This is a genomic window from Cohnella xylanilytica (assembly GCF_014212175.1).
GTDB classification, from domain to species: Bacteria; Bacillota; Bacilli; order Paenibacillales; family Paenibacillaceae; genus Cohnella; species Cohnella xylanilytica.
Window position 1 is genome coordinate 1 of record NZ_JACJVR010000003.1, and the last position, 44,485, is coordinate 44,485.

Below are 44,485 nucleotides of genomic sequence, written 5' to 3' on the forward strand. Positions count from 1 at the left end.
GCGGTTACAGCGAAGGTTCAAAGCCACGGCCCTCCTGTAACCTCCATTTTGGAGGTTACGGCGTCTCCAGGTCCGCGCTAATAGGCGATGCCGACCCGGGAGCGGGTATATTCCAGGCTGTCGATCTGCCTGTAGGCGAAGTCCGCCGTATCCGCGACCGAGATCGAGGCTCCGCCTTCCGGCAGATAGTCGCGCTCGACGCGGTACGTCCCGATCCGTTCCCCATCGGGCAAAAAAGTGGGGCAAACGATCGTCCAATCCAGCTCCGATCTCTCTAGCCACTCGTAGGCGCGGCGGTGTTCCTCCGCCGCGAACGTGCTTCGCCGCCGCGATTCCCCGGACTCGTAACGAAGCAGGCCGGGGTCCGTGCGGCTCCGCAGAATGCCCGCCGTGCCCACCGTAACGATCCGCCGGATCCCTCTCTCGTTCATCGCGCGAATGACCAGCGGCATCGACTCCGACAGCGTCGTCGTTCCGTCCGTTCCCAAGGCGCCGACCACGGCGTCGACTCCGTCCATGGCCTTGCCTATATCCTCCGCGTTAAGCACATCCCCTTGCACGACGGTTAAATTCTCTCCCGCAAGCTCCAGCTTCGCCGGCTTGCGAACCAAGGCGACGACGCGATGTCCGTCGCCAAGAGCCTGGGCGGCGATCCGGCTCCCGACTCGGCCGGTCGCTCCCAGCAGCAATATTTTCATATCGACACCATCCCCCATTCGACCTAAACCATCTTCCTAGTTGTAACTCATCGGAACCGAAATTGCACGCGTATCGCCCGAATCCGTTAGCCGGAAGCCGGGTCCTTCGGATCATTAGGTCACCCGGCTGTCCGTCCGCCTGCCGATAACGTAACAAAAACCGCCCCGCCTCTCCGCAAACTCGCGGATCGAGACGGGGACGGCCCAATGCCCAAAAGGCTCAACGACCTCGCATTAAGCTCTCTTCTTGCGCGTCAGGACGTCGAAGATGACCGCCGCGGCCAGCACGCCGCCGCGAATCATGTACTGGTAGGAGATGCCGACGCCCATCAGGTTCATGCCGCTCGACAGCGAGGCCATGACGATCGCGCCGATGATGGAGCCCGTCACCTTGCCGACGCCGCCGGCCGCGGAGACGCCGCCGACGTAAGCCGCCGCGATCGCGTCCAGCTCGAACAGCGTGCCCGCCGTCGTCGTCGCCGATTGCAGGCGGGAGGTGAACAGAATGCCCGACAGCGCGGAGAGCAGGCCCATGGAGCCGAATACGATATACGTAATCTTCTTGACGTTGATCCCGCTCAGGTGAGCGGCTTCCGGATTGCTGCCCACGGCGTAAATGTGGCGGCCGAGCACCGTCTTCGTCGTCAGGAAGTGGTAGATGACGACGACGGCCAGCATGATGATGACGGTCCAGGAGAACCCGTTGTAGCCGGAGATGATCCAGGTGATATACGCGATGATGGCGGATACGAATACGATTTTGAGCGCGAAGATGCGCTTGGAGACGACTTCGAACTGGTACTTGAGCTTGCTCCTGCGCTTGGAGAATTCGAAGTAGATGTACAGGATAATGATAAGAACGCCCAGAAGGAGCGAGAGCAGGTTCAAGCCGTTCACTTTGGCGATGGACGGAATGTAGCCGTTGCCGATGGCGTTGAATGGCTCGTCCTTGATGATGATCGTGCCCGTCTTCTCGGTGACCTGAAGCAGAGCGCCTCGGAAAATAAGCATGGCCGCAAGCGACGAGACGAACGACGGAATGCCGACCGAAGCGACGAGCACGCCGTTGAACATCCCGATGACGATCCCCAGAAGGAGAATGATCGGAATCGTCAGGTAGACCGGAACGCCCGCTTGCGTCAGAAGCAGGGCGGCGATCGCGCCCATGAAGCCGGCCGCGAAGCCGACCGACAGGTCGATATGCCGGATGACGATAACGAGCGTCATGCCGACCGCCAGAACGGCGGTGTAGCCCGTCGCGTCGAGCAGGTTGCTGATGTTCCGGGAAGACATGAACAGCCCGTCGGTCAAGATCGAGAAGGTGGCCATGATGACGAACAGGGCGATGTACATGCCGTAATCGCGAATGTTGACTTTGACCAGCGATTTCGCTTCATGGATAAAATTCATAGGTGCTCCTCCTATTGTGTAGCCAATTGCATGATTTTTTCCTGATCGGCCTCTTCGATCGGCAGCTCGCCCTTGATTCTGCCTTCGGCCATGACGTAGACGCGGTCGCTCATCCCGAGCACCTCGCCCAGCTCCGAAGAGATCATAATGATGCTCATGCCCTCTTCGATCAGCTTGTTCATGATCGTATAGATCTCGAACTTGGCGCCTACGTCGATACCGCGCGTCGGCTCGTCCAGAATCAGCAATTTGGGACCTACGAACAGCCACTTGCCGAGGGACACCTTCTGCTGATTGCCGCCGCTGAGATTGCCGACGATCTGCTCCACGGAAGGCGCTTTGATGAACATCGATTCCTTGTAGCGCTTGGCGACCTTGACTTCTTCGTTGTCGTTGATGACGCCATTGGAAGCGATTCCGCGAAGGTTCGCAGCGGAGACGTTGCTCTTGATATCCTGGATCAGGAACAGCCCGTCGCCCTTCCGATCCTCGGTCACGTACGCGATTCCGGCTTGAATCGCGTCGCTCGTATGCTTGAACGTTCTCGGAGTTCCTTCGACCAACAATTCGCCTTGCAGTCTATAAGACTTCGGATTGCCGAAGATGCTGAGCGCAAGCTCCGTCCGTCCGGAACCCATCAAGCCGGCTATCCCGACGATTTCTCCTTTTTTAACGTGCAGGTTGACTTCCTTCGCCACTTGCCTGCCCAGCTGGGCGTCGTAGGCGGACCAGTTCCGGATCTCGAGCACTTTGTCCCCGAACTTCTTGTTCGGCCTCTTCGGGTATATATCTTCGATCTCCCGGCCGACCATGTTCTTGATGATGACGTTCTCGGAGATTTCTCCCTTCGAGCCGTCCAGCGTGCAGATCGTCCGCCCGTCGCGAAGAACGGTCGCCTTGTCCGCGATGGAGATGACTTCCTTCAGCTTATGGGAGATCATGATGCAGGTGATGCCTTGCTTCTTCAGCTCGCGCAGCAGATCGAGCAGGTTCTCGCTGTCGTTCTCGTTCAAGGCCGCCGTCGGTTCGTCCAGGATGAGCAGCTTGACGTTCTTGCTGAGCGCCTTCGCGATCTCGACGAGCTGCTGCTTGCCGACGCCAAGGTCCTTGACCCGCATCTCGGGATTGACGTCGAGCCCGACCTTGCGCAGCATCTCCTTGGCGTGAACGATCGTCCGGTTCCAGTCGACGATCGCCCCGCGTCTCACTTCGTTGCCGGCGAAGATGTTCTCGTACACGGTAAGGTCCGGGAACAACGCCAGCTCCTGATAGATGATGGCGATGCCGGCCTTGACGCTGTCGCTGATCTTCGCGAAGCTCTGCACGCTGCCCTCGAACACGATATCGCCTTTGTAGGTGCCGTGGGGATACACGCCGCTGAGCACCTTCATCAGGGTGGACTTGCCCGCCCCGTTCTCGCCGATAAGGCAGTGGATCTCCCCTCTCGCCACTTGGAAGTTGACGTCGGCGAGCGCCTTGACGCCCGTGAATTCCTTCGAGATGTTCTTCATCTCCAAAATGTAGTCGCCCATCGTTATGCACTCCTTAGCCGAACAGCTCTTCCAATTGAGGAATCGTGATAGACGAGTCCATCACGATTCCGCTCTGGCTTATGATCGCTTGGCGTCCGTTACAGGCCGGTGAAGTCGCTTGCCTGGTAGTATCCGGAATCGACGAGCTCCTTCTTGATATTGTTCTTGTCGACGGAGATAACCGGAGTCTGCTTCGCCTTGACGTCGATCTTGCCGTTGTTGTAGGTGCCGGTCGTCTCGGGCGTCTCGCCGTCGAGAACGTTGACGGCCATGCTCATGGCGTCTTTAACGAGAGTGCGCACGTCTTTGAACACCGTCATCGATTGCTTGCCGTCGATGATGTATTGGCCGGTCGCCTTCTCGGCGTCTTGACCGGTAATGACGAAGCTCGTAATGGCTTTGTCGGTCGAGAAGACGTCGGCGATGGAGCGAGCGGTGGCGTCGTTCGGACCGAGCACGAGGACGTCGCCCTTCATGTCGGCGGCAGCCGCGGTCAAGTGCGTCTGGGCTTTGTTCTTCGCTTCGTTCGGATCCCAGTTCGTCGTCACTTGGCCGATGATCTTGCTCATCTGGTCGCGGGAGAGTTCCTTCGTGTCTTTGAGAGCTTCCGCTTCGGAGGAATTGGCGATCTTGAACGTGCCGTCCGCGATCTTGGGCTGCAGGACGGACCAAGCGCCTTGGAAAAACAGGAAGGCGTTGTTGTCGGTAGCGGCGCCGGCATACAGGTACAGAGGCTGGCCGGATCCCTTCGAATGATCGACCAGGTATTTGGCTTGAGCCGCGCCGACCTCGACGCTGTCGAACGTGACGTAGTAGTCGACCGCGTCCGTGTTCGTGATCAGACGGTCGTAGGAGATGACGGTGATGCCTTCGTCTTTGGCGGCTTCGACGGCCGCGGCCGCGGCATCGCCGTCGTACGGGCAGATGATGAGGACTTTAATGCCTTTGTTGATCAGCGTTTCTACGTTTTCCTTTTCTTTGGCGGAGGAGCCTTGGCTGAACAAAATTTCGGTCGTGTACTTCGTGCCCGAGAGCGCTTCCTTGAACCGTTGTTCGTCTTGAATCCATCTCGTCTCGTCCTTGGTCGGCAATACGATCCCGACGCTGATTTTGCTGTCGCCGTTCTTGCTGCAAGCCGACGCGATGGCTGCGAACATCAGGATCGCGAGCAGAAGCGCGATCGGTTTAAAGCTCTTTCTCATTTTTCCGGCCCCTTTCGGTCTTGTATGGATTTCTGACAAGACCGACTATATCATCTCCCCCCTTCCCTGAAAGCGCTTATCGCTAGCACTCTTTTGCAACCGCCTATACTTTTTTACCCTTGTTACGGCTTCTTCGCGAATTTGTACACGTCTTCCCGGGTATGGAAGCCGTCGGCGATAATCGTCTCGTCGATGTTGGACTTGTCCACGGCGATCGGCGGCAGCAGAACGGACGGAACCTCGATCTTCCCGTTGTTCACCTTCCTATCCGCGTTCACGCTCTCTCCTCTGGCCAGCTTCACTGCAAGCTCGGCCGCCTTGTCGGCCAGAAGCCGGATCGGCTTATACACGGTCATCGTCTGCGTGCCTTCGACGATGCGCCGGGCCGCCGCCAGATCCCCGTCCTGCCCGGCGACGGGGATGCGTCCCGCCAAGCCTTGGGACGCAAGCGCCTGAACCGCCCCGCCCGCCGTCGCGTCGTTCGCGGCGATGACCGCGTCGATTCCGCTGCCGTTCGCCGCAAGCGCCGACCGCATGTTGGCCAGCGCGTTGGCCGGCAGCCAGTCCTTCGACCATTGGTCGTAGACGACCCGGATGTCTCCTCTGTCGATGAGCGGCTGAATGACGTTGAACACGCCTTGCTTGAACATGTGGGCGTTGTTGTCCGTATCCGCGCCTCCGATGTATACGTACTTCCCCTTGGGCACCAGCTTCGTAATCGCTTGCGCCTGCAGCTCGCCCACCATCTCGTTATCGAAGGAGACGTACAGATCGACATCGGAGTTCTTGATCAGCCGATCGTAGGACAACACCTTGATGCCGGCTGAATGGGCCTTCCGGACGATCGTCGCAGTCGCCTCCGCGTTGTGCGGGACGATGACGAGAATATCGACGCCCGCCTTGATCATCGTCTCGGCCTGCGCGATCTGCTTCGCGTCGTCTCCGTTGGCCATCATGCTGACGACTTCCGCTCCGAGCGCTTCCGCGGCCGACTTGAACATATCCCGGTCCTTCAGCCACCGCTCCTCTTGCAGCGAGTCCATGGAGAGGCCGATCTTGACCTTGCCCTCCTTGGCGCCGGCGCCGGGGCCGGATTCCGCGTTCGGGCTCGCCGGCGACGAGAGCGCCCGATCCGGCGCGCCTGTCGGCGATCCGCCGCCGTCGCAGGCGGAGACGAGGCACGACAAGGCGATCGCCATCGCGAGGGCGATCGGCCTAGCTCCTTTGATCTCCCGTATCATTCGCAACGCTCCTTCTATCGTCATCTAGAGTCGGCCTTCGGATCCGCTCTGCCGAGCAGGAGCCTCCGGTATTCCGTCGGCGAGACGTCGCACGTCTTTTTGAACACCTTGGAGAAGTAGTTCGGATCGTGGTAGCCGACCTCGAACGCGATCTCCTTGAGGCTCCGCTCGGGGTCCGCCATCAGCTTCTTCGCCTTCTCGATCCGGCATTCGGTCAGGAAGTCGATATAGTTGACGCCGAGCTGCTCCTTGAACGATTTGCTGATATAAAAAGGGCTTAAGCCTACGATCTTCCCGATCGCCTCCAGCGAGACGTCCTCATGGGAATGCTCGACGATGTACTGCCTGACCCGCCGGATCGCGTCCGGCTCGACTCTCTTCTGGTGCTCCTCGTGCGCTTGCCGCATCCGCTCGAGCAGCCGGTCGGATTCGGCCCTCAACTGCCGGTAGTCGTTCGCTTGGAAGGAGAACAGAGGCGTATCGATCTCCGCCCCGATCTCGAACAGCGCCCGCGAGACGATCCAGAGCAGCTCGAGCGCGCGCTGCTGACCCTGCAGCAGATCGGTTCCTTCGTTCTCGCAGCGCCGCAGGAACCCGCCGACGTCCTCGCGAATCCCGTCCCACTCGCCGAGACGGATTCTCTCGAAGAATTGCTTCTCCAGCTGCTTCGCCGGGTAGCCGTCGCGCGCGACGCCCAGCACGGGGGTATCGGCGTAAAACCGGTATTTGACCGGCAGCGTCGGATCCATGGAGGCGAGCAGCGCTTCCTGGTAGGACTGCCGGATCTGGCCGAGCGACTCGCACGGGTTGCCGATGCCGACGAACCAGCCTTGGGAGGCGCCGTCCTTCGCGGCGGAGAGCAGCTCGCGGGCGATGGCGACCGCCTGGGAGCGGAACGACTTGTCCGGCTCCCGGAACGCGACGATCGGGATCTGCCGGCCGTGCAGCGCGCCGACCCAGCCGCTTCCTCTCTCCCGCACCTTCTTCTTGACCGCGGAGTAGAAGCTCTCCGAGCCCGCCGGCAGCAGAACGGTAATCGCGAACTTCTCGTTGTCCGTGCCGACTCCGAGCAGGCCGACCAGTTCGTCCAGATGCACCTCGTGGACGTGGTCGAACAGAAGCTGCGTGACGATGTCCGTCTCGACGACGGGCAGCACCTTCTGCAGCGCCTCCCGCTCCGCCCGGCTCGCCTCGCGGGACCGCCGCTCCTCCTCGATCTGCTTCAGCGTCTTCCCGACCGTCGCCACGATCTCGCTCGCCTTGCTCGGCTTCAGGATATAATCCTTGACTCCGAGCTTGATCGCCTTGCGCGCGTATTCGAACGTATCGTAGGCCGTGACCATGATAAACTTGATGTCCGGGTGCGCCTCGCCGATGACCTCGACCGCTTCGAGACCGCTCATGCCCGGCATCTTCACGTCCATGAGAATCAGATCCGGCCGGAACGAGCCGGCCATCTCGACCGCAATCTTGCCGTTCTTCGCATGCTCTACGGTCAGATCGGGGAAGCCCTTCCGCAGAATCGCCTCCAAGCCTTCCCGCTCGATCTGCTCGTCATCCACGATCAAGAGCCTTGTCATCCTCGCCTCTCCTCGCCTTCGGAATTTGCAAGATTACCTTCGTCCCCCGTCCCTCTCCGCTCTCGATGCCGATCACGTCCGCGAGCCCGTAGAAGAGCCGCAGCCTCCGAACCACGTTGCTGATGCCGATTCCCGTCGAATGGCCTTCCGTCTCGAAGGTATGCTCCTCGAGAATCCGCTTGATCTTCAGCTCCGTCATGCCCGGTCCGTCGTCGGCGATCTCGATCGTCACCCGCTCCTCGCCGTCCCGGATGCGGAACTCGATCGTCCCCCCGTCCTCCTCCGGCTCTACGGCGTGGATGACGGCGTTCTCGACGATCGGCTGGAGCGTGAGACCGGGAATCTGGACGTACAGGCACGATTCGTCGATGTCGGCGTGGAACCGCAGCCGGTCGGTGAACCGCGCCTTCTGTATCTCCATGTACTGGCGCAGCACCTTCACTTCTTCATACAAAGTGACCGACCGGTCCAGCCGCTTCAAGTTGTACCGGAGCAGGCCCGCGACGTTCGCCAGCAGATCGCTCGTCTCCTCGGAGCCTTCCAGGTAAGCCTTCTTCGACAGCGTGTCGAGCGTGTTGAACAGGAAGTGCGGGTTGATCTGGCTCTGCAGGCTGCGAAGCTGGCTCTCCTGCAGCAGCAGCTTGCTCTGCTGAAGCTCGTTCTCGAGCTGCGCCTTCTGCTGGATCTCCAGAATCAGATTGTTGATGTTGACCCGCATCCGCTCGAACATCTTCGCCAGGAAGGAGATCTCGTCGTTGGACGACACCTCCACCCGCAGGTCGAACCGGCCGCGCGACAGCTCCTTGGCCGCCTGCGTCAGCTTCTGTACCGGCCTCGTGATGCTCAGGGAGAACCAGTACGTGCCCAGCAGCAGCAGGAACGTGATCGACAGCAGCAGCCAGATGCCCAGCTTCTTCAGCTCCGACGACTGCTCGATGATGCCCCGGTAGAACCGGTCGTACGTCTTCAGGTCCGTATCGAGCAGCGTCAGCGTCATCTCGGAGATGTACTTGGAGATGCGCGTCGCTTCCGAGAACGCCTTGGAGGAATCCTCGGTCTCCTTCTCCGATTGGAACATGATCGAGCGGTCCGTCGTCTCCACGAGGCTGTCGATCAGGTTCATGTAGTTGGTCAGCGCGAAGTCGTTGTCCGCGTTGCGCAGCACGATGACTTCCATCCGGGCCTTGCGCAGCGCCTTCTTGCTCCGGTCCACCTGTCCGCGGTTCGCCTCGGTCGGAGCGAGCAGGTAGTTGTACAGAGCCGCGATCGTCTGCTGGCTGGCGTTCGTCACCTCGTTCATGCTGAGGTAGCGCTGCAGAATATCGTTGTATCGATCCTGGGTCTTCTGATTGTAATAGGTCAGGGCGAACCAGATCGCGGCCATGATGAGAAGAACGACGGCGACGAGCGTCCATATCTTCTTCTGGATGCTGTTCATGGCGCGTCCGCCGCCTTCGCCATGCGGATCTCGGTGTGGTAGCCTTCCGTGTCCAGCGGAACCGTCTCGCCCTTCAGCCATTCGATCATCCGATTCACGCCGATCCTTCCCATCGCTTCGGGCGATTGTTCGATCATCCCGTCGAGCTTCCCTTGCTCCAGCAGCGACGCCGAGTTCGGACTGTCGTCGAACGAGTAGATATGGTACGGCTCGATCCGGGAGCGGCGCCCGATCTCCTGGATCATCGCTTCGGCGATGCTCGACTTGACCGCCACGAAAGCGCTTACGTCCGGAATCCGGTTCATCGCGCCCTGAGTGGCGGCGATCACTCTCTCCTTCGCGTCGGACGTCTCGACGTATTCCGTCTTCACGTCCGGATAATGCTCCAGAACGTCGTGAATGCCGTTCAGGCGCTGTCTCTGGTAATATTCCTCCCGGCTGTCCCCCATCAGGATGACGGTGCCCGATCGGCCCATGTCGGACAGAAGCTGCCTCGCGATCATCTGACCCGCCAGGAACTGGTCGGAGCCGACGTACGTCCTTCTCAGGCTGTCGGCCATCGGCACGTCGTTCGCCACCGTGATGATGGGGATGCCGTAGAACGCGGCTTTGATCTTCGCCAGATTCTTGAACTCGTCCGTGTCGAGCCCCTGTACGAGAATGCCGTCGACCTTGGAGTCGATAGCGATCTCGATCTTCTTGAGGAAGTCTTCCCGGTCTTCGTCGTAGCTCCCCCACACTTCGATGCTGGCGCCGGCCTTCTCCGCCGCTTCCTTCGCGCCGCGGCCGACCCGGTCCCAGAACGGGGTGTCCAGCTCCTGCGTGATCAGGACGAGCCGGTATAACGCCTGCTCCCGGTCCGGCTCCCGGGGCAGCTGCCATCCGGAGCGCAGCACCCGGCCGGCGGAGATGAAGGTGAACGTTAACAGAACGACGCAGACCAAACCGAGGACGAGACTGACCGTTTTGCGCAAGTTGACGCTCTCCGTTTCTTGTATGGACTGTAGGGCCGCAAGCCGAACCTCGCCTGCCGTTGCCGCTATTCGGACAGGAGGTCGTGTAACGAGTATAAGAAAATAGTCCCGGTCCGTCTACGGGTTCGCGCTTTTTGCCCTTCCCGGTTCTCCCGCCGATTCCTCGCCGTCCTCACTTAGGCTTCCTCTCTGTTCTCGGCCTTCTTCCTGCCGGTCGTTAAGATCAGATTCGTCCAGAGATTCCCCCGCTTTCTCCATTGTGATCGTTCCTTCGTTACGCAATAATGGGAGTGTGAGCAACGCGATTGCGAAGGAGAGGACTTGGATGCGCAAAGCGAAAGTCGGAGTCATCGGAACCGGGCAAATCAGCGGAATCTACTTGAAGAACATGACGCAAACGTTCGACGGCATCCTGGAAGTGAAAGCGGTTGCGGATCTCGTGCCCGAGCTGGCCCGAAGCCGCGCGGAGCAGTTCGGCGTCCCGAACGCCTGGAGCGTGAAGGAGCTGCTGGACGATCCCGAGATCGAGATCGTGCTGAACCTGACCGCGCCGTCCGTCCACGCGGCCGTCAACTTGCAAGCGCTTCAAGCCGGCAAGCACGTCTACACGGAGAAGCCGTTCGCCTTGACGCGGGAGGACGCCGACGAAGTGCTGCGGCTGGCCGAAGCCAAGGGGCTTCTCGTCGGCTGCGCGCCGGACACGTTCCTCGGAGGCGGGCTGCAGACGTGCCGCAAGCTCATCGACGACGGCTGGATCGGCACGCCTTATTCCGCCAACGGCACGATCATTATGGGCAACGCTTCCAACGGCATGCACCCGAACTTCCGGAACTTCCTGAAGCTCGGCGGCGACCCTATTATGGACATGGCCCCCTACTACTTGACGGCCCTCGTCTTCCTGCTCGGCCCGGTTCGCCGGGTGACGGGCAGCGCGCGGCAGCTGCATGAAGAGATCACCATTCTGAACCCCAAATCGCCCAGCTTCGGCGAGAAGGTGCCGGTGGAAGCCCCGACGAACGTCTCGGCGGTGCTCGACTTCCATTCCGGCGCGGTCGGCAGCCTGCAGGCGGCCAAGGAGAGCTTCGGCTACTTGCCGAGGCTGGAGATCTTCGGCACGGAGGGCAACCTGACCGTCAACGATCCGAACTTCTTCGGGGGGAATATCTTCATCCAGTTCCCGGACGGCCGGAAGCAGGAAGTGCCGCTTACCCACGGCTTCGCCGAAGATTCCCGAGGCATCGGCGTCGCGGACATGGCGTACGCGATCCGGACGGGGCGGCCGCACCGGGCGAGCGGGCAGCTGGCCCGCCACGTGCTGGACGTCTCCCTCGGCATCTTCGAATCCTCGAGCCAAGGGCGCCATATCGAGCTGGGCTCCACGGTCGGCCGTCCGGAGCCGCTGCCGCTCGGCCTGAAGTACAGCCGCCTCGACGCGGACGACGCCTTCGACGGCGATCCCCAATAATCGAAAAGGACGTGAATGCCATGCATCGATTCCCTATCGCGGTCCAACCGTACACCGTCCGCGAAGCGCTCGGCCAGGATTACTTCGGTACGCTGAGGAAGCTGGCCGAGATCGGCTACGAAGGCATCGAGCTCGGCCTGCCGCCGGAAGGCGTCTCCGTCGCCGAGCAGAAGAGCGCCCTCGATTCCCTCGGGCTGCAAGTCGTCGGCTCGCACGCTTCCTTCAACAGCTTCGACGTCGACTTCGACCGCTTGTTCGACTACTTGCACGACGTCGGCGGCCGTTACGTGGCGATCTCGCTGCTCTTCGAGTCCAAGGAAGACGCCCTCCGCAAGGCCGAGAAGCTGAACGAGATCGGCGCGCGGTGCCGCGAGGCCGGCCTGACGTTCCTCTACCATAACCACGACTGGGAGTTCCGGCAGTACGACGGCGAATACGTGCTTGACCTGCTCATGCGGGAGACCGATCCGGCTCTCGTGCAGCTGGAGCTCGACACGTACTGGGTGGCCAAGGGAGGCGAGGACCCCGCCGCGTACCTCGCCAAGCGGAAGAACCGGTGCCCGCTGCTGCACGTCAAGGACATGGAGCCGGGCGAGGAGCGGTTCTTCGCCGAGGTCGGCGAAGGCGTCCTCAACTTCCGCGCCATCGCCGAATCGGCCGCTTCCGTCGGCACCGAGTGGCTCGTCGTCGAGCAGGACGCCTGCCGGCGCGATCCGTTCGAGAGCCTCGCGATCAGCTACCGCAACTTGGCCGCGCTGGACTTGATCCGCAAGCCCGCGAGCCGGACGTAAGGGGAGGTCGCCATGTCGACGCCGGCCATGGCCAAGCGGGACGACAGCTCGCCGAACCTGGAATCTTCGGTACGGTCCGCGCTTAGTCTCCCCGCCATTCACGTACTGGGGGACTTCGTCATGAAGCCGGGCTCCGGGCTGGCGGAGCGGGAGATTCCCGATTACGAGCTGCTCTTCTTCCCCGAAGGAACGGGCACCGTCTACCGGATCGGAGGCCGGGAGCACGTGCTGCGGCAGCCCTGCTTCATCGTCACCCGACCCGGCGAGACGCACAGCTACCGGTACGACCGGCAGGAGCCGACGAGGCACCTGTTCGTCCACTTCGGGCTGAGGGGACTGCCTCCCGCGACGCTGCCGCTGCTGCTTCCGGACGGTCCTTCCGTCATCCCTTACGAAGGGGAATTCCTCGTCACGCTGATGAAGCGGATCCTGGTCACCGCCCACGTGAGCCCGGAGAGGCTGCAGGAACGCGGCGGCCTCCTGCTGCTGACGCTGCTGGCGGAGATTCACGGCCTGTGCGAAGACGGTCCGAAGTCGCGGGAAGCGGTGAAGCTCCCGCCCCAGATCGAGAAGGCGCTCAGCGTCATCGATCAAGCGATCCCCGCGCCGATCTCCGTGGAGGAGCTCGCCCAGGAAGCCGGCTGGACGCCGGAGCATCTGTCGCGCTCCTTCGTCCGGCATCTCGGCGTGACGCCGAAGGAGGCGATCACCCGCCGCCGGATCGAGCTGGCATGCCAGCTGCTGCTGCATAGCCAGCGAAGCGTGAAGGAGATCGCGTTCGAGGTCGGCTTCGCCGACCAGAACTACTTCAGCCGCGTCTTCAAAGCGACCAAGGCCGTCACGGCCACCGAATACCGCAATAAAAATTACCATCCCCGGTACGCGGACCTCGCCTCCGTAACCGGGGGAGAGTCTTTGTATCCGCCCAATCGGGTGTTTTTCGGAGAGAGATTCATGGATGAGATAACGAGAGGGGGACGGCCTTGATGGCGGAATGGACGCAATGGAAGGAATCGGCGGAACTGCCGTTCCGGGCGTCGCTCAACGCTTCTACTTTGTTCCCCTACCGGCTCGGCATCGAAGAGCAGATTCGCACGGCCGCCGAAGCCGGGTACGAGGGGATCGAGATCTGGATGAAGGATCTGGAGGCGTATGCCGCCGAAGGAGGCTCCGTCTCCGCGCTTCGCCGCCTGGCGTCCGACCTCGGCATCGAGATCGCGAACGCGATCTCGTTCATCCCCTGGGCCGACGCCGACGAGGGCGTTCGGGCCCGGGGGCGCGAGCAGGCCGACAGGGAGCTCTCCCTGCTCGCCGAGCTCGGATGCCCGGCCTTCGCCGCCCCGCCGTTCGGGGACGTGGCGGAGGTATCGCTCGAACAGATGGGACGGCGCTTCGCGGACCTCGCGGCTCAATCCGGCCGCTACGGCGTCGCGCCGATCCTCGAATTCTGGGGCCGGGCGAAGAAGCTGTCCCGCCTCGGCGAAGCGATCGAGGTCGCGAGGCTGAGCGGCCTTGCGAACGTCCCGCTGCTGCTCGATCCGTTCCATCTGTATACCGGCGGCAGCAACCTCGGCGACCTGGCGCGGCTGCGCGGAGAGGACATCGGGATCGTTCACGCGAACGATTACCCCGCGAACCCGCCGCGCGAGACGATCGCGGATGCCGACCGGCTGTTCCCCGGCGACGGGATCGCGCTTTCCGCGGAGCTCGCGAAGGCGCTGAAGGCGTGCGGCTACCGCGGCTTCCTGTCGCTCGAGCTGTTCATGGACGATTACGGCGGCCGCTCCGCGCTCGAGACCGCCCGCTACGGCTTGGCCAAGATGAGAAGCGCGTATGCCGTCTAACGCAAGCCCCGCGCGCGCCGAAGGAGCCCGGAGCCGATGACCTCTTCCTTAAGACGCGAGCCGACGCTGCTGGCGATCGCCTGGCCGATCTTCGTCGAGTCCGGGCTGCAGATGTTCATGCGGATCGCGGACACGTTCATGCTCAGCCAAGTGTCCGACGACGCGGTGGCCGCGGTCGGCGTCGCCAATCAGATCATTCAGATGGCGATGCTGGTGCTGAGCTTCGTCGCGATCGGCTCCGCCGTCGTCGTCTCGCAATACCTGGGCGCCGGCAGGGAGAGCGAGCTCGGCCGGCTGGCCGGCTCCTCCGTCGGCGTCAACCTCCTCATCGGCGCCGCGCTAAGCATACTCGTCGTCGCCTTGAGCGGTCCGCTGCTCGGCGTATTCGGGCTCGACCCGGCCCTGTTCGGAATGGCCCGGCGCTACCTGTTCATCGCCGGCGGCACCTTGTTCGTGCAGGCGGTTCTGACCGCCCTCGTCGCGATCATCCAGTCTTACGGGTACACGCGCCAGACGATGCTGGTCTCGCTCGGCATGAACGTGCTTAACGTGATCGGCAACTGCTTCTTCATCTACGGCCTGCTGGGCGCGCCGAAGCTGGGCGTGGCCGGCGTCGCAATCTCGACGGCCGTCAGCCAGTGCGTCGGCGTCGCCGTTCACTTCGTTCTGCTTCGCAAGGCGACGGGCGGCGTCCCGGTCCTCTGGCGCTACTTCGTCCGCTGGCGGGCGGAGCACGTGAGGAAGGTGCTGCGCATCGGCATCCCTTCCTCCGCCGTCACGCTGTCGTACTCCGCGAGCCAGTTCGTCATTCTGGCGTTCATCGCGACGCTCGGCGCCCAGATGATGACGACGAAGGTGTACACCCAGAACCTGATGTTCATTGTCATGATTCTCGCGCAGGCGCTCGGCCGCGGCGGCCAGATTCTCGTCGGCCGCAAGATCGGAGCCGGCGAGAACGAGCTCGCTTACCGGGAAGTGTTCGCCAACCTGCGAAGGAGCCTCTTGATCACCCTCGTGGCCGTCTCCGTCCTGTGCCTCGCGCGGGTTCCGCTGCTCGAGCTGTTCACGCGCGACCGCGAGATTATCTCGCTCGGGGCGACGCTGCTGCTGCTCGGCTTCCTGCTCGAGCCCGGTCGCAACTTCAACGTCATTCTGGAGAAGGCGCTGCAAGCCGCCGGGGACGCCAAGTACCCGATGGCCGTCTCGATCGCGGTCACGTGGCTGTTCAGCCTGCCGCTCGCCTATGTGCTGGGCATCCGGCTCGGGTACGGGCTGATCGGCATGTGGTCGGCCTTCGTCGTGGACGAATGGCTGAGAGGCGTCATTCTGTTCTTCCGCTGGAGGAGCCGCAAGTGGGAGGGCAAAGCTCTCGTCCGGCGAGGCTCCCGCGACGAGGCCCGAACTCAAGCCGCTTCGATGTGACGAAGCGGCCGGCCGAGCTTTATCTTTTCGAACCCAGAATGCTTAAATTCACGATCATCGGCCCGACGTCTTCGCGGTATCTCCCGGCCATGGCCCGAACGATCTGGGCCGTGTGCGTCAAGTCGTGCGCCACCCAGGCCGACAGCAGCTCCCGGACCTTCAGGACGCCCAGCGTGGGATGAAGGCCCGTCCGCTCCAGCGTCTCTTCCGAGCCGACGAGCTCCTTCAGCGTCGCCAAGCTCGCGGCCCGGACCGCGGCGAACTCCTCGAGCCGCTCTTCGATCGTCCGGCCGGACTTCTCCTTCAGATGGGCGAACCGGTCGAACGCGGGGAACGGCTTGCCTTCGCCTTCCTTCAGAATGAATGCCAAGCGCGGAACCCAGTTCGTCTTCTCTCCCTCGATGAGGTGGTCGATCACTTCGGACGGGTTCCACGTTCCTTCGCCTTCGTCGCACCGCAGCCATCCTTCGGACAAGCCCGACAGCATCGCGCCGAGCGCCCTCGGCGTCCGCTCCAGAACCTCGATCGCTTCCTTCAGGTTAAAGTTCATTCCGAACCTCGCTCCTTCCCGGTCCTTCCGCGGATTTCCTCTTCCTTAAGGCCTTCGCCGCCGCGCGCTCTTCGTTCTCGGCGACCCGATACCGGACGATCCGGCGAATCAGCTCGTACGGCAGCGGCTTGTCGATCGGGAACCGGACCGTGCCCTTCGCTCCCTTGTACCCCGACAGTTCCTCTTGAAAAGCGGCGATTCCGCTCGCCCCCGGATAAAACCCGATGTGGCCCTTGAAGGCGGCGAAGTGAACGAGATTCCCGCGCTGCTCGTACGTCGGAATCTGATAGCTGATCTTCTCCTTCGCCTCCGGCGCCGTCTCCCGAATCTCCCGCCTTAACGTCTCCAGGATGCGCCGCACCTCCGGTTCGAACGCCGCGATGTATTCGTCTACCGTCTTGTACTCGACTCGGTTCTCTTCCACCTGTCTCGCCCCTTCCCCGAATTCGGCCGAACGTCTGCGGCCCTTCTTAACCGTTTAGCGATGGGACAAAATGTTGATCAGCTTCCCGAACGGGTCGCGGACATAGAACCGCCGGACGCCCCACGGCTCGTCGGCCGGCCCGTATTCGATCGGAATTCCCGCCCTCTTCATCCTCTCGAGCGCTTCTTCGACGTCGTCGACCTCGACCGACAGGTCGGGAACCGGAGTGCCGGAGCCTCCTTCCGAAGCGAAGCTGATCTGCACGTCCATCCGCTCCCCCGAGCCGTAAGTAGCGATCCATCCGTGATCCATCAACGGCTCCAGTCCGAGCAGCTCCCCGTAGAATCTCTCGGCCGCCGCGACCTCGTCGGTCCGAACGTTGCATACGATTCTTCTCACCTTCATGCGATCCCCTCCGCGTTCTGATTGTTCCCCTCTATCCATTTCGGAACGGATCGTAGGAATCCCTTCCCGCCCGGGCCGTGTTATAATTTGTCTAACTCTTCCACGAACCGACAAGGAGAACCGCATGTTCCTTCCCGTCCTTCGGCAATTGCTCGGCTATATTCGCGGCTACAAGCGGCTGCTCGCCTTCTTCGTCCCGACGATGCTGTTGGACCTGGCCTTCGTCTCGTTGGCCCCCCTCAGCTTCCAGTTCATGATCGACCGAGCCGTGATTCCCCGGGACATGAACGCCTTCGCTCTGATTCTGATCGCGCTCGCCGCGTGCGGGGTCGTCTGCCTCGGCGCGGGAGTCGCCAGCGACTACGCGTTGGCGCGGATCGCCGCCTTGACGCAGAAGGACCTGCGCCGCCGACTGTTCGACCGTCTGCAGAGCGCGAACATGGGCTACCTCCAGCGGAGCCGTTCCGGCGAGCTCCTCTCCCTCTTCGCCTCCGATCTGCCGGCCGTGGAGAGGGCGCTCGGCGTGCTGCTCACGACCGGCATCCAGTCGACGGTCGTCGTCGCCGTCACGCTGGCCGTGCTGTTCTACCTGCAAGGGACGATGGCGGTCGCCATCCTGCTCGGAGCCGCGGCGATCTACGCGGGTCCCGCCCTGCTGCGGCGCCGGTCGGAAGCCGTCAACCGCGCCCATAAGGAGATGCTCGACCGGATGACGAGCGACGTGCAGGAGGCGATCAACGCCCGGAAGGTGATCCGAGGGTTCCATCTGCAGAAGGCGATGGCGGACAAGTTCGCCGTCCGGCTCGGCGAGATGTTCCGGATTCACTACCGAAGGAACGTCGTCGGCGCCCAATTGGACCGCCTTCCCGTGATCTCCATGCTGGTCGTCAATCTGACGATCATCGCGCTCGGCTCTTATTTGGCGATACGCGGCTCCATCACGCTCGGAGCGCTGGTCGCCTTCTTCACCATGTACACGTCCATGGGCAATTCGGTGTTCAATCTGACGTACGTCATTCCGGTGCTGACGGACGTCTCGGTCAGCCTCGAACGGATCAAGAAGCTGATGGACGCGCCTGAGGAACCCGCCGGCGGTTCCCATCGCGAATCGCTCCGCGAGCGGCTGCCGGAGATTCGCTTCTCGGACGTCGGCTTCCGGTACGACGAGCGGAGGGACGCCCTGAAGCGAATCGATCTGGTTATCTCGCCGGGAGAGACGGCGGCGTTCGTCGGCTCGAGCGGATCCGGCAAGAGCACGGCGGTGCAGCTGCTGCTCGGCTTCTACGAGCCCTCCGCCGGTTCGATCCTCGTCAACGGCAGACGATTGGACGAATGGGACCGGGGGAGCTTAAGGGAGCAGCTCGGCGTCGTGTTCCAGGACAGCTTCCTGTTCCGGGGCACCGTCGCGGACAACATCCGGATCGCGAAGCCGGACGCCTCGATGGAGGAGATCGCAGCCGCCGCGAAGCGGGCCGAGATCCACGACTTCGTCTCGTCCCTGCCGGACGGGTACGAGACGGAGGTGCTGGACGACGGGGCCAACTTCTCCGGCGGGCAGCGGCAGCGCCTCGCCATCGCGCGCGCCGTTCTGCGCGACCCTCCGCTTCTGCTGCTGGACGAAGCCACGTCGGCGCTCGACCCGATCTCCGAAGCGTCGATCAACCGGACGTTCCGGGACCTCGCGGCCGACCGGACGGTCGTGACGGTGACCCACCGGCTGTCTTCCATCGCCGGAGCCGACCGGATCTTCGTGTTCGACCGGGGGGAGCTGGTGGGCTGCGGCACCCACGCCGAGCTGCTCGCCGAGGGAGGCTACTACAAGGAGCTGTGGGACAAGCAGAACGGCTTCGCCGTCTCGGAGAGCGGTCGGAAGGCGAACATCGACGGGGAACGGCTGGCCCGGCTGCCGTTCTTCCGGGGCATCGAGCCTCGCTTGCTCGAGGAGATCGGCGCCTTGTTCGATACGGAGACGTTCGAAGCCGGGCAGACCGTCATTCGGGAGGGGGATGCGGGGGAGAAGTTCTATCTGATCGCGCGAGGGCGGGTCGAGATCTCGAAGCGCGACCCGGAAGCGGAAGAAGGCAAGCTGCGGCTGGCCGTGCTGGAGGACGGCGACCACTTCGGGGAGATCGCGCTGCTGGAGAACGTGACCCGCACCGCGGACGTCGCGACGCTCTCCCCCTGCGTCTTCCTGACGCTGCAGCGGAAGGTGCTCTATTACGTCCTGTCCCAATATCCGGAGATCGACGCCCATGTCCGGCAGACGCTCCGGGAACGGAAGAGCTCGTAAGGCATAAGGCATAACCGTATCCGTATAGGAAAAAACTGCGATTGACCGATTCGCTAACGGAACTTGTTCAATAATTGGATTCGGACTCGATTCTGCCCCGAATAGGCGCCTTGCCTGAATTTTGTATGATAAATCATACAAAATCTGCTTCGAGAAGGCCCTTGCCTGAATTTTGTATGAAAAATCATACAAAATCTGCTTCGAGAAGGCGCCTTGCCTGAATTTTGTATGATAAATCATACAAAATCTGCTTCGAGAAAGCCCTTGCCTGAATTTTGTATGAAAAATCATACAAAATCTGCCTCGAGAAGGCGCCTTGCTTACAGGGTGAATGAAGAATCATCCAAAATTCATCTGCCTTGTTTTTTCCGACGAGGCTATTCGAAAAAACATACAACTTCATTCGCTGCATGCGAGGAAGCCCGCCATGTCGGCGAGAGTAGTCGCCGCCCCCCCCCCCCTTCGCCAACGCGAACGCGGGCCGGAGCGCTTCCGGCATGGATAGCGTTCCGGCCGCGCGTTCTTGTGCGTTCTCGGGCGAGTCGCCCGATCGGCTCCGCTTCTAATCGCCTTCCAGACAGAGCCGGATCAGGTCGTTCACGTCGGCGGTCGCCAGACATTCCACCGTATCCGCCGCCCCGTAATAGATCTTCACTTCGCCGGAATCCTCGAGAATCATGCCGCCGGGGAAAATAACGTCGTTGCGGAACCCGCCTTCCGTCTCGTACGGCGCTTCCGGCGCCAGCAGCGGCGCGCGGGACAATCCGACGATCCTGGACGGATCGTCCGGATCGAGCAGCATGATGCCCGCCGTGTAGCGCTTCTGCCACTTCGGCTCCCAGCCGTTCTTGCCCCTCGAGCGGTCCAGGTCGACGGCGTGGAAGGTCGTAAGCCACCCCTTCTCCGTCTTGACCGGCGGGGCTCCGGGGCCGACCTTGTCGTTGGCGAACGGCACCTGCTCCACGGCCAGCACGAGCTTGGAGCCGCCCCAATATCGCAAGTCCGGCGAATCGCTCATCCACATGTCGAAGCGGTCGGCGCCTCCCCGGCTGTAGACGGGGAACGGCCGCTCCAGCCGCGCGTACTTGCCCCCGATCCGCTCCGGGAACAGCACCATGTTGCGGTTGTCCGGCAGCGACAGGCTCAGCACCTCGAACGAGGCGAAGTCGTCCGTCGCCGCGATCCCGCCGCGCAGGCCGTGCTTCGTGTCGACCGCGAAGCACATGTAACATCGGCCGTCGAGGACGGTCAGCCGCGGGTCGTACACGCGGATCACTTCCTCGTCGTTCCAGCTCCAGCACGGTTCGGGCTGCACGTCCCAGCGGACACCGTCGTCGCTGAACGCGAGTCCCAGATTCGTCGTGCCAGCCGGCGCGGTCTTCCCGGTCTCCGCGTCGCCGTAGTCGTTGCGGAACACCATGACGTAGCGCCCTTCGTACTTGGCCACGCCCGCGTTGAACACCATCGCCGGCCCGTAGGGAACGTCTCTCGGGGCGAGGATCGGATTGGCCGGGTGACGGCGGATCAGCGGACTGGATGCGAGCTTGCCGACGGTCGGTTCATTCATGCGTTGTCCCTCCCTTGCTCGATTCGCGGAGGCGCGCCGGACGCGGTTCGGTTATGCCCGGCCCTCCAGGCCCGGCAGGCTCTCCTCCCCGGATATTCGCCGGACGAACGGCGAATCCTCCCTCCTACAAAAGGATAGAGACCGGAGGCTGGCGTTAGAACGGCGAAAGGACAACGGCACCGATATTTCCAGGACTGGCGAAGGACTGGCTTACGTCGGTTCAAGCTCAATTCCGTTACGCCCTCGGCGGCTTGTTGTACCCTCTGTCCCCGTACGGCTGCAGCTTCTCGAGCCACGGCTTCTCCATCTGCTTGAGCGCCCACTTGACGTCCGCGACGTCGTCGGATTCCTTCTGCTCCAGCACCTCGAATTCGAACGCCTCGGCGCCCAGCTCCTTCCAATCCTTCTGCAGCTCGAGGTTCATGAACCTCCCCATGTTCAGCTGCGCTTCGATGTTCATCCATTTGTTTTTCAAGTTGGGATACGAATCCACGAACACTTTGCCGCTTACCTTGTTGGTGATTCGGATGACGCCCATATACGTCTTGATCTGCTTGTACTCCTCCAGCAGCTCTTTGCGTTTGCTCTTGTCCATGTCGACCCTTCCCTCCGATGCCCTTAACATGGACTCCGGCAATCCGTGCCGGTCCCCATCGTCGCATCACTTATTTACTAATTTACTAAATAAGTAATACCATGGCTGCGGGGATTCGTCAACCGGGCAGGCCCTTCCGGCGAATGGATCCCGACCGCGGTGCGCCCGTCGGCTGGAGTCTCGCGGCGTCCATTTGCTATAGTAGGAGCATGGATCGGAACAGGAGGAATCGAGCATGCCGACTAACGTCGAGTTAGAGAAATACGCCGACCTGATCGTCCGGACGGCGGTTCATATTCAACCCGGGCAGGAGCTGTGGATCAACGCTCCCATTCACGTGCCGGAGCTCGTGCGCCTCATCGCGAAGCGCGCCTACGAAGAAGGAGCGAAGCGGGTCCATGTCGAGTGGCAGGACGAGTTGCTGACGAAGCTGACGTACCAGCTCGCGCCGGACGAAGCATTCGAGCAATATCCGGCGTGGCGGGCGCAGGCCGTCACGGAATTGGCTCAGCAAGGCGGAGCCTATCTGCTGATCAAGTCGGGCGATCCCGAGCTGCTGAAGGACGTCGACCCCAAGCGGGTCGCCGATTACTCGCGCGTCTCCTCGGCCGCTCTCGCCAAGTGGCGGGAATACATGTCGTCGAAAAGAATGACCTGGTCCATCGTCGCGGCTCCTTCGGACAATTGGGCGAAGCTGGTGTTCCCGGAGCTGGACGCGGAGGCGGCCGTCGAAGCGCTGTGGCAGGCGATATTCCGAGCCGTTCGCGTACATCTGGAGGATCCCGTTCAGGCGTGGAAGGAGCACAACGACGCCCTGCTCGCCAAGCGCGCCTACCTGAACGGCAAGCAGTACAAGAAGCTTCATTACCGGGCGCCGGGAACGGACCTCGTCATCGAGCTGCCGGAGAATCACCTCTGGAACGGGGGCATCTCCACGAACGAACGGGGCAACACCTTCAACCCGAACGTTCCCACCGAAGAGGTGTACACTGCGCCTCGCCGGGAAGGCACGAACGGAGTCGTTCGCAGCACCAAGCCTCTCAGCTACCAAGGCAATCTGATCGAGAACTTCAGCCTGACGTTCGAGAACGGACGGGTCGTGGACTTCCAGGCCGAGAAGGGCTGCGATTCCTTGAAAACGATGCTGGACCTCGACGGCAACTCGCGTTACCTCGGGGAAGCCGCTCTCGTTCCGCACCGCTCTCCGATCTCGGAATCGAACCTGATCTTCTTCAACACGCTGTTCGACGAGAACGCATCCAACCATCTGGCTCTGGGCAACGCGTATCCGACGTGCGTCGAAGGAGGCGCCTCCATGTCCCGCGAGGAGCTGGAGCGGGCCGGCCTGAACCAGAGCATCCTGCACGTCGACTTCATGATCGGCTCGGCCGAGATGGACATCGACGGCATCGCGGAGGACGGACGGGTCGAACCGATCTTCCGCCAGGGCAATTGGGCCTTCTAGAACAAGAACCCCCGCGCTATCCGGCGCAGGGGTTCTTGGCATGCGGATCGATCCCGCCCCGTCATGGGCTGATTCCGCCGATCGCCTCCAAGGCTTGCTCGATGAACCTATCGAGCTTCTCCCGCATGTCCCTCTCCTTGTCCGGCTCTAGGCCCCAGGAGGAGAGGCCCATGACCGGCCGCAGCGAAGCAACCAGATCCCAATAAGGAAGATTGGCGTAATCGAGCGCGGGCATCGCGGATCGGTACAGCCGGGTGAACTCGGCCGCCGCTTCGGTCCCGAACGCCCAGGCGATCTCCAGCCTTGCGTTCGCCAAGTCCGAGAGAGGATCGCCGAGAGCGGCGTCTTCCCAGTCGATAACCGCAGCCAGGCGACCGTCCTTCCACAGCACGTTGCCGGGCCAGAAGTCCCCGTGCAGCAGCGCGTCCCCGTTCCGCTGCAGCCGCGGCGAAGCGGACTTAAGCGCGTCCAGGACAGGCTTCCTCCCGAACGAGTCCGACCGCTCGGCCGATTCCAGAAGCCGGGCTAGACGATCCTTTTGCCGAGGTAACCAAGCGAACTCTTGACGAGAATAATCGATTCGATGGATATCCGCCAATGTCGTCGCGAGCGGAAGAAGCGGGTCGGTTCCGGAGGCCGAGGAGAGGATCGTCTCTCCTTCTACGAACTCGATGACGACGTACGGGGTCGGAAGGATCTCGCCTGTCTCGTCCGCGCCATAAGGCTTCGGCACGGGCAGCCCGGCCGAGCTTAGCCGTTCGAGAAGCCTGAATTCATGGGCGGCGACGTTCGGGTCCCGCTGCCGGTCCGCCTCGCCGTGACGGCGTAAGACCCACTTCTTGGCCGTACCGTCGGGCAGCATGACTTCAAGAGCCGTCACTTCGGCCGAGACGCCTCCCTCCAATGCCCTCGCGCGGACCAGTCGGCCCTCGGCGAAGATTCGACGAACCACTTTTTCAAGGCTCTCGTCCCTTCTGAAGTCGTTCATTAGCCCCCTCCTTGCACCGCGATAACCGTATTCCCTTCTTCGACGGCCGGAGCCGATTCCCTTTACGTTTTGTCTATCGTTGCGGAACGCGAGAGGCCGGAATTCCGTTCCTTATTTTTGGATTCAATCCGGAATCCTGACAACCATGATGTCATCATTCAAGTGTTAAGGTCATAACAGACGCACCGATCAGCCAATCCGACGAGAGAAGTGAGAAGATGAGACTGGATCGCATGCTCGGCATTACGATGGAGCTATTGTCGAAGAGAAGAGTGTCCGCTACGGAGCTGGCCGCCCGGTTCGAGGTATCCAGCCGCACCATCTACCGCGATATCGAGCTCATTAATCAAGCGGGCATCCCTATCGCCTCCTTCGCGGGCACGGACGGCGGCTTCGAGCTCATGAACGGTTACTTCTTGTCGAGGCAGCACTTCTCCGTGGAAGACTTATCGGTGATCTACAACCTGCTTAGGGGCATGGACGGGGCGATGGGAGGGCGTTCCGCATCGTTGATGAACAAGCTCTCCAGCTTGCAGCCGGCTCTGCTGAAGGGGAGGAACGCTTATAAGGTCATCTTCGACATGAGCACGTCGGAGAGCGAGAAGGCGATCGTCCATCCGCTCTTCCAGGCGATCGACGAGAACCGGATCGTCTCGTTCTCTTACATAAGCGCAGCGGGCACCGCGACGAAGCGGAGAGCGGAACCGACGGCGTTGTACTGGGAACGCGGCGCTTGGTACCTGGAGGGCTACTGCCTGATGCGCCGGGCGAAGCGCATCTTCCGCATATCCAGGCTCGCCGGGCTCGAAGTCTCGGACGAGAGATTCGCGCCGAGGGAGCTCTCCTCTTATCCGGACGAAGCCGACCCTCCGGGCATCGAGGTCCACCTTCGGTTCGATAGGAGCGCCCAGCCTCGCGTGTCGGAGCAATTCCCGGACGAGTGTTCGCCGCATGGCGACTCTGTCGACGTTCGCAAGGTTTTCTACTCCATGGAGTACGCCGTCTCCGTCGTTCTGAGCTACGGATCGAAGGTAACGGTCCTCTCGCCGGAAGAGCTGAAGCGCTGCGTGCTGAAGACGATCGAGGACATCCGGGAGAAGTACAAGTAAATCCATAAGGGGAGGAATGTCGGTATGACGATATTGGTGACCGGCGCTACGGGAACGGTCGGAAGACATGTCGTGAAGCAACTGGTTCAAAAAGGGGAAAGAGTGCGGGCGGTATCCCGCAACCCCGCCCGGGCGAATCTGCCGGAGGGCGTCGAAGTCGTCGCGGGAGATCTGAACGCGCCGGACACGCTGCGAGGCGCATTCGTCGGAGCGAAGGGGCTGTTCCTGATTACCTCCAGCGACGAGCCCGACGGCTCGCTGGAGACCCGGCCCAAGGTGATCGAACTCGCCGAACAGGCGGGCGTGAAGCGGGTCGCGGTCCTGGTCGGCTACGAAGAAGGGCCTGTCGAAGAAGCTCTGAAGGCCAGCCGGATGGAATGGACGCTTCTCAAGCCCGGAGAATTCATGGCCAACATCCTCGCCGACTGGAAGGATTCCATTCGGCAGGAAGGCGTCGTTCGCGAAGCGTTCGGGGACGCGCCGAGCGCCCGAATCCACGAAGCCGATATCGCCGCCGTCGCCGCGGCGGCCCTGCTGGAGGACGGCCATCACGGGCAGAGCTACATTCTGACGGGCCCGGAATCGCTGACCCGAAGAGAAGCCGTGAAGGTCGTCGGCGAGCGGCTCGGTCGGGAGATCGTATTCGACGAGCTGACGGAGGAGCAAGCCCGGCAAAACTGGCGCGACCAAGGCTACGAAGAGGGGGATATCGAGTTCTTCGTCCTTATGGGGAAGAATCCGCCCGCTATCGGCCACACGGTCGTTCCCACCGTCGAGCAAGTGCTGGGGCGTCCCGCCAAGACGCTCGCCGAGTGGGTAGACGAACATAAGCACGAGTTCGGCTAAGGGGGGGCGGACATGCCTTATGCCATCGAAGCGACCGGCCTCCGCAAATCGTTTAAAGGCCATTGTGCGGTCGACGGCCTGAATCTGCGCGTGGAACGAGGAGAGCTCTTCGCTCTCCTCGGCCCGAACGGCGCCGGCAAGACGACGACCGTGAACCTCCTCTCCACTCTCCTGAAGCCAGATGGAGGAACGGCGCTTGTCGCCGGCTACGACGCGGCGAAGAACGCCGACGAGGTGCGCAGAAGAATTAGCGTAACCGGGCAATTCGCCGCCCTGGACGAAGGTCTGTCCGGCTTGCAGAATGTGGTGCTTATGGCCAGGCTTCAGGGTTACGCCGCGCGGGAAGCGCGCGACATCGCGGAGCGGCTCGTTCATGCGTTCGGGCTCGCGGAGGCGAAGGACCGCGCGGTGCAGCGCTATTCCGGCGGCATGCGGCGGCGTCTGGACATCGCCGCCGGCATCGTCTCGCGGCCGGAGGTTCTGTTCCTGGACGAACCGACGACGGGTCTGGACCCGGAGAGCCGGTTCGGGATCTGGGAGTCGATCCGTTCGCTGTTGAAGCGGGGCACCACCGTTCTGCTGACGACCCAATATCTGGAGGAAGCCGACCGATTGGCCGACCGGGTCGCCGTGATGAACGGAGGGAAGATCGTGGCGGAGGGAACGCCGAGCGCCTTGAAGGCGTCCATCGGCGGCAAGACGTTGCAGATCCGGTTGGAGAATCCGTCCGATCGGGAGAGAGTCAGGCGGCTGCTCGCCGATCATCTGAAGCTGGCCGCCCATCCGGGCGACGACCCTCATGGCGTGCGAATCCCGGTACCGGATGCCGGGCTGGCCGGCCAAGCCATCCATCTGCTGTCGAGCCATAACGTCGCCTTGAACGACTTCGGGCTCGGCGAACCGAGCCTGGACGAAGTCTTCCTCTCGCTGACCGCGTCCCGCCGAAGCGAGGAGGCATTCGCATGAACGTCGGCCCGATTCCTTACGAGCCGCTTCCGCCCGGGGCCGCCGCCCCGCGCCGACCGAGTCCCTGGGCTGCGACGGTCCTGTTCATGTGGCGAACCTTGGCAGCATACGAGGAACAATCCGTTCGGCCTCGCGATGGATGCCCTCCTGACTCCCGTCCTCATGATGCTCATCTTCGCGTATCTGTTCGGCGGCGCCATCGCCGGTTCCGCGAACGCGTACCTGCAATACCTGCTTCCCGGAATCCTTGTCCTTACCGTCGTGCCCATGACGGTCTACAGCGGAACGACGCTCTGCCAAGATCTCTCGCGAGGCGTATACAACCGCTTCCGAACGATGCCGTTCTGGCAGCCCGCCGCCGTTCTCGGGCCCTTGGCGACGGACGCGCTCCGATACGCGGCGGCCCTGCTCGCGACGTGCGGGGCGGGGCTGCTGCTCGGCTATCGTCCGGATGGCGGTGCGCCGGGAACGCTGCTGGGAGCCTTGTTTATTCTGCTCTTCGCCTTCAGCGTCAGCTGGATCTTCTCGACGATCGGCCTGATCGCGAAGCGGCCCGAGACCGTCTCGGGCACGAGCATAATGGTCCTCTATCCCCTTCTGTTCGCCAGCAATATTCTGGTCGACTCGTCCACGATGCCGGGTTGGATCGACATGGTCGTGAAGCTCAATCCGATCAGCGTCGCCGTGACGGCGGCGAGGGGGCTGATGGAGGGAACCGCCGGCGCGGCGGATCTCGCGGCGGGGTTCGGCGTCTGCCTGCTGCTGCTCGTCGCGTTCGTTCCGGCTTCCTTCTATCTCTATCTGACCAAAAACGCGCGTTAACGCAAGGGGCTGGCTGCCGCCAGCCCCTGTCCTCGTTGCTTCTCAACCGGGTGCCCGCATACTTCTCAAGTTCGGGAGAGATCGGGAGAACGACCGAATCATTCCGCGAAAAAGTAGGGTTGCCCCGCTCTCGGGGCCATCCTTCGTTCAATTTGCCCCCCTACCGCTCCTGCGCTGGAATCCCTTCCATTTGCATTCTAGGTAAGCGTGATATAATCTCCATAGTTTGCTTATCGGGGAGGAGCTTTTAGTTAACTCCGCGATTCACAACTTTAGAGAAGCCGGTGATCAGATGTTTCAGCTCAAGTGGTTATGGCACAACCTGCGAGGAGATCGAACTCGCTACATTCTCGCTCTATGTCTGTCGGTCGTGGGCTCCTCGCTGACGATCATCAATCCGTACATCGGCCAACGCATCGTCGACACGTTCATCTCGGGCGACGACGCGCTGCGGAACCTGACGGAAGAACGCTCGCTCCTGATCGGCCTCTGCCTCGGCATGATCGGCTTCTCCTTGCTGCGCACGGGCCTGGCTTACTTCACGACCCTTCTGTACGAGCGGGCTTCGCAGAACATGCTGTACCGGGTCCGGATTTACTTGTACAACAAGATCCAGGGCCAAGACATGCATTATTACGACCATAATCGAACGGGCGACCTCATGACCAAGATGACGGGCGATCTGGATATGGTCCGCCATACGATGGCGTGGATCATCAAGACGATTATCGAATCGCTGACCGTCTTCGCGGCAGCGGTCGTCTATTTCTTTTATATCGACGTCGCTCTGACCTGGTGGCTGCTGCTGCTGTCCCCTCCGATCTTCATCGTCGCGTTCCTGTTCGCCCGGCGCGTCCGCCCGATGTATACCGATCTTCGGGAGCGTCTGTCGCAGCTGAACACCACGACGCAGGAGAACATCGCGGGCAACCGCGTCGTCAAGGCGTTCGCGCGCGAGGAATTCGAGGTTCAGAAGTTCACGGAGAAAAACGTCAATTACTCCAAGGCCAACAAGGCGGCCGCGATGGTATGGCTCGATTATTTTCCGTATCTCGAGACCTTCGCCCAAGGCTTCAACGTCATTCTGATGCTGGCGGGCGGGCTGTTCGTCATGAACGGGCGCATCACCTTCGGGGAATTCTCCGCGTTCTCCGCGCTCATCTGGGGTCTGTCCAACCCGATGCGCAACATCGGCATCATCATTAACGATATCCAGCGCTTCTTCGCGAGCCTGACCAAGATCGTCGAGATCTACTACGCCCATCCGCAGATCGTCAACGAGCACAACGCCGCCGTCAAACGGCGTTACGAGGGCCGCATCCAGTTCGACAACGTAAGCTTCAAGTACGACAACGCGACGGTTCTGGAAGACATCAGCTTCACGGTCGAGCCCGGCGAGACGATCGCGATCATGGGCGCGACGGGATCCGGCAAGACGACGCTGATCAACCTGATTCCCCGCTTCTACGACGTGACGAAGGGCCGCGTCCTCGTGGACGGCACCGACGTGCGGAAGCTGGAGCTCGACGAGCTGCGCGGCAATATCGGCGTCGCGACCCAGGACGTCCTGCTGTTCTCCGACACGATCGACGGGAACATCGCGTACGGCGATCCGGAGATGCCCGAGGACGAGGTCGAGAAGTTCGCCCGGCTCGCCGCCGCCCACGACTTCATCCGCAAGATGCCGGAGGGCTACAACACGATCGTCGGCGAACGCGGCGTCGGCCTGTCCGGCGGCCAGAAGCAGCGGATCGCGCTGGCGCGGGCGATGGCGGTGCAGCCTCCGATCCTGATCCTCGACGACACGACCTCGGCCGTCGACCTCGAGACGGAGGAGCACATCCAGAAGAGCTTGCGGGAGCTGGACTATTCCTGTACGAAAATCATCATCGCGCAGCGCGTGTCCACGACCGCGCAGGCCGACCGCATCCTGATCCTGGACAACGGCCGCGTGATCGAGGAAGGCACCCACCAGGAGCTGCTGGCTCGGCGCGGTTATTATTACGAGGTATTCATGCTGCAGAACGAAGGCATCGGAAGGCAGGCGACGGCACTTGGCTAGGAATAAATTCGACATCGACGAGAATCTGGAGTCGCCCTTCGACATTAAGCACTTCCGGCGCGCTCTCGTCTATATCAAGAAGCAGAAAACGCCGATGATCGTCGCGTTCGTGCTGAGCGCCTTGTCGGCTGGCATCGCGCTCTCCGCGCCGCTGATCATGCAGCACGTCGTCGACGTGACGATCCCCGCGAAGGAAGCCTGGCCGCTGGTCGGCTGGTCCGCGCTGATGCTGGCCACCATCGTCGTCAGCGTCATTCTGGCGACGATCCGCTCGCGGATTATGACCCGCGTCGGGCAAGACATCATTTTCGACATTCGGACGGACTTGTTCAAGCACTTGCAGGAGCTGCCGTTCCAATATTACGACGACCGGCCGCAGGGCAAGATTCTGATCCGGGTCGTCAACTACGTCAACTCCGTGTCGGACGTGCTGTCCAACGGCATCATCAACTTCATTCTCGAGATTCTGAACCTGCTGTTCATCGGAGCCTTCATGTTCGCCGTCGACGCGAAGCTGTCGCTCGTCATTCTCGCGGGGCTCCCGGTCTTCTTCGCCGTCATGATGCTCCTCAAGACCCGGCAGCGCCGGGCGTGGCAGGCGGTCTCCAACAAGAGCTCCAACCTGAACGCGTACATGCAGGAGAGCATCAGCGGCATCCGCGTCACCCAGATCTTCACCCGCGAGGAGCGCAACGCGGGCATCTTCACCCGTCTGGCCACCAACTATCGCCGCGAGTGGATGAAGACGATGTACCTGAACTTCCTCATCCCGTTCTCGGTCGACAACCTGACGACGCTCGTCACGACGGCCATCTACTTCGTCGGGCTGCTGGCGATGGGTCCGGCGGAAGTGACCTTCGGCGTCATTCTCGCGATGAGCAGCTACGCGGCGCGCTTCTGGCAGCCGATTCTCAACCTGTCGAACCTGTACAACAGCTTCATCAACGCCGTCGCCTACCTCGAGCGCATCTTCGAGACGTTGGACGAACCGGTCACCGTCAGCGACGTTCCGAACGCGCGGGAGCTGCCGCCGATCCAAGGCCGGATCACCTTCGACGACGTGACCTTCGCCTACGATCCGGGGCACAACGTTCTGGAGCATCTGAACATCGACGTCAAGGCGGGCGAGAGCATCGCCCTCGTCGGGCCGACCGGCGCGGGCAAGACGACGGTCGTCAACCTGATCTCGCGCTTCTATAACGTGACGGGAGGCCGGATTCTCATCGACGGCCACGACATCGCGGAAGCGAAGCTGAAGTCGCTGCGCAGCCAGATGGGCATCATGCTGCAGGACAGCTTCATCTTCTCCGGCACGATCATGGACAACATCCGCTACGGCAGGCTCGACGCCACCGACGAGGAGGTCGTCGCCGCCGCGAAGATCGTCTGCGCGGACGAATTCATCCGCGAGTTCGAGAACGGCTACATGACCGAGGTCAACGAGCGAGGCTCGAAGCTGTCCCAAGGGCAACGCCAGCTCATCTCGTTCGCCCGCACGCTGCTCGCCAACCCGCGCATCCTCATCTTGGACGAAGCGACCTCGTCCATCGACGCGCGGACCGAGCGGCTGCTGCAGAAGGGCTTGAACGAGCTGCTCAAGGGACGCACGTCGTTCATCATCGCGCACCGTCTCTCGACGGTGAAGAACTGCGACCGCATCCTGTACGTCGCCGACAAGGGCATCGCCGAAGCCGGCTCGCACGACGAGCTGATGGCGCGGCGGGGCCGATACTATCACCTGTACACCGCCCAGAAGATGGAGGCGTAGAATCGCCCCCCGGCGGCATTGCCCGGCAGCATTGCCCGGCAACATCGTCGGCAGCATGGCCGCCGCTAATCGAGCCCCCGATCGGATGACGATCGGGGGCTTTTTGTCTGCCTCGATTTTTCATATACATGAAAATCACCGTTGACGCAGGCCCATATTTTGGTTATGATTGACCCGGGAATTAAATCGTAATTATTACGATTATAGAGGGAGGGAGACTTCGAGAGTCCATGATAGCGACGAGAGAGATCGATTTTGTGAAGTTCAATCCCACGCAAAATATGACCATCCTTGTGACGACCCGGCATCCCCCGGAAGAGTATCCGCTCATCGCTTCCCGAATGATGTCCTACGACCATGTTCACGCCGAGCAAGTAGGCTTCGTCGAACAGCCGCGCCATCCGGAAGCCGCCGCGCGCCTGCAGATGGCGGGAGGCGAGTTTTGCGGGAACGCCTGCATGGCTCTGGCCGCCTACTTGGCCTCCGGGCAAGGACTTCGGCCTGACGACGACGCGGAGCTCTCTCTCGAAGCCTCGGGAACGGATCGGTTGGTGGCCTGCCAAGTGAGAAAAACGAATGAGACATATCTCTGCCGCGTAGCCATGCCGATCCCCCGCGAGATCGAACGACGGACCGTTCCATACGAGGACGAGGAATGGCAATTGGCCTTCGTCCGATATCCCGATTGCTGGCACATGGTGATCGAAGTCGATTTCTTCGGCGAAATCGCGAGGAAGAGGGCTCAAGAATGGGCGAAGCTGCTCGGCGCCGCCACGGGAGCGAGCTTGATCGGAGTCTTGCTGTTCAAGGCGGATTCCAACGAGATGGCTCCGCTCATCTATATTCCTTCCTTGAACAGCATGGTCTGGGAGAGAGGCTGCGGATCGGGTACCGCCTCGATCGGAGCTTATCTCTCTTGGATAAACGGAGGACCCGTCACCGCGACGATCAAGCAGCCAGGCGGAACGATTCGGGTCGCCTCCCTTGTCGATCGCGGGGAGATCACGAGCCTGAGCATAGAGGGCTCCGTCGGAATCGTCGCGCAGGGCAGGGCTTTTCTTGAAGCTGGACCGAGAACTCCGCATGGGGGCGAGAAGAATGACGATCGATCGGATTCGAACCGAATTGGCCAGCTATCATGACAAATTCACAACTTTGGCCTATCGCTATGATGGCACCTTGGCCAGCAGCGAGGAATTGGAGACGACTATCGACCGCTACTCCGATTTCATAACGGACGCAGAGAATCATAGCTTATGGGACCGGCTGGAACGAGACTCCTCCGACGAGCTTCATCGGCTTGCGGCCGGTCTGAGACGTTCTTCGGCGCAATGCGTCACGATCATGGAGAAGTACCGAGCGTTGAAGCTGCTGGGCGGCGAGTCGGAACGAACCGATTATTTTCAGAATATCGAGGCCTGCATTGAACAAGAGTTCGGAAGCTTCCGGGTCGCGTCCGACTCCCGGGTCGTCCTGATCGGCTCCGGCTCGTTCCCGATGACGCCGCTGTTCATCGCCAAGCGGACGGGCGCATCCGTGGTCGGAATCGACATCGACGAAGAAGCCGTCGAGCTGGGACGGAAGGTGATCGACCGGTTAGGGCGCGGGTTGAACATTCGGCTGTTGGGAGGCTCCGCGGAGCATCATCCCGAGGAGCTCCGAATGGCGACGCATCTCATCTTCAGCTCGACGGTCTCCGAGAAGTACGAGTTGCTGGACCGGCTGCATGCGTTAACCGACAGGCAAGTCGTCGTCGCGATGCGATACGGCGATCGGTTGAAGTCCCTGTTCAATTACCCCATGCGGGAGGTCGACGGGCGCAAATGGCGGCTTGTTGAGACCGTATTGCGTCCGGAGCAAGTATTCGATATCGCCTTGTACCGAAGAGCATAGCCGGGCGGGCCACGGCAGAAGGAGGTTAGCATGAACGATCATCCGAGCGTCCTGATCGCGGGAACGGGCCCCGCCTCCATACAAATGGCGGTTCTGCTCAAAAACCGTTGGAATTGCGCCGTCGGAATCGTCGGACGACCGTCCGCGCGCTCCGAATCCTTCTTCGCGGCGCTTCGTCCAAGCGGCCTCCGCGTTCGCGCGGACGTCCAAAATCTGCAGCACCGCGAGCTTGAAGGCGAATGCCGCTTGGATCATGTCTTCCAAGAATACGAAGCCGTCGCGGGACTATGGGACACCCTTATTCTAGCGGTGACGGCGGATGCTTACTTGGAAGTGCTGAAGCGGCTGAGCGACGACGTGCTGAGGGGGATCCGGCGCGTGGCGCTGCTCTCTCCGACCTTCGGCTCCAACTCGTTAATCCGCCAGTTCATGAACGACAGAAGTTCCGAAGTCGAGATCATCAGCTTCTCTACCTACTTGGGCGACACTCGCTGGGCGCAAGACCGTCCATCGCACCGCGTCGTCACGACAGGGGTGAAGAAGAAGGTATTTATCGGTTCGACGCATGCCGGCTCTCCGTTCGTCGAGAAGCTTCGGACGTTATATCAGTCGATCGGCATCGTCTTGGAACCCATGCAATCTCCGTTCGAAGCCGAGACGAGAAATATATCGCTCTACGTTCACCCGCCGTTGTTCATGAACGAGTTCGCGTTAGACGTCCTGTTCGGCGAAGCTTCCGTGAAGAAGTACGTGTACAAACTGTTCCCCGAGGGGCCTATCACCCCAGAGCTCATCCGGCAGATGCTCGCTTCTTGGAAAGAGATATCGGCCATTCTCGACAAGCTGCGATTAAAAGGGGTCAACCTGCTCAAGTTTATGGTCGACGACAATTATCCGGTAAGACCCGAGAGCCTGCCGAGGCGCGATATCGAGGAGTTCCCCCGATTGGAGACCGTTCGTCAAGAGTACTTATTGTACGTGCGGTATGCCTCCTTGCTCATCGATCCGTTCTCGGAACCGGATTCGAACGGAAGGTATTACGACTTCTCCGCCGTCCCGATAAGGACGATCTTCGTCAACCGGGAAGGCTGCTGGGACATCCCGAGAATGCCCAAAGAGGACTACTATCGGATCAAAATGATCCAAGGCATCGCCAGACATCTCGAATCGGGTTGTCCGACGATCGACCGATACCTCGCGACCTACGAGCGCAAGCTTGAGGACGCCGCGCTCAAGCTTCGAGGCGAGCGCTTGTCGGATGCCTTCCAAGTTCGAAGCTTCGAAGAAGATATCGAACGGATTTGCGAGAGCATCGACGCAGGATTTTCATACAACTCATGAAAAGGACGCACTGGAGGATATCACGTGAGACAAAGATCGGTTATCGGACTTGCCGCGCTGGCAATGGTTATGGCGCTGCTGGCCGGCTGCAGCGGCGGCGAGAAGAATCATGCGGAAGCGCCGTCGGATAAAGGCAAGGTCAGAACGGAGCTGACGTACGCTGCGGCCAAGGACATTAACGACATGAACCCCCATCTGTACACGGGGTCCATGCCGGCGCAAGGGATGGTGTACGAGTCCCTGGTCGAGAACACCCCGGACGGCATCAAGCCCCTGCTGGCCGAATCCTGGGATATCTCCGAGGACGGCAAGACGTATACCTTCCATCTTAGACAAGGCGTGACCTTCCACGACGGGGAACCGTTCGACGCGGAAGCGGCAGTCAAGAACATCGAAGCGGTCCAGAGCAATGCCGCCAAGCACTCCTGGATCCAGCTGTCGACCAAGATCGCGGACGTCGAAGCTACCGACGAGCATACGGTCCGGCTGACATTGACGGAGCCGTACTACCCGACTTTGCTGGAATTGGCCATGACCCGGCCTTACGTCTTCCTGTCGCCCAGGGACTTCGTAGACGGCGGGACCAAAGACGGCGTGAAGGGGTATCACGGAACGGGGCCGTATAAGCTCGCCGAGCATCAAACCGATCGATACGCCGTATTCGAAGCCAACGAGAGCTATTGGGGCGGCGCGCCCAAAATAGCCAAAGTGACGGCGAAGGTGCTTCCCGCCGGGGAGACGACCTTCCTGGCGCTGCAGAAAGGAGAGGTCGACTTCCTCTTCACGGACGACCGCGGCACCGACAGCATCGACGTGGAGGCGATGCGCCGGCTCGAGGACTCGGGCGATTACCGGATCGTCCGAAGCGACCCGATGAACACGAAGATGATCGTGGCCAACAGCGGCAAGCAGGGCAGCCCCGCGCAGGAGACGGCCGTGCGCGAAGCGCTCTGGCAATCGATCGACCGGGAGACGATCGGCAAGCAAATCATGAGCGGAACCGAGACGCCTGCCGAGACGCTCTTCTCGACTAACGTCAACTATGCCGATATCGGCTTGAAGCCGAGAGATTTCGACCTGGATCAAGCGGAGAAGAAGCTGGAGGACGCGGGATGGAAGCCGAGCGGCGGAGACGGCATCCGCGCGAAGGACGGGACCCCGCTCGTCCTCAAGCTGTACTACGACGCCAACTCGGCTTCGCAAAAAACCGAGGCCGAGTTCATTCAGAGCACCGCCCGGCAGATCGGCATGAAGCTCGAGCTTGTCGGCGAAGAATCCTCGTCCATCGCGAGCAGAAGGTCGAGCGGAGACTACGATTTGCTGTTCAACCAAACGTGGGGACTCGCGTACGATCCGCAGAGCACGATCGCGGCCTTCGCTTCCGAATCTTCCTATTATCACGCGACAAGCGGCATTGCGAGCGCGGCCGAGCTGTACCGGAAGATCGACGAAGTGACGGCGTCCGCGAACGAAGAGACGAGGAAGGTGCTGTACAAGGATATTCTGACGATCGTTCACGACGAAGCGATCTTCATTCCCCTTACCAACGGCAGCGTCACGGTCGTCGCTCCCTCGGACTTGCAGGGCGTCTCCTTCAAGCAGACGCAATTCGAGCTGCCGTTCGAGAAGATGTACTTCGAATAGAGGAGAGGAACCATGGGCGCTTATATCGTCCGAAGGGCGTTGATTGCGATTCCGCTGCTCGCTATGATCTCGTTCGCCGCGTTCGTCTTCCAGCACCTGTCCCCGCTGGACCCGGCCGAGGTCGTCCTGCACTCGCAAGGCGTGCCGAAGATCACGGACGAGCTGATCGCCGAGACCCGGGCGGAGCTCGGGATGGACCGTCCCTTCCTGATTCGTTACCTGGATTGGCTGGTCTCGTGCCTGCAACTGGACTTCGGCAAGTCGTATGTCGCGAACCAACCGGTGTGGTCCTTGTTGGGGCCCGCCCTGCTGAATACGTTAAAGCTGACGCTCGTGTCCGTCGCGGCTATTCTCGCACTCTCCGTGGCGTTAGGCGTCGCGTGCGCCTTAAAAGCAGGACGCTGGCTGGATAAATCCATTCGGGGGCTGTCGTTCGTCCTGACCTCCGCGCCCTCTTACTGGCTCGCCGCGCTGATGGTCTGGTACTTCTCCGTCAAGCTGGATCTGCTGCCGACGAGCGGGATGGATTCCGCCCGCAGCTACGTGCTTCCGGTCGCGGTCATCGCGATCGGCTATGCCGGCATCTACTTCCGAGTAATCCGAAGCTCCATGCTCGGCAATTTGAACGAAGACTACGTGCTGTACGGAAGAGCCTGCGGATTGCCGGAATCCACGCTCGTCCGCCGCGTCTTGAAAAATTCCCTGCAGGTGGCCATCTCGATATTCGGCATGGCGATTCCCACGATTCTGGGAAGCACGGTCGTGGTGGAGAACCTGTTCGCATGGCCCGGACTCGGCACTCTAAGCGTGAGATCCGTCTTGAGCCGGGATTTCCCGGTGATCCAGGCCTATGTGCTCGTGCTCGCGGCCGCCTTCGTTCTCTTCAATGCCGTATCCGACATTGCGAGCGCGGCGGTGAACCCCAAATTAAGGAATGATCTATAGATGAGATGGTTGAGACCAATCGGGCAAGACAAGTTGGCGGCGCTCTCCCTCTTCCTGATCTCGACGACCCTATTCGCCGGCCTCTTCGCTCCCTTCCTCGCGCCGCATGCCCCCGATGAGGTTCATATGGAGCTTCGCTTCGCGGCTCCCTCTTGGGAATATTGGCTGGGCAACGATCAACTGGGGAGATGCGTTCTGTCCCGGCTTCTCTACGGCATCCGTCCCAGCGTCCTCTGGGTCGGGGTCGCGCTGGCCCTGTCGGCGGGAATCGGAACGATAGTAGGGTTTGTCGCGGGGTACTTCAGAGGCGCGACGGACGCCGTCCTGATGAGAATCTGCGACGGCATGCTGTCCTTCCCGGGATACGTCCTGACCTTGGCGGTCATCGGCATCCTGGGCGTCGGTCTCGAGAATATCCTGATCGCATTCGCCCTGATGAAGTGGGCCTGGTTCGCCCGCGTCATCCGGACGTCCGTCAGGCAATACGCCGACTCCGATTACGTGAGGTTCGCCAAGACGCTCGGCTTCGGCGACGTCCGCATCATGGCGAGGCACCTCGTTCCGGCCGCTCTTCCGGATATGGCCGTCGCCGCCAGCAGCACGTTCGGCTCCATGATCCTGCAAATATCGGGCTTCTCCTTCCTCGGGCTCGGCATTCAAGCCCCTCATGCGGAATGGGGAATGATGCTGAACGAGGCCAGAACGGTCATGTTCTCCAAGCCGGAGCTCATGCTGGCTCCCGGCATCGCGATCATCCTCGTCGTATCGGCCGTCAACTATTTGTCCGATTCGCTTCAACTGGCCCTGGACCCGAGACTTGCGACTTCCCGCCGCGCGCCGCATAGCCGGACGGTTGCCGAATCCGCGAAGCTTCAAGGAAGCGAGGTGGCCTAATCCGCGATGAACAGCCTGGAAGTATCCAACTTGAAAATAGGGGATGACGCCACGGGCCGCGCGCTCGTCCGGAACAGCTCCTTCCTTGTCGAACCGGGCAGCTGCACGGCCATCGTCGGCGAGAGCGGAAGCGGCAAGTCTCTGACCTGCAGGGCGATCCTGCGGTTGAACCCGGCCGGTCTCCGTCAATCCGGAAGCATCGCGCTTGGCGGCGTCGATCTGACCAAGCTCTCCGAGCGGGAGATGAGGAAGATAAGAGGCAGACGACTCTGCCTGATCGTTCAGAACGGCATGCGCGCCTTCGATCCTTCCTCCGTCGTAGGGGTTCATCTGAGAGAGACGCTGAACCGTCACTTCGGGTGGAGCCGCGCGGAGATGACCGCCCGGATGGGCAAAGCAATGGAGAGCGTCAGGCTGAAGGACCCCGTCGCCGTCATGAACAGCTTCCCGCACCAGCTGTCGGGAGGCATGCTGCAGCGGATCATGATCGCGCTGGCTCTCGTGCTGGAGCCCGATATAGTCGTCGCCGACGAACCGACGACGGCGCTGGATACCGTCTCCCAATACGAGGTGGTCGAACAGTTCGCATCGTTGCGGGCCCGAATCGGCTGCTCCATGATCTTCGTCTCCCACGATCTGGGCGTCGTCAGGCGGTTGGCGGACGAGATCCTGGTCATGAGAGACGGAGAGATCGTAGAGAGCGGCCCGACCCGGAAGATCTTCTCCGAACCCCGGCATGCCTATACCCGTCACCTGATCTCCGCGAAAGAGGCGCTGAACCGCCGCTTCAACCATGTCATGGGAGGCGATGACGTTGTTGACCGTTGAACGGGTCGAGAAGTCGTACCGGACGGGCGGACTGTTCGCGAGGAGACGGAAGCAGGTACTCTCGGGCATCAGCTTCGAGTGGAAGGCGGGCGAGTGTCTGGGCATTATCGGAGAGAGCGGAAGCGGCAAGTCCACCCTGGGCCGGCTGCTGCTCGGCATCGAGCGGCCGGATCGCGGAAGCGTTCGTTGGGAAGGTCGGCCCGCGGACGAACGAAGGGCCAGACGGGGCTCGGTAAGCGCCGTGTTCCAGGACTATACCTCCTCCATCCATCCGTTCTTCACCGTCGAGAAGGCGCTGATGGAGCCGCTGACGCTTCGGAACAAGCGCGCGGCGATCGATAGCCGCCGAATCGACCGGCTGCTGGAACAAGTCGGATTGGACTCGTCCTACCGGAACAAGTACCCGCACGAGTTGTCCGGCGGGGAAGCGCAGCGGGTGTGCATCGCGAGAGCCGTGGCGACGGAGCCTCGATGCATTCTGCTGGACGAAGCCGTCAGCTCTCTGGACGGTTCCGTTCAAGTCCAGGTGCTCGACCTGCTCCGAAGCTTGAAGACCGCGTACGACATGGGATATATCTTCATCACCCACGATATCCAGGCCGCCGCCTATCTTTGCGACCGAGTGATGATCGTTCGGGACGGCCGGATCGAAGAGACCGTCGATGTCGACCGATTAAGGGACGTTCAATCCCCTTACGCCAAGAAGCTGCTGGACATGGTCATGGCTTGACTTCAAGTTCGGAATTCGCCGATGGATTCGGAGAGAGGAGCAAGCTTGTTGAGAGGAGCCTTGTCATGGCCTTTTATGCGGTTATACCTGCTGACGCTGCTCTACTTCAGCGCGAATGCGATCCTGAACGTCATCCTTCCGTTGAAGGGGGAATCGCTGGGGGCCGACAACACGACGATCGGGATCGTCATGGGGGCGTATCTGTTCACGACCATGCTGTTGCGCCCGTGGGCAGGCCTTATGATTCAGAGATACGGGCCCATTCGGGTGCTGCGGGCGATCCTGGCGCTTAACGGGCTGGCCCTGATTCTCTATACGTTTACCGGTCTGGAAGGCTACTTCGCGGCCCGCATGCTGCAAGGCGTTTGCACCGCTTTTTTCTCCATGGCCTTGCAGCTTGGCATTATCGACGCTCTGCCGGACAAGGACCGCTCGCAAGGCATCTCGATGTATTCGCTGTGCGCTTCCATGCCGGGCATTATCGGCCCCTTGCTGGCTGTGGGCATGTGGCGGGCGGGAGACGGCTCTCTCTTCGCGACGGCGATGATCGCCCTTGCCGTTCTGACGGGAGTCGTAGGCTACAGCGCCAAGATGGATGGGAAAAGAGACGAGCCCGCCGCCGGCCGGACGGGACAGGCCGGGGAGATGCTGCGGTCCTTCGGCCAGTTGGCGAAGAACCGCCCTCTGTTCCGATGCAGCGTCCTGATGCTGACCGCTTCCCTTGTATTCGGGGCGACGACGACCTTCATCCCCCTGTACGCGGCGCAGATTCGATACGGCAATGCCGCCTTGTATCTCATGCTTCAGGCCGGGACGGTCGTTCTGGCGCGGTTCCTCCTGAGGAAGAGGATCCCCTCCGACGGGAAGTGGCATCCTTTTTATATGATGGGGATTATGCTCTCTCTTACCGCGGCAGCGTTATGCGCAAGTCTCTCTGTCGCCGGCGGAGTTCTCTTGTTCTACCCGGGGGCGGTCCTGATGGGAGTCGCCCAAGCCCTCCTCTATCCCTCGCTGACTTCGTATCTGACCTTCGTTCTGCCTCGGGAGAGCCGCAACGTGCTGATCGGGCTGTTCATCGCCATGGCCGATCTCGGAGTCTCGCTGGGCGGAATGCTGATGGGACCGGTAGCGGATCTCTCTTCTTATTCGACCATGTATCTGATATGCGCTCTCCTGGGGGCGTCGATGATTGCGTTCGTCTATGGCAGGGGAATAAGGGCAGCCCCCAACCCGTAAACGGATAGGAGCCAGCCTCCGCGAGAGGTCTGGCTCCTTCTTCGTCTATGAGCGACTATCCGCAGAATTACGCCGTCGCCGTCGCCCTCACCGTCTTCATGGCCGCGCTCCAGGCCAGCACTTCGTCCAGAATCAGGTGCAGCTTCTCTTCGTGATACGGCGTCGGCTTGAACACGCTGTAATTCTCGAAGTCGGTATGAAGCGAGAAGCTGAGCTGGGTACGTACATGGGCGATGCGAAGCTCCGACAGGATCAACCGAAGGTTGTCGATGGCGCTGATCCCGTCGGCCCCTCCGTAGGCGATCAGGCCGGCGGCCTTGTTGTTCCACTCCTTGTGCAGGTAGTCGATGGCGTTCTTGAGGGCGCCGGACGTCGCGCGATTGTAGGTCGGCGTGACGAAGACGTAGCCGTCGAACGAAGCGATCTTGTCCGACCATGCCTTCGTATAAGGGAATTCGTATTGCCCCATGATCGGAGGCATCGGTTCGTCCAGCAGAGGCAATCCGTAATCCGCGATATCGACGAGCTCGTATTCGGCATCGTTGCGCTTCGACGCGACTTCATGCACCCAGCGGGCGACGGGCTCGCCTTTGCGGCCCGGACGCGTGCTTCCCAGAATGATGGCGATTTTGTTCATCTCTTAACCCCTCCTAATGATTGGCCTGTTGCTATATTATAGGAAGAGCGGGAATCATCCAACCGACAGTTCGCTTGCGTTCATCGGATATCCGATATCGTCGTTCGCAGGTGTGGGATAAGCGGAAGATCTTCTACAGGAGGGGATAAAATGTCGGAAATCAAAGAGAAGCCGGACCGACGGGTCAAGCGGACGCGCCAGGCGATCCAGGACGCGTTGATCGCTTTGATCCGGGAGAAAGGATTCGAAGCCGTGACGGTGCAGGAGATCGTGGAGCGCGCGGACGTGAACCGGTCCACTTTTTATTTTCATTTCCAGGATAAATACGATCTGCTGGAGCAGAGCAACCGGGAGATGCTGGAGGCCTTCGCCGCGTCCCTTCAAGAACCGAGGGATACGCCGCCTCCATGCCGGCTGGCCAATATGGATTCCGCGACGAAGCACTTCGAGCATATCGCCGCCAACGCAGCTTATTATAAGGTCATGTTAAGGGAGATGGGCATCCCCGACTTCGCGAATAGGTTGAAGCTCGCCATCGCGGAAGCCTTCTATCAGAAGCTGGATCTCATGTTGACGGACGAACACGGCGTGACCATCCCGCGGGACATTCAATGCGCCTATGTCGCTTCCGCCCACTTCGGCCTGATCGAGTGGTGGCTGGAGAACGACTTGATGTACAGTCCGTCCTACATGGTCAACGCCTTGAACCAACTGGTCAAGTTCGGACCCGTCCGGGCCGCCGGCTTCTAAGGCAAGACGACTCCCCCGATCGCGGACCGGCGCCGAATCCAGCGATAGCTCCGGATTCGGCGCCGCTCTCTATACTTGCGCCCCCTTGTTCGAGCTTACCTCTCTCTTGTACTGCCCGGGCGTTCTGCCGAGCACCCGCTTGAAATCCGATATGAAATGCTGCTGGCTGCTGTACCCGAGGTCATAAGCCAGATCCGCCCACGAAGGATTGTCGCTGTCCCGGATGGACTTGGCCGCATCCAGCAATTTGTTCCTCTGAAGCTGCCACTTGATGCCGATGCCGACGTAATCCTGGAACAGCTTCTGCAGCCATCGTTCGCTCTTGCCGATCCATTGCGCGACGTCGCCGACCGTCTGCAAGCCGTCGGAGTCGATCGCCGCCAGAATCTCGTTAATCAACGCGATGTTGGGATCGGGCTGCGGGCGACGGGCTTGAATAAGATCGGCCAACGCTCCCGCGGCGGCATCGTCCTCCAAGGCCAATACGCCTTCTACGAAGGATGCATCCGCTTCGGGGAAAACTTGCCTCAGAGCAAGGGTTCCGTTATGCAGTCCGGCCAGGGACTCGCTCCAGAAGGCGCGAAACGCGCCGGGCAGAAGGCGTGCGCCTATGATTCGGCCGTCGTCGCTCGCCACGTAATCCCGCTTGTCCCGGAAGGCGCACTGAATGCCCGAATCCGGTCTGGAGACGTAGACGTCCACGTACGGCCGGTGCAGCACTTGCTCGGAGATATAGGGCTCTCGGCTGGCGCGATTCCAGCTCAGCGTCCAGAAATGACGGATAAACGGCGCCAGGCCGGCAGGCGGAATGTAGGTTTGAAATCGGATATGCCGCGCGAACCCTTCCGGGTCCAAACGTCCGTGCCCCCCGGCGCGATGCGGGTCTGCGGTTTTTTGTAATACAGTGCCCATATTCATCACCTACAATAAAAATACATCTTCCCGGGGATGGAGTAAACGAGAATCGAAATCGGAGGTTACCCCCATGACAAACAAGGCGAAATTACGCGGAATGGCCAACGTCAGCTTCTGGGCGGAAGACGTGAAGGCGGCCAGAGATTGGTACTCGAAGCTGTTGGGAGAGGAGCCCTACTTCCAGCGCCCCGACGCGGAGAACCCCGCCTACATCGAATATCGGATCGGCGACTTCCAGAACGAGCTGGGCATCATCGATCGGAGATATGCCCCTGCGGCGGCCGGCTTGACGGGCGCGGGCGGCGCTATCCTGTACTGGCACGTGGACGATGTCGCCGGCATGCTGGATCGGCTGAAGGAGCTGGGAGCCGTTGAATACGAGCCTCTCAAGGAACGCGGGGTCGATTGGTTCACCTCGTCTGTGGCGGATCCGTTCGGCAACATCATCGGCTTGATCCACAGCCCTCACTATAAGGAGACTTGGAACTCGCTTCGAAAAGCATAAAAACAAACGGAGCCGTGCGGCGAACACGGCTCCGTTAGGACTACCCGAACAAGCGGCGAACCCTCTTGTCTCGCAGCCACAATCCGCCCCACATGAGAATCCCCAAGTAGACGGCGAACAACGTGTTGGAGAACAGAGGAGCATCCATGCGCACCTGCGTCGCGATGGCCCCGCCGAAATAGCCGGTCAGCAGCACCGCGCCCAGGACGGACGTTCTCGGAATGGCGTACAGAACGGTGCAGATCAGCCCGATGATGCCGATGGGCACGATATGATGCTCGGCGAATCCGAGCGTCACGGTACCCTCGACGACGGAAGAAGGCTTGAACAGCTTGGAGATGCTGTCGAACAGCATAAACAAGACGACAATTCCGCTCAGGACCCATGCCGTCCAGAACCTTCCTCTGGAGATCTTCTCGGTCATCGTTTATCCTCCTCGCATATCGATTCGATTTACCTATATCGTAGCATGATTAGCGGCCTTTCGTTTCTTATGGATTGCCATCTTGGCGGAGCCGAGGGGGCCGAAAAACAACGGATGCCCATTCCCTAACGGAACCGTCCCGTTCGATTTTGATTCGGACCCGTCTGCCTCGAGAGAAGGCGCTTTGGCTTGAGCGGCTTGAATGGCTTGAATGGCTTGAATTGTACGAAAAATCATACAAACCCTTCTCGAAAATGGCGCCTTGCTTGAATGTAGCGTGAAAAGAAGT

The 44,485-nt window shown here is 61.2% G+C and carries 42 protein-coding genes; 24 read left to right on the forward strand and 18 right to left on the reverse strand.

The features are described 5' to 3' along the window. Positions 1-77: 77 nt before the first annotated feature. The 8 genes from H7B90_RS01000 to H7B90_RS01035 form a co-directional block, all read right to left on the reverse strand. The gene (locus H7B90_RS01000; RefSeq protein ID WP_185134007.1) at positions 78-698 is read right to left on the reverse strand and encodes an NAD(P)-dependent oxidoreductase; all 621 of its coding nucleotides are present in this window, start codon (positions 696-698) and stop codon (positions 78-80) included. 234 nt (positions 699-932) lie between these two features. After that, positions 933-2,108 carry a sugar ABC transporter permease gene (locus tag H7B90_RS01005; protein ID WP_185134008.1) on the reverse strand — a complete coding sequence of 392 codons (1,176 nt, stop codon included), beginning with the start codon at positions 2,106-2,108 and terminating at the stop codon, positions 933-935. A gap of 11 nt (positions 2,109-2,119) precedes the next feature. Further along, positions 2,120-3,640 carry an ATP-binding cassette domain-containing protein gene (locus tag H7B90_RS01010; RefSeq protein ID WP_185134009.1) on the reverse strand — a complete coding sequence of 507 codons (1,521 nt, stop codon included), beginning with the start codon at positions 3,638-3,640 and terminating at the stop codon, positions 2,120-2,122. Between the two features lie 98 nt (positions 3,641-3,738). Continuing rightward, a complete protein-coding gene (locus H7B90_RS01015; RefSeq protein WP_185134010.1) occupies positions 3,739-4,842 on the reverse strand; it encodes a sugar ABC transporter substrate-binding protein in 1,104 nt (367 codons plus the stop codon). A gap of 122 nt (positions 4,843-4,964) precedes the next feature. Continuing rightward, on the reverse strand, positions 4,965-6,083 hold the full coding sequence (gene xylF, locus H7B90_RS01020) for a D-xylose ABC transporter substrate-binding protein (protein WP_185134011.1): 1,119 nt from the start codon (positions 6,081-6,083) through the stop codon (positions 4,965-4,967). 20 nt (positions 6,084-6,103) lie between these two features. Further along, a complete protein-coding gene (locus tag H7B90_RS01025) occupies positions 6,104-7,663 on the reverse strand; it encodes a response regulator (protein ID WP_185134012.1) in 1,560 nt (519 codons plus the stop codon). Then, positions 7,638-9,101, reverse strand: a complete 1,464-nt coding sequence (locus H7B90_RS01030; RefSeq protein WP_185134013.1) for a sensor histidine kinase — start codon at positions 9,099-9,101, stop codon at positions 7,638-7,640. The genes H7B90_RS01025 and H7B90_RS01030 overlap by 26 nt, the downstream gene beginning before the upstream one ends. Beyond that, the gene (locus tag H7B90_RS01035) at positions 9,098-10,075 is read right to left on the reverse strand and encodes a substrate-binding domain-containing protein (protein WP_185134014.1); all 978 of its coding nucleotides are present in this window, start codon (positions 10,073-10,075) and stop codon (positions 9,098-9,100) included. The genes H7B90_RS01030 and H7B90_RS01035 overlap by 4 nt, the downstream gene beginning before the upstream one ends. 325 nt (positions 10,076-10,400) lie before the next feature. Here H7B90_RS01035 and H7B90_RS01040 point away from each other — a divergent pair, with 325 nt between their 5' ends. The 5 genes from H7B90_RS01040 to H7B90_RS01060 are packed head-to-tail and all read left to right on the forward strand — an operon-like array spanning position 10,401 to position 15,597. Then, a complete protein-coding gene (locus H7B90_RS01040; protein WP_185134015.1) occupies positions 10,401-11,540 on the forward strand; it encodes a Gfo/Idh/MocA family protein in 1,140 nt (379 codons plus the stop codon). A gap of 20 nt (positions 11,541-11,560) precedes the next feature. Next, a complete protein-coding gene (locus H7B90_RS01045) occupies positions 11,561-12,331 on the forward strand; it encodes a sugar phosphate isomerase/epimerase family protein (protein WP_185134016.1) in 771 nt (256 codons plus the stop codon). 12 nt (positions 12,332-12,343) lie between these two features. After that, on the forward strand, positions 12,344-13,318 hold the full coding sequence (locus tag H7B90_RS01050) for a helix-turn-helix domain-containing protein (protein WP_260410642.1): 975 nt from the start codon (positions 12,344-12,346) through the stop codon (positions 13,316-13,318). Continuing rightward, on the forward strand, positions 13,318-14,175 hold the full coding sequence (locus H7B90_RS01055) for a sugar phosphate isomerase/epimerase family protein (protein WP_185134017.1): 858 nt from the start codon (positions 13,318-13,320) through the stop codon (positions 14,173-14,175). Before H7B90_RS01050 ends, H7B90_RS01055 begins: the two co-directional genes overlap by 1 nt. A 36-nt stretch (positions 14,176-14,211) precedes the next feature. Then, complete coding sequence (locus H7B90_RS01060; protein ID WP_185134018.1) at positions 14,212-15,597, forward strand: MATE family efflux transporter; 1,386 nt, start codon at positions 14,212-14,214, stop codon at positions 15,595-15,597. 19 nt (positions 15,598-15,616) lie between these two features. Here H7B90_RS01060 and H7B90_RS01065 read toward each other — a convergent pair whose 3' ends face one another. Genes H7B90_RS01065 through H7B90_RS01075 form a run of 3 tightly spaced genes read right to left on the reverse strand, consistent with a single transcriptional unit; the run spans position 15,617 to position 16,976 of the window. Continuing rightward, entirely contained in the window at positions 15,617-16,147 is a 531-nt protein-coding gene (locus H7B90_RS01065; protein ID WP_185134019.1) for a DinB family protein, read from the reverse strand. After that, positions 16,137-16,571, reverse strand: coding sequence for an iron chaperone (locus H7B90_RS01070; RefSeq protein ID WP_185134020.1), 435 nt, complete (start codon positions 16,569-16,571; stop codon positions 16,137-16,139). Before H7B90_RS01070 ends, H7B90_RS01065 begins: the two co-directional genes overlap by 11 nt. 54 nt (positions 16,572-16,625) lie before the next feature. After that, complete coding sequence (locus H7B90_RS01075; RefSeq protein WP_185134021.1) at positions 16,626-16,976, reverse strand: VOC family protein; 351 nt, start codon at positions 16,974-16,976, stop codon at positions 16,626-16,628. A gap of 124 nt (positions 16,977-17,100) precedes the next feature. On the opposite strand from H7B90_RS01075, the gene H7B90_RS01080 reads away from it, so the two are divergent. After that, entirely contained in the window at positions 17,101-19,266 is a 2,166-nt protein-coding gene (locus H7B90_RS01080) for an ATP-binding cassette domain-containing protein (protein ID WP_185134022.1), read from the forward strand. 562 nt (positions 19,267-19,828) lie between these two features. On the opposite strand, the gene H7B90_RS01085 is transcribed toward H7B90_RS01080, so the two are convergent. Both H7B90_RS01085 and H7B90_RS01090 read right to left on the reverse strand, forming a co-directional pair. Further along, a complete protein-coding gene (locus tag H7B90_RS01085) occupies positions 19,829-20,833 on the reverse strand; it encodes a glycoside hydrolase family 130 protein (protein ID WP_185134023.1) in 1,005 nt (334 codons plus the stop codon). 235 nt (positions 20,834-21,068) lie between these two features. Next, complete coding sequence (locus H7B90_RS01090) at positions 21,069-21,428, reverse strand: GIY-YIG nuclease family protein (protein ID WP_185134024.1); 360 nt, start codon at positions 21,426-21,428, stop codon at positions 21,069-21,071. A gap of 235 nt (positions 21,429-21,663) precedes the next feature. Here H7B90_RS01090 and H7B90_RS01095 point away from each other — a divergent pair, with 235 nt between their 5' ends. Further along, a complete protein-coding gene (locus tag H7B90_RS01095; RefSeq protein WP_185134025.1) occupies positions 21,664-22,893 on the forward strand; it encodes an aminopeptidase in 1,230 nt (409 codons plus the stop codon). Between the two features lie 61 nt (positions 22,894-22,954). Here the strand turns inward: H7B90_RS01095 and H7B90_RS01100 are convergent, their stop codons facing one another. Continuing rightward, positions 22,955-23,881 carry a phosphotransferase family protein gene (locus H7B90_RS01100; protein WP_185134026.1) on the reverse strand — a complete coding sequence of 309 codons (927 nt, stop codon included), beginning with the start codon at positions 23,879-23,881 and terminating at the stop codon, positions 22,955-22,957. 218 nt (positions 23,882-24,099) lie between these two features. On the opposite strand from H7B90_RS01100, the gene H7B90_RS01105 reads away from it, so the two are divergent. The 15 genes from H7B90_RS01105 to cntE all read left to right on the forward strand — a co-directional run bounded on the left by H7B90_RS01105 (position 24,100) and on the right by cntE (position 40,965). Then, positions 24,100-24,990: a helix-turn-helix transcriptional regulator gene (locus tag H7B90_RS01105; protein WP_185134027.1), complete on the forward strand. Its 891-nt coding sequence runs from the start codon at positions 24,100-24,102 to the stop codon at positions 24,988-24,990. A gap of 24 nt (positions 24,991-25,014) precedes the next feature. Then, positions 25,015-25,836: an NAD(P)H-binding protein gene (locus H7B90_RS01110; RefSeq protein WP_185134028.1), complete on the forward strand. Its 822-nt coding sequence runs from the start codon at positions 25,015-25,017 to the stop codon at positions 25,834-25,836. A gap of 12 nt (positions 25,837-25,848) precedes the next feature. Then, positions 25,849-26,802 carry an ATP-binding cassette domain-containing protein gene (locus H7B90_RS01115; protein ID WP_185134029.1) on the forward strand — a complete coding sequence of 318 codons (954 nt, stop codon included), beginning with the start codon at positions 25,849-25,851 and terminating at the stop codon, positions 26,800-26,802. A 135-nt stretch (positions 26,803-26,937) separates the two neighbouring features. Beyond that, positions 26,938-27,624: an ABC transporter permease gene (locus H7B90_RS01120; protein ID WP_260410643.1), complete on the forward strand. Its 687-nt coding sequence runs from the start codon at positions 26,938-26,940 to the stop codon at positions 27,622-27,624. Positions 27,625-27,916: 292 nt separating this feature from the next. Further along, positions 27,917-29,686, forward strand: a complete 1,770-nt coding sequence (locus H7B90_RS01125) for an ABC transporter ATP-binding protein (RefSeq protein ID WP_185134030.1) — start codon at positions 27,917-27,919, stop codon at positions 29,684-29,686. Continuing rightward, positions 29,679-31,454, forward strand: coding sequence for an ABC transporter ATP-binding protein (locus H7B90_RS01130; RefSeq protein ID WP_185134031.1), 1,776 nt, complete (start codon positions 29,679-29,681; stop codon positions 31,452-31,454). The genes H7B90_RS01125 and H7B90_RS01130 overlap by 8 nt, the downstream gene beginning before the upstream one ends. A gap of 230 nt (positions 31,455-31,684) precedes the next feature. Continuing rightward, entirely contained in the window at positions 31,685-32,596 is a 912-nt protein-coding gene (locus tag H7B90_RS01135; RefSeq protein ID WP_260410644.1) for a histidine racemase CntK family protein, read from the forward strand. Then, the gene (locus H7B90_RS01140) at positions 32,553-33,347 is read left to right on the forward strand and encodes a class I SAM-dependent methyltransferase (protein WP_185134032.1); all 795 of its coding nucleotides are present in this window, start codon (positions 32,553-32,555) and stop codon (positions 33,345-33,347) included. The genes H7B90_RS01135 and H7B90_RS01140 overlap by 44 nt, the downstream gene beginning before the upstream one ends. Positions 33,348-33,377: 30 nt before the next feature. Beyond that, on the forward strand, positions 33,378-34,688 hold the full coding sequence (locus tag H7B90_RS01145; protein ID WP_185134033.1) for an opine metallophore biosynthesis dehydrogenase: 1,311 nt from the start codon (positions 33,378-33,380) through the stop codon (positions 34,686-34,688). A 24-nt stretch (positions 34,689-34,712) separates the two neighbouring features. Next, entirely contained in the window at positions 34,713-36,332 is a 1,620-nt protein-coding gene (gene cntA / locus H7B90_RS01150; protein ID WP_446483089.1) for a staphylopine-dependent metal ABC transporter substrate-binding lipoprotein, read from the forward strand. 12 nt (positions 36,333-36,344) lie between these two features. Beyond that, positions 36,345-37,277 (forward strand): nickel/cobalt ABC transporter permease, encoded by a 933-nt coding sequence (opp1B, locus tag H7B90_RS01155; RefSeq protein WP_185134034.1) that lies wholly within the window; start codon positions 36,345-36,347, stop codon positions 37,275-37,277. After that, entirely contained in the window at positions 37,278-38,171 is an 894-nt protein-coding gene (cntC, locus tag H7B90_RS01160; protein ID WP_185134035.1) for a staphylopine uptake ABC transporter permease subunit CntC, read from the forward strand. It abuts the gene before it with no gap. 6 nt (positions 38,172-38,177) lie between these two features. Continuing rightward, positions 38,178-38,999 carry a staphylopine uptake ABC transporter ATP-binding protein CntD gene (gene cntD, locus H7B90_RS01165; protein ID WP_185134036.1) on the forward strand — a complete coding sequence of 274 codons (822 nt, stop codon included), beginning with the start codon at positions 38,178-38,180 and terminating at the stop codon, positions 38,997-38,999. Continuing rightward, positions 38,986-39,729 carry an ABC transporter ATP-binding protein gene (locus tag H7B90_RS01170; RefSeq protein ID WP_185134037.1) on the forward strand — a complete coding sequence of 248 codons (744 nt, stop codon included), beginning with the start codon at positions 38,986-38,988 and terminating at the stop codon, positions 39,727-39,729. The genes cntD and H7B90_RS01170 overlap by 14 nt, the downstream gene beginning before the upstream one ends. A gap of 48 nt (positions 39,730-39,777) precedes the next feature. Next, a complete protein-coding gene (gene cntE, locus H7B90_RS01175; RefSeq protein ID WP_185134038.1) occupies positions 39,778-40,965 on the forward strand; it encodes a staphylopine family metallophore export MFS transporter CntE in 1,188 nt (395 codons plus the stop codon). 67 nt (positions 40,966-41,032) lie between these two features. Here the strand turns inward: cntE and H7B90_RS01180 are convergent, their stop codons facing one another. Further along, positions 41,033-41,602 (reverse strand): NADPH-dependent FMN reductase, encoded by a 570-nt coding sequence (locus H7B90_RS01180; RefSeq protein ID WP_185134039.1) that lies wholly within the window; start codon positions 41,600-41,602, stop codon positions 41,033-41,035. A gap of 150 nt (positions 41,603-41,752) precedes the next feature. Here H7B90_RS01180 and H7B90_RS01185 point away from each other — a divergent pair, with 150 nt between their 5' ends. Next, positions 41,753-42,352, forward strand: coding sequence for a TetR/AcrR family transcriptional regulator (locus H7B90_RS01185; protein WP_185134040.1), 600 nt, complete (start codon positions 41,753-41,755; stop codon positions 42,350-42,352). Between the two features lie 69 nt (positions 42,353-42,421). Here H7B90_RS01185 and H7B90_RS01190 read toward each other — a convergent pair whose 3' ends face one another. Next, complete coding sequence (locus tag H7B90_RS01190) at positions 42,422-43,207, reverse strand: helix-turn-helix domain-containing protein (protein ID WP_260410645.1); 786 nt, start codon at positions 43,205-43,207, stop codon at positions 42,422-42,424. Positions 43,208-43,337: 130 nt separating this feature from the next. Here H7B90_RS01190 and H7B90_RS01195 point away from each other — a divergent pair, with 130 nt between their 5' ends. Beyond that, positions 43,338-43,772, forward strand: coding sequence for a VOC family protein (locus H7B90_RS01195; RefSeq protein WP_185134041.1), 435 nt, complete (start codon positions 43,338-43,340; stop codon positions 43,770-43,772). A gap of 40 nt (positions 43,773-43,812) precedes the next feature. Here the strand turns inward: H7B90_RS01195 and H7B90_RS01200 are convergent, their stop codons facing one another. Both H7B90_RS01200 and H7B90_RS32490 read right to left on the reverse strand, forming a co-directional pair. Continuing rightward, positions 43,813-44,196, reverse strand: a complete 384-nt coding sequence (locus tag H7B90_RS01200) for a DoxX family protein (RefSeq protein WP_185134042.1) — start codon at positions 44,194-44,196, stop codon at positions 43,813-43,815. A gap of 33 nt (positions 44,197-44,229) precedes the next feature. Beyond that, on the reverse strand, positions 44,230-44,485 hold a 256-nt coding region (locus tag H7B90_RS32490), incomplete at its 5' end, for a hypothetical protein (protein ID WP_221481873.1).

Bases quoted from the DNA above. Each gene is read 5' to 3' on its own strand.
- H7B90_RS01200 (WP_185134042.1), bottom strand. From the start codon at position 44,196: ATGACCGAGAAGATCTCCAGAGGAAGGTTCTGGACGGCATGGGTCCTG.
- H7B90_RS01010 (WP_185134009.1), bottom strand. From the start codon at position 3,640: ATGGGCGACTACATTTTGGAGATGAAGAACATCTCGAAGGAATTCACG.
- H7B90_RS01040 (WP_185134015.1), top strand. From the start codon at position 10,401: ATGCGCAAAGCGAAAGTCGGAGTCATCGGAACCGGGCAAATCAGCGGA.
- H7B90_RS01125 (WP_185134030.1), top strand. From the start codon at position 27,917: ATGTTTCAGCTCAAGTGGTTATGGCACAACCTGCGAGGAGATCGAACT.
- H7B90_RS01080 (WP_185134022.1), top strand. From the start codon at position 17,101: ATGTTCCTTCCCGTCCTTCGGCAATTGCTCGGCTATATTCGCGGCTAC.
- H7B90_RS01180 (WP_185134039.1), bottom strand. From the start codon at position 41,602: ATGAACAAAATCGCCATCATTCTGGGAAGCACGCGTCCGGGCCGCAAA.
- cntD (WP_185134036.1), top strand. From the start codon at position 38,178: ATGAACAGCCTGGAAGTATCCAACTTGAAAATAGGGGATGACGCCACG.
- H7B90_RS01135 (WP_260410644.1), top strand. From the start codon at position 31,685: ATGATAGCGACGAGAGAGATCGATTTTGTGAAGTTCAATCCCACGCAA.
- H7B90_RS01005 (WP_185134008.1), bottom strand. From the start codon at position 2,108: ATGAATTTTATCCATGAAGCGAAATCGCTGGTCAAAGTCAACATTCGC.
- H7B90_RS01095 (WP_185134025.1), top strand. From the start codon at position 21,664: ATGCCGACTAACGTCGAGTTAGAGAAATACGCCGACCTGATCGTCCGG.
- xylF (WP_185134011.1), bottom strand. From the start codon at position 6,083: ATGATACGGGAGATCAAAGGAGCTAGGCCGATCGCCCTCGCGATGGCG.
- H7B90_RS01115 (WP_185134029.1), top strand. From the start codon at position 25,849: ATGCCTTATGCCATCGAAGCGACCGGCCTCCGCAAATCGTTTAAAGGC.
- H7B90_RS01100 (WP_185134026.1), bottom strand. From the start codon at position 23,881: ATGAACGACTTCAGAAGGGACGAGAGCCTTGAAAAAGTGGTTCGTCGA.
- H7B90_RS01185 (WP_185134040.1), top strand. From the start codon at position 41,753: ATGTCGGAAATCAAAGAGAAGCCGGACCGACGGGTCAAGCGGACGCGC.
- cntC (WP_185134035.1), top strand. From the start codon at position 37,278: ATGAGATGGTTGAGACCAATCGGGCAAGACAAGTTGGCGGCGCTCTCC.
- H7B90_RS01195 (WP_185134041.1), top strand. From the start codon at position 43,338: ATGACAAACAAGGCGAAATTACGCGGAATGGCCAACGTCAGCTTCTGG.
- H7B90_RS01085 (WP_185134023.1), bottom strand. From the start codon at position 20,833: ATGAATGAACCGACCGTCGGCAAGCTCGCATCCAGTCCGCTGATCCGC.
- H7B90_RS01065 (WP_185134019.1), bottom strand. From the start codon at position 16,147: ATGAACTTTAACCTGAAGGAAGCGATCGAGGTTCTGGAGCGGACGCCG.
- opp1B (WP_185134034.1), top strand. From the start codon at position 36,345: ATGGGCGCTTATATCGTCCGAAGGGCGTTGATTGCGATTCCGCTGCTC.
- H7B90_RS01030 (WP_185134013.1), bottom strand. From the start codon at position 9,101: ATGAACAGCATCCAGAAGAAGATATGGACGCTCGTCGCCGTCGTTCTT.
- H7B90_RS01050 (WP_260410642.1), top strand. From the start codon at position 12,344: ATGTCGACGCCGGCCATGGCCAAGCGGGACGACAGCTCGCCGAACCTG.
- H7B90_RS01145 (WP_185134033.1), top strand. From the start codon at position 33,378: ATGAACGATCATCCGAGCGTCCTGATCGCGGGAACGGGCCCCGCCTCC.
- H7B90_RS01060 (WP_185134018.1), top strand. From the start codon at position 14,212: ATGACCTCTTCCTTAAGACGCGAGCCGACGCTGCTGGCGATCGCCTGG.
- H7B90_RS01055 (WP_185134017.1), top strand. From the start codon at position 13,318: ATGGCGGAATGGACGCAATGGAAGGAATCGGCGGAACTGCCGTTCCGG.
- H7B90_RS01075 (WP_185134021.1), bottom strand. From the start codon at position 16,976: ATGAAGGTGAGAAGAATCGTATGCAACGTTCGGACCGACGAGGTCGCG.
- H7B90_RS01090 (WP_185134024.1), bottom strand. From the start codon at position 21,428: ATGGACAAGAGCAAACGCAAAGAGCTGCTGGAGGAGTACAAGCAGATC.
- H7B90_RS01140 (WP_185134032.1), top strand. From the start codon at position 32,553: ATGACGATCGATCGGATTCGAACCGAATTGGCCAGCTATCATGACAAA.
- H7B90_RS01025 (WP_185134012.1), bottom strand. From the start codon at position 7,663: ATGACAAGGCTCTTGATCGTGGATGACGAGCAGATCGAGCGGGAAGGC.
- H7B90_RS01015 (WP_185134010.1), bottom strand. From the start codon at position 4,842: ATGAGAAAGAGCTTTAAACCGATCGCGCTTCTGCTCGCGATCCTGATG.
- H7B90_RS01045 (WP_185134016.1), top strand. From the start codon at position 11,561: ATGCATCGATTCCCTATCGCGGTCCAACCGTACACCGTCCGCGAAGCG.
- H7B90_RS01105 (WP_185134027.1), top strand. From the start codon at position 24,100: ATGAGACTGGATCGCATGCTCGGCATTACGATGGAGCTATTGTCGAAG.
- H7B90_RS01120 (WP_260410643.1), top strand. From the start codon at position 26,938: ATGGATGCCCTCCTGACTCCCGTCCTCATGATGCTCATCTTCGCGTAT.
- H7B90_RS01000 (WP_185134007.1), bottom strand. From the start codon at position 698: ATGAAAATATTGCTGCTGGGAGCGACCGGCCGAGTCGGGAGCCGGATC.
- H7B90_RS01110 (WP_185134028.1), top strand. From the start codon at position 25,015: ATGACGATATTGGTGACCGGCGCTACGGGAACGGTCGGAAGACATGTC.